The organism is Dyadobacter subterraneus (assembly GCF_015221875.1).
Classification (GTDB): domain Bacteria; phylum Bacteroidota; class Bacteroidia; order Cytophagales; family Spirosomataceae; genus Dyadobacter; species Dyadobacter subterraneus.
Genome location: NZ_JACYGY010000001.1, coordinates 807,400 through 865,070, shown reverse-complemented (window position 1 = coordinate 865,070; position 57,671 = coordinate 807,400). Strand labels below are relative to the sequence as shown.

Genomic DNA, 57,671 nt, shown 5'->3' with positions numbered 1-57,671 from the left:
GGTTCAGGTTCATTACCTTTTCTCTCCAACTTCCAGACATTATTCCGAGCTGGTTTACGGTCTGGATCATATTTTTAAGTTCTTCCGAATAGAAACCGTCGCCCAGTTTGACGAAGCAAAACTGCAAAAAATAGAATTCCGGGTTGGGACGATATTCAGGATTTCGGATTTAAGATAATAGTAACTTCGGCTGTCGGCAGTCGGCTATCAGATTTTCGCCAAAATTAAATTTAAAGCGATAGTAAGAAAGCCGATGGCCGATCGCCTTTATCTTACTTCATTTATCTTTTCTCCTTTAAATCTTGGAGCAACTTTTGGCAACGATGGATAAGTATTATTTTCAGGATTAATATCTGCCATACGACCGCTTGGGTCAATGACAATTCTGTCTACATCCGTCATAGCGCGATCAATTGAAAAAGTATATTCCGGATAAGTCCAGCCCCAATCTGATAACAAAGTCGTTTTCGAATAAAGTTTTTCTACTTTTTCTCCACGCATCATTTCCAAAGGAATGTAAAAATTCTCTTGCGACCCATCTTTGTAACTTACTACGATATCAAGCGGCATCGGCATTTGTCCAATTCTTTCGATCACAACATCCGTTTTACCGGCGTTGGAAACAACTTCTTTAATGCCGTAATCAATTGTTTTTGTTGTTCCAATAAAATCCTCCCAATACCAATCCAGTTCCAGGCCGGATTCTTTTTCCATGATCCGTTTCAGGTCTGTCGGGTTTGGATGTTTGTATTTCCATTCGTTGAAATATCGTTTCATTCCATTTTCAAACTTATCTTTTCCGATAATGTAACTAAGCTGATTCAGGAATACTGCGCCTTTGGAATAACTTGCAATACTGTACGCTCTGTTTGTATTATAATGATCCGCATGGGTTGTCATGGGTTCTTCCAGACCGGACTTAACAAGATTTCTATAACTCGCCGTTGTCGCACGCAATGGGTCTGATTTAGACTGGAACAATTCTGCCAAAACGAGATTTTGCGCATAGGTTGTAAAACCTTCATCCATCCAGGAATATTTTGATTCATTGGTTCCTAACAATCCCTGGAACCAGCTGTGAATAGATTCATGAACGGCTACACTAACCAAACCTGACAAATTAGAATGCCCGGTAATCAGCGTCGCCATCGGATATTCCATGCCGCCGTCACCACCCTGAATGATCGAATATTGTTTGTAAGGATAACGACCGAATTTCTGGTTCATAATCTTAAAAGATTGAACCGCCAAAGGTTCCATTTCTTTCCAGACATTCGCCAGCGTATCGGTTTGATAGAAAAAATTGAGATCAAGGTTATCGTCTACTTTTACAACATCATGTTTGTAATCACGATCTGCTGCCCACATAAAATCGTGAACTTCCGGTGCGATAAAATGCCAGGTTAACTTTTCGCCAGCTTTATGCGGAACATCTTTTTTGCTGTAACCGTAACCGATTTTCTCCGGATTTTGAAGATATCCTGTCGCTGCAACAATGTAGGAAGCGTCCAAAGTAATTTTCACATCAAAATCTCCCCAGACACCATAGAATTCACGGGCGATGTAAGGATTGGAATGCCAGCCTTCATAATCATATTCACAAAGTTTTGGATACCACTGTGCTACCGAATAATCAATACCTTCACTATTATCTCTTCCATTTCTACGAATCTGAATTGGAACCTGGGCTTCAAACTCCATATCAAAAGTGTGCTGCGTTTTTGGAAGAATCTTTTCATTCAAAGTCACTTCCAGAATAGTCCCGACAACCTGATATTTCAAAGGCTTGCCGTTTTGTTTCAACGATAGAATTTTTTCGTATCCAATTTCATTTGGAGACAATTTTGAAATCCTGTCTTTCACCCGCGGATCAGGATCGCTGATTACTCTTGACCGAACATCCATCTGGCTTCCCGGCTGGAAAGCGTTCATGTAGAGATGATAAAAAACTTTTGTAAGCGTATCCGGTGAATTGTTGCTGTAAACCAGTTTTTGGGTGCCAGTATATTGATGCTTGGTAACATCAAAATCGATATTCATTTGATACTTGACACGCTGCTGCCAACGATCCGACTGGGCAAAAGTGGCTGTGCAGGTTAAGCCAGCCAGAACAACAAAAAGCAATTTATTCATTCTACTATACTATTTTTCAAAAATTTAAAAGTCGTGCAAAGTACGGCTAATGACGCATTTAGCAATATCACAACCTTAATTCACCATTATATTGCTAAGACAACTATGAATAAGTCAATATTATTTCATTTGTATATTCAATTTGTAACTTATTCTACCAATTTTGCGCATATTCTGGGCAGCAATCTCCACACAAAAGGTCAATTTTGGCGAAACAAACGCAGGTAAACCGTTAATAATCACATTATTTCATAGAATCATTTCCTGGCATATATTTAGTAATAATATCAGCAAAGACATTCATCAATTAAACTTATTTTTATCAACTAAACTATTTGTCAATTATGCTTAGATGGACAGTAATATTTCTGATCGTTGCCATCATTGCCGGAGTACTTGGATTTGGTGGAATTGCAGCTGGAGCTGCCGGAATTGCTAAAATACTTTTCTTTGTTTTCTTGGTTTTATTTGTATTGAGTTTGATCAGCCGCGGAGTCGGGCGATCCTGATGATATATAACATGACCTATGGTATAATGGAAAAAGCGAGCTGAAACAGCCCGCTTTTCTTTTTATTGGTTAAAATCAAAACCTTATTCCCACTCAATTGTTGCAGGTGGTTTTGAAGAAATATCATAAACAACGCGGTTAACGCCTTTTACTTTATTGATAATATCATTGGAAACTTCGGCAAGGAAATCATATGGCAGGTGAGCCCAGTCGGCTGTCATACCATCAACAGAAGTTACAGCTCTCAACGCAACCACACTTTCGTAAGTACGCTCATCGCCCATTACACCTACACTTTTAACAGGAAGAAGCATTACTCCAGCCTGCCAAACTTCATTATACAAATTCCATTTTCTTAGTCCGCCAATAAAAATCGCGTCAACTTCCTGTAAAATAGCTACTTTTTCAGGAGTGATTTCTCCCAAAATACGAATTGCTAAACCTGGTCCAGGGAAGGGATGACGGCCAAGAATTGTCGGATCTATATTCAGTGTTTTACCAACCAATCTTACTTCATCTTTAAATAAAGTATTCAGCGGCTCAACCACTTTCAATTTCATAAAATCCGGTAAACCACCTACGTTATGGTGTGATTTAATGGTAGCAGAAGGTCCTTTAACTGAAACAGATTCAATCACGTCCGGATAAATTGTACCCTGACCTAACCATTTCACATCTTCAATTAAATGTGATTCCTGATCAAAAACGTCAATAAATGCTTTTCCGATTGCTTTTCTTTTTGCTTCCGGATCAGATAAACCGTCAAGCGCACTATAAAACAAATCTTTCGCATCTACACCTTTGATGTTCAGACCCATATGACGATAAGAATCAAGCACCTGCTCGAACTCTTCTTTTCTTAGTAATCCGTTATCTACAAAAATACAGAACAGATTTTTACCGATTGCCTGGTGAACCAAAGTCGCAGCAACAGTAGAATCCACACCACCTGAAAGTGCCATAACAACACGGTCATTTCCAAGTTTCGTTTTCAGACTTGCAATTGTTTGTTCAACAAAAGCATCTGCCGTCCAGTCTTGTTTGCATCCGCAGATACCAACAACGAAATTATGCATCAACTGCTTTCCTTCCGTAGAATGGGTCACTTCCGGGTGAAACTGAATCCCGTAAGTAAGCTCATTTTCAATTTTGAAAGCAGCAACTTTCACAGATTCTGTGGAAGCGATGATATGGAAATCATCCGGAATACTAACAATGGTATCTCCGTGTGACATCCAAACTTGTGATGTCTGAGAAATTCCAGTCAAAAGTGAAGAATCTTCATCATCAATTTCCAAACGCGCACGGCCATATTCTCTGTGCTGAGAAGGTTTTACATCTCCGCCAAAAGAATGAGCCATCAGCTGAGCACCATAACAAACACCCAGAATCGGTACTATTTTCCTGAATTTACTAAAATCAAGGTAAGGCGCATCTTCGTCCCTCACGGAGCAAGGACTGCCTGAAAGAATAACACCTTTGATATTTGGAGTCAGCTCCGGGAAATTGTTGTATGGATGGATTTCACAATAAACATTGAGTTCCCGAACCCGACGCGCAATTAATTGCGTGTATTGTGAGCCAAAATCTAGAATAAGAATCTGTTCAGTCATAGAAAATGCGATATAAACCGCAAAGGTACAGTTTAACTATGACAGAATGAAAAATATCAAAAAAACATATGAAATAACTTTCAACACTATGGCTTAGCAAAGAAAATACTTCATTATTTTACTATTCCGACTTGTAAATAAGTTTCGAATCTTATTATATTTGTTTAACATTTCAATATTATAATTTTTATGAATCAAGGAACAATTAAATTCTTTAACGACGCAAAAGGATACGGCTTCGTTAAAGACGCAGAAACAGGACAAGATTATTTCGTACATATCTCCGGTCTTGTAGACGAAGTTCGCGAAAACGACGAGGTTACTTTTGATCTTCAGGAAGGTCGCAAAGGACTGAATGCCGTTAATGTTAAGCTTGCATAAACAGGACTTAATAGAAAACAAAAAGGGTTTCCGATATTGGAAACCCTTTTTTGTTAGTAATATTTTGAACTTGGATCAGATCATTTCAAGGATTCTTTCCATTGAAACCTGATAACCGATTTTCTCTCTCAATTCACTGATCGCAACACGCTCCTGCTCCATTGAATCACGGTGACGGATGGTAACGGTGTCATCTTCCATGGTCTGGTAATCAACCACAACACAGAATGGTGTTCCGATTAGATCCTGACGTGTATAACGTTTTCCTATCGCTGCGCCATCATCATAAGTTGTACGGAAAGCAGATTTCAGAGAATTTGTAATCGCCTGAGCTTTTTCAGCCAAACCATCTTTTTTCACCAAAGGTAAAACTGCTACCTTGAAAGGAGCCAGTGCCGGGTGTAATTTCAGATAGGTACGTTCTTTTAAAGAATCTCCCTCCCCTACTGTTTCTTTGGTATAAGCATTGCAAAAAGTCGCAAGGAAAAGACGATCAGCGCCAACAGAAGTTTCTACGACATAAGGAATATAGTTTCCGTAAGGTTTTCCATTTTCGTCAAGATCCGCGTCAAAATATTGAAGTTTTTTGCGGGACAATTCCTGATGGTTACGAAGGTCAAAATCCGTACGTGAATGAATTCCTTCCATTTCACGGAAACCAAACGGAAATTTGTATTCGATATCTACGGCCGCATTTGCATAATGCGCAAGCTTTTCGTGATCGTGGAATTTGAGACTATCTGCTGGCAAACCAAGTGCAATATGGAATTTCATACGCGCTTCTTTCCAGTTGTTATACCAGGTCATTTCAGTGCCAGGGCGAATGAAAAACTGCATTTCCATTTGTTCAAATTCACGCATACGGAAAGTGAACTGGCGTGCAACGATTTCATTACGGAATGCTTTTCCGATTTGGGCAATACCAAACGGAACTTTCATACGACCGCTTTTCTGCACATTCAGAAAGTTGACAAAAATCCCCTGAGCCGTTTCCGGACGCAGATATATCAAACTTGAATCTTCTGCAACCGATCCTACCTGCGTACTGAACATCAGGTTGAACTGACGAACTTCCGTCCAGTTAGCCGTATTGGAAACAGCACATTTTATATTTTCAGCAATAATTAATTCACGAACACCTTCAAGATCCTCAGCGCTTAGCAAACGGCCCATTTCAGCAAGCAAAGCCTGCGCTTTTTCCGGCTGACCATCTGCTTCGTATTGTTCCGCTTTTGCTTCCAAAAGCTGATCCGCGCGGTAGCGTTTTTTGGAATCTTTATTATCAATCATAGGATCGCTGAACCCGTCAACATGGCCGGAAGCTTTCCAGGTAAGCGGATGCATGAAAATGGAAGCATCAATACCAACAATATTATCGTTCAGCTGCGTCATGGCTTTCCACCACACTGCTTTCAGGTTATTTTTCAATTCCACACCATTCTGACCGTAGTCATAAACGGCTTGCAATCCATCATATATTTCCGAAGAAGGGAATACAAATCCGTATTCTTTGGCATGCCCTACAATATCTTGTAAAGAGGTAGCAGGTGATTCGCTCATTATTGATTCAGACAATTGATTAATAAACAAAGGTTTTGGATTGTAAATTTTCAGGTTTTTACAATCAGTTGGCAAAATTAGGGAATTTGATGGCAAACAATAACCATGTGTATAAAATTTGTATATTTGTGTGTATTCAAAATTGAAAAATTATGAGAACGAATGTGGAAATTGATGAAAACAAGATTGAAAAAATAAGAGATTTCGATCAAAATCTGAAGACTAAAAAAGAAATAATAGACTTTGCTCTGTCTGAATTGATTAATCAAATGCGCCGTCAGAGATTACTACAATCAAAAGGTAAAGGCGGCTGGGATGATGATCTGGAAAAAATGAGAACTTATGACGTACCGTCTTTTTGATACATCTGTTTGGATAGATTTTAGAAATGGAATTAAATCCGGCCAAACGGATCTTTTAACGGAATCAATTAAAGCTAACAAAGTTTGTTCCTGCCCGGTTATTATTCAGGAATTTCTTCAAGGCATTAAAATAGATCGGGATTTTTATCAATATGAAGAAGATTTTAAAGGACTAAACTCCCTAATATTAGATCCTTATTTTGCTGCAACCTCTGCCGCTCAACTTTATCGGTCAATTCGTAAACTTGGTATCACCATTCGCAAACCTAATGATTGCCTGATTGCTTTTTATGCAATTCATTTTAATCTTGAACTTTGCCACAACGACATTGATTTTGATCGTATCGCTGAAAATACTTCTCTAAAAATCTGGAAACCATTTTAACTTTCCAACGTCAAAAGCCGGACTAACATTTTTGTCCCAAACTTTTGGCCTATGCTCCGACGAATACTTGATCAGCTTGAAGATTTTTTCGGTATTTCCAGAAAGCAGGCCCGCGCAGCTTTCGTATTAATGTTCCTATCATTTTTTCTGATCTGGACTCCGTTTATTCTCAGACGATGGATTCTGCCACTTTTTCCAACTTCGTCAGAACCGGTCGATACACAAAAACTTGACAGCATAGCCGCTCAACTTGAACAAGACGCTGCTTTGCAGGAAGAAGAAAACGAGAGTAAATATTCAAAAAAGGAATATTCAAAAACTCTGGCTAAACCAGTTCATCTGTTTTTTTTCGATCCTAATACAGCTTCGGTTGATCAGTTGGAAGAGCTGGGTATTCCAGCCTTTATCGCAAAACGTATTGATAAATACCGCTCAAAAGGAGGAAAGTTTAGAAAGAAGGAAGATTTGCTAAATATTTATGATTTCCCTTCCGACGTCTATCAAAAGCTGGAATCGTATATCAAACTTCCCGAATTAAGTTCAGCTTTTCCAAAATCAAAATATCCGGAAAAAACATATTCCAATAATTCCTTACCCAAAGAAGTCAAAGCATATAACAAACCACTTATTGTTCCATTCGATATCAACACAACCGATACGACTCAGCTTATCAAGCTTAAAGGAATTGGCAGCAAATTGTCTTTACGAATTTTAAAATTCAGGGATGGCTTAGGCGGATTTCATTCGACAAGTCAGTTTTCAGAGATTTTCGGACTTGATTCTCTCGCACTTACAGAACTGAATAAATATGCCAAAATTCAAAGTCCGGTTAAAAAGATTAATATCAATACTGCAACTGCGGAGGAATTAGGACAGCATTCTTATCTGCGTAATAAAAAGATCAATTCTGTAATCATTAACTACCGAACACAGCATGGAGCTTATCAATCACTTGAAGATTTGAAAAAAGTCAGGGTTTTGGATGAGAAGGTTATTGAGAAGATTGGGCCTTATTTGGTGTTTTAAAATAAAGATCCCGAATTAAATCCCCACTGTAAAGCAGGAATTAAATCCGGGAATTAAATGTCTAAGTATTTATCAAACGGGAATTCAATAAATAATTCATCAGAAATTCGGTTTCAACAAATATTTTGAATAGAATTCATCAATCACATGCACAACCTCATCCGGCGTATCAACGATGCTGATTAATTTCAAATCAGCTTCATTAATATTTCCTGCCGCGAGCATTGTATTTTTTATCCAGTCCAAAAGCCCGGACCAATAGCTGCTTCCTACCAAGACAATCGGGAAACGGGCGATTTTCTTTGTCTGGATTAATGTCATCGCTTCAAATAATTCATCAAGCGTTCCAAATCCACCGGGCATTACGATAAAACCCTGGGAGTATTTGACAAACATTACCTTACGCACAAAAAAGAAATCGAAATTGATATTTTTATCGTGATCAATATAAGGATTGCTATGTTGCTCAAATGGCAGTTTAATGTTTAAACCAACCGATTTCCCGCCTTGCTCAAACGCACCTTTATTCCCCGCTTCCATGATACCGGGACCACCACCCGTAATTACGCCATATCCATGACGAACCAGTTTTGCAGCAATATCTTCTGTGATTTTGTAATAAGGATTGTCTGGTAAAGTTCGTGCAGAACCGAATATGGTTACACACGGACCTATTTTGGCCATTTTGTCAAAGCCTTCCACAAATTCGGCCATGACCTTGAAAATAACCCAGGAATCTGCACTTTTTATTTCACTCCAGTTACGGTCTTCAAATGCTTCTTTTATTCGTTTTTCATCTTCCGGAACGGAAGGATTAAGAAGGGATACGTCAATTAATTTTGAATTTCCTTCTTTTAATTCATCACTCATATTTTCAAAAAAATTTTAGTTCATTGATTTGCTGTTACCTTTGTGTTCTTTTTTTACGAGAGGCGAGAAAATTTAACAATTTCCAATAAAGAATTGTTAGTAACCTAGACACAATTAACAAAAAAGTAATGAAAAAAATTGCTATCGGTTCCGACCATGCTGGTTTTCCCTACAAGGAACCAATTACCACCTGGCTTACCAATAACGGTTATGAAGTGAAAGATTTTGGAACATATAGTGCAGACTCCGCGGATTATGCAGATTTCGCACATCCTGTGGCCAGCGGTGTTGAAAATAAGGAATTTGAAAAAGGAATTCTCTTATGCGGAAGCGGACAAGGCGTATGCATAACAGCCAACAAACACCAGGGAATCCGCGCTGCTTTGGTATGGGATCTTGAACTTGCAGCTTTGGCACGTCAGCATAACGATGCCAACATAATCTGCATTCCTGTGCGTTTTATAACCTTGGAAACAGCGATAGCCAGTGTCGAAGCATTTTTAAATACAGAATTCGAAGGAGGAAGACACCAAACACGGGTGGATAAAATCGCTTGCTAGCTTATTAATTGAGAGCGGCGGCCGCTCTCAATTCTCAACTGAATCAAATTTTCTGATAAATCCCCTTCCACTGACTCAACTTATATTGATTTTGAAGGGCAGGAACGCGTGCCAGAAGTTTTGGCATTAAATTCGCTTTATCAATAACATAATCAGGCGGATCTTTACGGAAATTGTCATAAACGTGAATTACGCTGTCAAAATGATCCAGATTTCTTAGATCGTAGCTTGATAAATCCCAGTTTAAATAAGGTGTAGCGCTGAAATTTTCGCTATATTCTCCAGCGTGCTGGCCTAAAACAAGTATTCTTTTATTTTTGATATCGGGCGGCAAAGAGGCTGATTTTGATCTTAAATTTTCCAGTTTACCCATCGAAATCCCTGGTAAAATTCCTCTTGTTCCCTGATACTGTATGAAGACGATAATCGCCGTCATCAACACAAACTGAAATTCATCTCCAAGACTTTTTCTTTTGAAACTCTGAAAGTAATGGGTTGCAAAAAACGCGGCCGGCGGAATGAAAATCACAAACTGCATCGGAGCGAGATACTGCATTAACGGAATTGTAAAAACTGCAACGATAAACCACAAAGCCATCACCTGCTGAATTCTGGTTTGGTAATTTACAAATCTTAATGTGGTAAAAATCCTTGTGAAACCCATAATCCCAAAACCTAGCGGAAGAATCAGCGAGGCAAATAATGACGAAAAATCGTTAAGATTATATTGTTTTACCTGAAAAACCGAGGTCAGCAAATTTCGGTTTAGACTTTCAATCCCATCATTGATATAGAAAAATAACAGTACCATGAGCAGAGGAAAAATCGATCCGAAAAGTCCAAGTAAATGGTGACGGATTGTTGCGCCGGTATAAAAAAGCAAAGCCAGGAAAGCCCAGATCATAAATAAGGAAGCCGGCAGATAAAATAAGGTAGCGATACCAATGTAAAGCCCCATTTCAAAAACCTGGTTGGTGGCTTCCCGTTTTACCAATATTTTCACAATGAGACCAAAGGCAAAAAGCAAAAAAGTATTGGCCATCAGCATGGGTGAAAGTGTGCCGAGGTCAAAAGAAATATTCAGGAAGATTGCATACAAAGCGCCGGGAATGTAAGTGCGCTCAGGAAAAACTTCGCGGGAATAAATCACATAATTGAAATAAAGTATCTGGATAATTCCCAGTCCGGCAGCAGCCAGTTGATAAGCCCATTGCGCCCTTCCAAAAAGAGAATCTATGAGCCAGTATGTTAATCCCGAGAATGGGCTGACATTATCCCAAACATCGCGGTAAAGCATAAAACCATGATTCATTTGCTCTCCGACGAGCATCCAGCTCAGTTCCGGTATCAGTAAAGGTATCCCCCCAAAAAAGAACGGCAGCCTTAGCAGTAGGAAAAATACCACTAAACTAATCATCTGATAAGCCGCGTTAACCCGAAAAAAACTAAGCAAGAAACTGGATGGTTAGATAGGACGACATGAATACTTTCACGAAATTACAACGTAGGGGTCTACAAAAACAAAATAAGTATGGATATTTGTATTAAATATAGTAGTTGAGAGAAGTTAAGGGTGGCAGCGGAAAGGTTAATATTACAAGAAAACCATAGTTCCAAAGTCGCTAATCAGAAAAAGATGGAATCGAAGAGACAACAAAAAGTAGGGAGACAAATCCAGAAGGATTTAGGTGAAATTTTTCAGCAGGATGCAAAACATTTGGTAAACGGCACTTTCGTGACGATAACCGCCGTTCGTGTTTCTCCTGATTTGGGAATTGCACGGGCATATCTAAGTTTTTTACCAGAAAAGAACAAGTTATTTTTACTTGAAACGATAAAGGAAAATACCAAATTTATAAGACAAAAATTGGCAGAACGTGTTCGTCATCAGTTAAGAATTGTGCCTCATTTGCAATTTTATATTGATGATACTGCCGAGTATGCAGCAAAAATGGATCTTTTGTTTGCAGATATAGTAATTCCTCCTGCTCAACCAGACGAAGAAGAAGAAACGAATTGATTTTTCGCGTTACTGACAATGAACCTTTCGTACCGAATTGCCATTCGCTATTTTTTTTCCCGTAATAAACGCAGCTTCATTAGTGTGATAGCACGCATCGCCATGGCCGGCGTTGCTGTTGGAACGATGGCGATGGTTGTGGTTCTTTCCGTTTTTAACGGCATGGAAGATCTGAACCGTAAAATGTTTAAAACTTTTGATGCAGATGTAACCATTACCCCTGCCGAAGGAAAACGTTTTATAGTTTCTGATACACTTTTGAAAGCAATCAAATCGGTTGAGGGAGTCAATATTATCACGCAGGTTATCGAAGATAATTCCCTGGCGCGATATGGAAATCAGCAAACAATTGTGAGGCTGAAAGGTGTTGACAGCACTTTTTCCAGACGCGGACAACTTGATACTGCATTGATAGAAGGCTCATTAAAACTTTACGGCCAAAATGGAACGCCGTATGCTATTATCTCGGAAGGAGTCAGAAATGCATTATCGATTTCTCTTAGTGATATTTTAACACCTCTGGAACTGTGGTATCCCAAAACAGGAACAAAAACATTGAATGTGACTTCTACCGAAGCATTTAATCAAACCCTGATTCGTCCGGGCGGTGTTTTTTTTATTGAAAACAGGTATGACGATTATGTCATTGCGCCACTGCCGATCGTTGAATCTTTGCTTCAATATCAGGGGCAGCGTTCCTCACTTGAAATAAAAATTGCCCCTCAGGGATTTCTGGAAAAAGATGTGGCTGAAAACATTGAGGCAAAAATCGGAAAGAAATTTATAGTGCGCGACAGAGACGCAATGAACGCAGATCTGCTTCGTGCAATTCGTGTTGAAAAATTGTTTGTTGCCGTTACATTATCCTTTATTATTTTAGTGGCCGCAATCAATATTTTCTTCTCTCTCAGCATGTTAGCTATCGAAAAGAAAAAAGATGTATCCATGCTTTATGCACTTGGCGCTACACCTACGCTGATCAGAAATATATTTCTGGCCGAGGGAGCAATTGTTGCGTTGTCGGGGGCAATTGTGGGAATATTGAGTGGCATACTTATTTGCTGGTTGCAGATGAGTTATGGGCTTGTCTCCATGGGCATGTCCACAGCGCTCGTTGATGCTTATCCTGTTAAATTAATCTGGCAGGATATACTTTTAACCGCAGGTATTATCGTTATCATAACCTTGGCCGTTTCATACATTCCGGCACGCCGCGCTGCATTGTCCGGCCAGACCCTGATTGTTTGATCAGGCCGATTTAAAGTAATACGATTTAACACTTCAAAACTTTGTCCAAACTCAAAAATATGTCCAAACCAAAAGCAGATATGACCGGTAATGAAAATAACGTATTGCTGCGTAACGGTCTCTGTAACTTCTTTGGAATAGCTTTATTATTCATTGCTTTTGGTGTTAATGCCAGAAATATTGCTGCTGAAAGAGATACGGTTTTAAGAAGAAATCCGGGTGTGATTACGCGCCAGGGACCATACCGTCCTTCGAGAACTTTGAAACACGATCTTATTCATACCCGTCTGGATGTAGAATTTGACTGGCTTAGGCAGCATGTTCACGGCTCAGCTGTGATTTCTATGAAGCCTCATTTCTATCCCCAAAATACCGTTGAGCTGGACGCAAAGGGATTTGATATCCAGGGAATTTTTCAACTTGAAAAGCCTGGTGATTTCGGTTCTGCTTCTATAAATGACCTTTCCAAGAAATCAAATAAAAAGCTTGAATACACTTACGACAAACGTAAGTTAATCATCAAATTGGGCCGGGAATATACCTCGAAGGATACGCTGTTTGTTAAAATCGACTATGTAGCAAAACCGAACGAACTTCCCCGCGACCAGCAAAACGATAATCCAAATGATAAGGGTTTATACTTTATCAATCCGGACGGAATGGATGAAGGTAAACCAAAGCAAATCTGGACTCAGGGAGAAACGGAAGGAAGTTCTTGCTGGTTTCCAACGGTTGATGCACCCAATGTGAAATTCACTCAGGATATTTATATAACGGTTGACAGCACTTATAAAACGCTTTCCAACGGACTTTTAATTTCTCAGGAACCGGACAACAGCGGCTTGCGTACAGATCATTGGAAACAAACGCTTCCCGCTGCTCCATATCTTACAATGCTTGCCGTTGGTGATTTTGCCGTTGCAAAAGATATGATGCCAAACGGACTCGAACTTAGCTATTACGTTGAGCCAAAATACGGCGGCGATGCACATGCAATTTTTGGTCGTACGCCTGAAATGATGGCGTTTTTTTCCAATATTTTCGGGATAGAATATCCATGGGAAAAATATGCGCAGATCGCAGTGAGAGATTTTGTGGCAGGTGCTATGGAAAATACCACGGCTACTGTGCATGAAGAAGGTGTCCAAACGGATGCACGTTCTATTTTAGATGGAAATTCAGATGCAGTTATTGCCCACGAACTGGCACATCACTGGTTCGGGGATTATGTAACGGCCGAGGAATGGGGACAACTTCCGCTTAATGAATCCTTTGCCAACTATTCAGAATATTTATGGAGTGAATATTACATCGGAAAAAATGAAGCAGACTGGCAGAATTTGCAGGAACTGAAAACATATCTTGCAGAAGCCGAAACCAAGCAGGTTCCTATGATCCGGTATTTTTATAAGGATCGTGAAAATATGTTTGATAGCCACTCCTACGCAAAAGGTGGAAGGATTCTGCATATGCTCAGAAAATATGTTGGTGATGATGCTTTCTTCAAATCTTTACAAACATATCTGAAAGCGCATGCGTTGGGAACAGCAGAAATTTCTGATCTCCGTGAAGCTTTTGAAAAAGTGACAGGAGAAGATTTAAACTGGTTTTTTGATCAATGGTTTTTGCGTCCGGGTCATCCTTTACTTAAAATCAAACAGGAATATTCAACAGCAACGAATAAGGTTTTGTTGAAAATTAACCAGACACAGGATACACTGGCTTCAACCGTTTACCGGCTTCCGCTGAAAGTGGATGTCTGGACTGGCGGGAAGAAAAATCGTTACAGTGTGTTGGTTGATAAGGCAAACCAAACCCTGGAATTTCCATCGGCCAAAAAACCTGATCTGGTAGTATTTGATGCAGAATCTCAACTTCTTGGCAGCGTGGAACAGGAAAAAGACCACGCGGAACTGGTTTATCAATACAATCATTCCGATCAGTTTTTGCAAAAATATGATGCATTAGCCCAGTTGGAAGGAAAATTAAAGGATTCAACAGCCAGAAATGTTTTGATCAAAGCGATGACCGACCCTTTCTGGAAATTACGCCAAATGGCTATTTCCAACTTCGCAGAATATGACGGAGATGGTTTTGCAGCAATTGAAAAAATAATTCAGAGCCGTGCCCGCACCGACAGACATCCTCAGGTTCGTGCCGAAGCAATTATTACATTGGCTTCATTTGGTGATAACAATAACGATCCTGTTTTCCGTGAAGCATTGAGTGATAGTTCTTATCAGGTGGTCTCAGTAGCGCTTGACAAATATCTTGTCAATCAGCCTGCTGATGCAAAAGATGTTGCAGCACAATTTGCAGATTCTCCGGATGATGCAATCGTGGCTTCGGTAGGAAATTATTACGCCGGACTGGCTGAACCTGATCGCTACGATTGGTTTCTTGACAAAATGAAGCGTATGAAACCTACGGAAAAATATAATTTCCTCCAGGTATTTGGGAAATATCTTATCAAATCAAAACAGGATGTACAGCGCAAAAGTATTCCTGTTCTGGAAGGAATGGCTCGTAATAATCCTTCTTATTTCGTACGTTTTGGCGCTTATCAGGCACTTGGTTTATTAACAGATATTCAGGGTGTACCGGCGATCCGAAAAGATATTCGTGCCAAGGAAACCGAGCCTAAATTGAAAGAAATGTATACACAGTTTGGAGAATTGTAAGATTATAGATTTAAACAAAAAGAGGATTTCAGCGATGCCGAAATCCTCTTTTTTTATGCTCCAAATATTTTCTTATTGCTCAGGATCCAAATAATATTCCAGATTTTCCAAAGTGATGATATCGAGCGGAAGGAATTTGATTGACGAAATATCTTTCTTAAAAACAAGATAATTAGCCAGTTGAAAAATTCCCCAATAACCCTGTCCTACCGGGTTTTGATTAATCACAAAGTCAATATATCCCTCGTTGATATAATGTATATTTTGAGGTACTAAATCGTATCCTACCAGTTTGATATCTTTGATATGATTTCTTTCAAGGTATTTGGCAATTTCAAAAGCTTTTGAATTTGTAACGTAAATGGCTTTCAAATCTTTTTCGGATTTCCTCAGTTCATTCAGTTTATCATCAAATAGCTCCCCTTCCGAGAAATTAAGCTCTGTACCGATGACTTTGTATTTATCCGTAAGACCCTTTTTTACAAAGAAATCCTTAAAACCCTTTTCCTTTGTTATCAAATGTGCGGAGTTAGGAAGATCTTCATTGATGTGCACAACCATCATCGTACAAGCAGAAGGCAACCCGAAATTCAGGATTTTAGCGGCTAAAAATCCACTTTGATACGAATCCTGTCCGATGTAACAAAGAGGGGCTACATCTGCAATCTGGGTATTGAACAGGACGTACGGAATATTGGAATTTTCCCATTCTTTAAAAAAAGGAAGAACCTCTTTATAGAATAATGGCGCAACCAGCAGTCCGTCCGGATTTTCATTTGATGCTTCTCTCGCTTTTGTAATAAAAGAATCCACATCATGCGGATCGAAAATAAACCGGCTGATCGAAATTCCGTATTGCCTTAGCTCCTTTTCAGCTTTCGCGAGTCCGGTTTCAGGAGCTTCCCAGTATGGATCCGTTTTAGGATCCGGTATTAACGCGATAAAATTATATGTACGCTGTGTTTTCAACGACTGAGCCAAAAAATTAGGCTCATAATTCATCTCTTTTATAATTTGCAAAACCTTTTCACGAACCTCTTCCGATACCCTGCCCCGGTTATGCAAAACCCGGTCCACTGTTCCTTTGGATGTCTCTGCCCTTTCTGCTATATCTTTTATTCTTACAATTTTCTTTTTCACTTTCTCCTGGTAAATAACGAATGGGAATTCTTCCCGTATGGTGTATATAAAAATAGTACAATTAACTATCCTTTATCAAAAAACTTAGTAAGTGGTCAATAAAATTAAAAACAATAAAATTTCAATACAATATTTAAAATTTCCTTGATTTTCGAATTTTGTGCACTAGATTTACAAATCTAACAGTAATTGTTTTAACAACTAGTGTGCACGAGCACATGATATTAAAATTGCTGTGTGTTCGTGCACTTTTATACAAAAATACTTGCATGGTAACAGATTACAATTAATTTTGCATTAAATAAAAATGAAAGAAGAAAATTTGTTTGATTAAAACTGTCACTGCTGTTTTTCTTATTAATTTTCATTTACATCGTATTATTCCTAAACCCTTATAAAGTTACCCACTAGTTCTAGACTCTTTAACCCGGCGTGCAGATTAATTTCTGCACGCTTTTTGCTTCTGTTATATTACTTTATTTCAATTAATACATCACCGCTTTGCGGATAACCAGTGCACGTTAATACCCAGCCTTGCTTTAAATCATGGTCGGTCAAAACATCATTTATGGTCATATGCACCGAACCGCTTTTACAAACTCCGGCACAACTTGCACAGACACCACCTTTGCAGCTATAAGGCAAATGGATACCGGAATCTAACGCTGCCTGAAGAATTGATTTATCTGCCGGAACGTGCAAATCGTATTCTTCTTTCTTAAAAATCAGTTTGATATCGTAAGCTTTACTTTCTTTTGGAGCAGTAGGCGGATTGCGAACTACAAAGTTTTCTCTCCGGATCTGATCTTTTCCAAAACCCAGATAATGCAAAGTGATCTCAACCGAACGCATCAGCTCAAAAGGACCGCAAATAAAAAACCTTGCTCTTTCCGGCTTGTAGAACATTGCCATTTTTATCATTTGTTCGAGCCTGGTGTTATTAATTCTGCCCCTTACGCCATTCCAATGATCAGAAGGATTGCTATGGATATGAATCACGTGTAAACGCTCAGGAAAGCGTATTTTCCAGGCTTCTATTTTTTCCAGAAATAAAGTACTCTTCTCATTTCTGTTCGCATAAAGAAGCGTAACCTGACTTAATGGATCAGTTGTCAGGGTTTGCTTCAAAATAGAAAACAAGGGTGTAATCCCACTTCCGGCACCGATCAGAATTATATCTCTGGGCATGCCATCAGAAGGCTCCAAAGTAAAACGACCCGTTGGTTGCAAAACTGTGAAAATATCTCCTTCATGCACAAAATCGATCCAGAAACGGGAAATTTCACCATTGGATATTCTCTTTACAGTAATAGATGGAAATTCATCCGTTTCAGGCGCAGAACTCATGGAATACGATCTCCTGATCTCATGTCCATGCATATTAATTAGAAAAGTAAGAAACTGTCCTGCTTTATAATTCAGTTTTCCTCCATCCAGTTGTTCAAAAACAAAGGTTTTGATATCATAACTTTCAACAATAATTTCCCTGACACGCAGAAGAATTGTCGAGTCAATTATTTGTTCCATAAGGTTTCGTATTCTGCCAGAAGCGTCCAATTATGCGCTTCGCAAAGCCAGTGCATATGAAAAAGTTTACTACTGGAAATTCTATAAAGTAATTTATTTTCGTAGGCAGTCATTAATCCCGCAATGAAAAAATAGAAATTCCCAAAATCTTTTATGGTATAATTTTCAACAGCGATCCGTTCTGTTTTTATTCCAAAACGGAGCAAAGATGTTGAAAGAATAACCCTGTCCATTGGATTTTCAGTTTCTTTTAAAAGCTGAATTGTGTCGTTTATTAATTTTTCCTTAATCGACTTTAAATGGGCCGGATAAAAGGCCGTAATTAAGCGGCTCACATGATAAATAATAAGCGGCGTGCGCGGATATTGGTGTGCACAACGGAACGGTACATTCAGATAACGATCCGTTTCTATCACCGACCTAATATATTCCAAACTCGCCTCATCGTGTTCATTAAGTAATAAATCATTCTTAAAAACAAAATATAGAAGATTGCTCAAAACACAGACATCAAATTCGATATACATATTCTTCCCAAACCAGGTTGAATATGCTTTTAGTCTCTGATATTCAGGATAGGTATTTTGAATCCATTGTTTCGATCCATTTGCGTGCGACTTCAATTTCTCTTTCAGCCAAAGAACTTCTTCCTTTTCAGGATTTGAAGTCAAATAAATAAAAGCCGTATCGTCAACATCATCCGGAATTCGGAAATGCTCAAAATGCCGGAAAAGATTTCCGTTAGGAAAATGTTTGGAAGGTTTTGTCTTCCAGAAATTATAGGTTTTCAGCCCATCCTTATTTTGAAAATCCGGATAGTTCTGCACAACTTTTGAAATAATGAGATCAATTTTATCCTGCGTTTCCAAATCACACTTTTCACGAATTGTCTGCAAAGTGAAAGCAATGATGGCCGAGAAAAATATAGTAGTGTCCGGGCGGTTATAGCCAATCATGGAATTATCGCGATAAGCAGGAAATATTCCTTCCGGAAAATATTTGTCGCCATCCGATTGAAGATCACCAATTTTATCAATAAAACTCCTTAAACTATCTCCCATTGCCCGAAAGCTAGCAAATTGCCATTAAAAAAAGAAAACCCTGCCGATAAGACAAGGTTTTCTTTGCGCCGTCGGCAATCGGCTTTCGGCTTTCATATCCAAGTTATATACAATCCAGGCCGACTGCTGATAGCGGACAGCCGATTTCAGATATTATACTCCTTCTGCAACAACTTCTTTCACATCAGGAACCATGCGAGTCAATAAATTTTCGATTCCCGCTTTCAATGTAAGTGTAGAAGACGGGCATCCGCTGCATGAACCTTGCAACAGAACCTTTACCGTACCGGTATCTTCATTGAAAGAGTGGAAATTGATCGCGCCACCATCAGATTCAACCGCTGGTCTTACATATTGATCAAGCGCCGCTTTTATCTTCTGGATCGTATCAGAATCTCTTGCGTCTACGATTAATGTATTTTTATCAATCGTTTCCTGAAAAAATACAGGATGATTTTCTTCGAAATATATTTTAATAAATTGCTTTGTATCACGCAAAACTTCTTCCCAGGCGATGTCTTCGCTTTTGGAAATTGTTATGAAATTACTTGCAATAAAAACCCTCTGTACGTGCGGGAATTGAAAAAGATCTGCTGCCAGAGGCGAGGATTTACCTTCTTCCATTGCAGCTTCTAATGAAGGATAATCAAAAGAAAGGCCTTCCGGCACCAATTCGAAATTCAATACGAATTTCATAGAATTCGGGTTCGGACTTAATTCAGTATATACAAAAACGGGACGTGATAGCATGACAATTAAATAATTCAGTGATACAGGATGATTTGATCTTACCAATCCTTGCTTAGAACACAGGAAATTTATTTTTGGTTTAAATCAATCCAATTAAAAACAAAACCCGGCGGAAATATCCGTCGGGTTTTTAAAATCTTTACAGCAAGAGCTGAAAATCTTTTGACTATGCTTCTGCAACAACTTCAACAGGAGCAGCTGCAACCGCGATAGGTTCGATATGAACAAAAGATTTGTTCAAACGAGTTTTGCGGAAAACAACGTGTCCTTCAACCAAAGCAAACAAAGTATGGTCACGACCGATACCTACGTTATTACCTGGATTGTGTTTTGTTCCACGCTGACGAACAAGAATATTGCCCGCTTTCGCATACTGACCGCCAAATAATTTAACACCCAGACGCTTGCTTTCTGATTCACGTCCGTTTCTAGAGCTACCTACACCTTTCTTATGTGCCATGATATCTTAACTTTTAATTTTTTCGATGATTGTGAATAAGCCTGACTAAATACCAGACCGCAGCGGAATACCGCTTTTAATTAAGCTACGATTTCGTCAATGCTGATCTTAGTCAAATACTGACGGTGACCATTCTTAACTTTGTAACCCTTACGTCTCTTCTTTTTGAAGACGATCACTTTTTCACCTTTCAGGTGTTCAAGCACCGTAACTTTTACAGAAGCACCTGCTACTGTAGGAACACCCACTTGTACTGTGCCTTCGTTATCAACGAGTAGGACTTTGTCAAACACAAGAGCAGCGTTCACGTCACCTTCAAGCCTATGCGTGAAGATTTCGCGACCCTTTTCAACTTTAAATTGCTGACCTGCGATTTCTACGATTGCGTACATGATAATAATTTATAGTAAACTGATATTCAAAAACGAGGTGCAAAGATAAGCAGATATCCACAGAATCACAATGCTTTACCTGAATTATCATTTGAAATATTTGAAAATTGTTTCAACATGTCACCATTTTCTAGCGTATTGCATTTGAAACGTGAATTAATAACTATATTTCGTATGTTTAGCGGCCAGCTTTCAGGTAAAGTATTTCCCGTACCATATAGAAGCAGGAAATAGCTGCAACGACGTTAACACAACTTAACATTTGTTTCAGTTACTTTTATGTTATCTAACGTCATGAGCATTGAATGATTACTAAATTAATAAAGATGAAACGCTGTTTTTGGATTTCACTTTTTGTCCTGATTAGCTTAACCTCCGCATTTGCACAACAAACCGGTGGTTATCAGGTTGGCGATGCGGTTGCTGTATTCAAACTGAAAAATATAGACGGAAGAATAATTTCCCTGGCCGATTATAACAATTCAAAAGGTGTTATTGTAATCTTTACGAGTAACCATTGTCCCTTTGCAAAGGCCTATGAGGACAGAATTATAGCTCTGAATAACAAATATGCTTCACGCAATTTCCCTGTTATTGCGATTAATCCCAGCGATCCCGGTACGCATATGGACGATTCTTTTGAAAAAATGAAAGAAAGAGCTTCGTCTAAAGGCTACACTTATCCTTATCTGGAAGATGACATGCAGACAACAGCCCGCGCATTTGGAGTTGTAAGAACACCACAGGCTTTTGTGCTCACAAAAAACAATGGTAAATTCACCATAGCGTATATTGGCATGATCGATGACAATCCGCAGGATCCTGCGGGTGCTAATAAATTTTACGTTGATGAAGCGGTAACAAACCTTTTGGAAGGAAAACCAGTCGTGACATTATCTACAAAGCCGGTTGGATGCGCCGTTAAATGGAAAAACTGATCTTAAAACTCACCATTCAATTCCCTCAATTTCCAAGCTACTTGCCATGAAAACTTTGATCTCTTTTTTGTGCACATTTTGTTTAACAGGCAGCCTATGTTTTGCCCAGACATTAAGCAAAAACTTTTCAGCAGAAGGTGAATTTACAGCCAACTGTGAAGGCCCGGCAGTTGATTCGGAAGGGAATGTGTATGCAGTAAATTTTGCGCGGGACGGGACTATTGCCATGATGAATAAAAGAGGGAAATCCGGATTTTTTATTACGCTGCCAAAAGGAAGTACGGGAAACGGAATACGTTTTGGCGACAAAAATACTTTTTACGTTGCCGATTTTACAGGACATAATGTTTTAAAAGTCGATATCATTACAAAAAGTGTTACCGTTTTTGCCAATGAACCAAAGATGAACCAGCCAAATGATCTGGCAATCACAAAAGCCGGTCATATATTTTGTTCCGATCCGAACTGGAAAGAGGGTACTGGTCAGATCTGGCATGTTTCTCCGGAAGGAAAAACCAGGCTGGCTGCTGAAAAAATGGGTACAACCAACGGAATTGATATAAGTCCGGATGAAAAAACGCTTTACGTCAATGAAAGCGTACAACGTAATGTCTGGGCTTTTGACCTTGCTGCCGATGGCACCTTATCAAACAAACGCCTGATCCATACTTTTGCTGACGGCGGAATGGATGGCATGCGTTGTGATATTGAAGGCAATTTATACATTGCCCGTCATGGTAAAGGAGAAGTTGCAGTACTCTCGCCAGATGGCAAGGTACTTCAAACGATTACAACAATCGGAAAAAAAGTTTCCAATATCTGTTTCGGGGGAGGCAATGGAAAAACCTGTTACATCACATTGCAGGATCGTGGCTGCCTGGAAACTTTCAAAGCAAAAACGGCTGGACGAGAATGGCAGATGATGGAAGCCTTTTCAGCTAAAAAATAATCTCTCAAAATTTTCTCTCAAAAAAACTATCTGAAAAGTTAGATAATTAAGTTTTGATATATTTACTTTGTAACTCAAAGTACTTTTACATCAATCTTATGTCATTGGATAAAATTCTCCGTTACCTGCAAAGCAATTCGAAATTTGCGCTTCTTGCGCTAGTGTCCGCCTCCTCGGTTGCTCTTCTATTTTTCAGGATTGTAGTTACTCAAAACCTCGGATTTGCATTTATGATCTGGAATCTTTTCCTGGCGTGGGTTCCTTTGATTTATATCAAATGGGTTTGGGAAAGAGAATTGGTCCGCCGTACACCTACTCTTCTGTTGTGGATACACCTGATTGTTTGGCTTCTGTTTTTTCCAAATGCGCCGTACATTGTAACTGATCTGCTCCATTTAAGAGCTACGCCTGAAAACATGGTTTGGTATGATGCCGTTATGATTTTCACTTTTGCAGTAGCCGGTTTTCTGACAGGACTTTATTCAATAAGAATTGTTCACCGCCTTGTAACCCGACGCTGGAATCAGTATGCGGCGTGGCTCATCATTGCGATTTCAATGTTTTTGAGCGGATTTGGCGTATTTCTGGGTCGGTATGGTCGTTGGAACAGTTGGGATATTATATCAAATCCCATTGCACTTTCGCGGGCCATTTTGAAGAGCCTGATCGATCCGTTTGCCATAAAACATACCTTCACGTTTTCGTTCGTGCTGATGTTGTTGTACTTTGCGTTCCATATTTTCGCAGAACTCAAGAGAAATGAATCAACCCATAAATATTCGTAAAGCAATCAAAAGTTTCCGTTACGCAGGTATTGGCATTTACAGTTTGTTCCGTTACGAAAACAATGCAAAAATCCATTTACTGGCCGCTGCTGTCGTTTTTATTGCCGGAATTTACTTTAAAATTTCAAATATAGAATGGTGTATTATCATCATTCAAATTGCACTGGTCTGGGCAGCGGAAGCATTTAATACAGCTATTGAAAAAATTGCGGATATGATATCGTCAACCTATCATCCCACAATCAAAGTAATCAAAGATGTCGCGGCGGCAGGCGTTTTGATATTGGCCATTTCTGCCATTTTCGTGGCAGGTTTTATATTTTTGCCAAAAGTTTGGGAGATATTTCAAACAATAAACTAAACCTTCATTCAAGAATCTGACTTAAATCTATATGTCTTCAAACCAAGATTCGTTACACACACTTAACGAAATCCGCAACCTGATGGAGCGGTCGTCAAAGTTTCTTTCGCTAAGCGGATTAAGTGGTGTTTTTGCAGGTTTATTTGCGTTAATCGGTGCGGCTGTCGCTTATGTTCGTTTAAAAACCGACTGGTTCTCAGAAAGCTTTTCCTACACACCGGCGGCGGCTACCACGCAGAATGAAGCAATTCGTTTTTTACTTCTGGACGGATTTCTTGTCTTATTCTTTTCACTGGCTGTCGGAATTATTTTTACAGTCAGAAAAGGTAAAAAAAGAGGTTATAACCTTTGGAACAGCAGCTCAAGACGGCTTTTGTTAAGTATGGCGATTCCTTTGGTGACGGGCGGAATCTTTTGCCTTGCCGTACTTTCCTATGGATATATATGGCTTGTTTTACCCGCAACTCTAATTTTTTATGGATTGGCACTTGTTAACGCGAGCCGGTATACCTGGCCTGAAGTTTCCTACATGGGTATTTTCGAAATTGCCATTGGCTGTGCTGCACTTTTCTTTACAGGTTTTTCGCTATTATTCTGGTCAATCGGTTTTGGAATATTACACATTGTATACGGAATGGCGATGTACAGAAAATACGATCTTGATGAAGATAAATCAACAAGTTCAACAAAAAAAGGAGGTTTGACAGCACTTCTTTTTCTGATACTGGCGGCCGGATATTGCAATGCACAAGTAGCCATACCGATAACAGTCGACAGCACAGCAAGAAAATGGTACGACAAAGAGACGATATATCTTCAGGGAAATAATAGTTACATTAAAAACAACATGGTTTATTCCGGACAAAAAGCAATCCGAAGTGAATTTGCAATCTCTCCTGGTGGCATGCAGCTTTATGTTCAATCGAGAAGAAGAAAAAATATTGCTTTGGTGATTTCTCTGGTCGGTTCCGCGGGATCGATTACGTCGTTAATAACTGGAAATAGAGATGCACTGAAAAAATTCTTTTGGGTATCATTGGGAACAGGCCTGGCGTCAACTTTAATTACGGCTCAGGCAAACAATTTGCGAGATCAGGCCGTTTGGCTTAGAAATCGTGATGCACTACTTTTTATGGAAGTCAACAAGTAGTTCGGGAATGACTTCATAACTTGCGGGCAGAATGGAATGGTTAGAAAAATTTAATAAAGTTTTTGAAAGTAAAGTAAGGCTGGGGATTATGTCCGTCCTGGTGGTAAATGATGCCGTAAGTTTTAATGAGCTTAAAGAGCTGCTGCAACTTACGGATGGGAATCTTGCGTCACATTTAAAAGCATTGGAAGAAACCGAGTACATACAGTTTGAAAAACAATTCAATGGAAGAAAGCCGCTGACAACCTATAAGGCCACAGAAATTGGACAAAAAGCATTTACCGATCATCTTCAGGCTTTGGAAAATATGATCCGGCAAAATATGTAAACAACTTGTTGTATAAATAAAATCGCCGGTCATAATTTCTTATAACCGGCGATTTTTTAATTATACTATCGAAATCAGAATTTCAAAGGAACAGAAAAACCTGATTTGTCCCACTGGAATTGCAATTCAGTATCTTTAACTGTGAAAGTCAATTTTTCAGAAGATGTTGAATAAGTTTTTGCAGGAACGGTTACTTTCAAAACATCTTTACCTTTTATCTCTTCATATTTATAGGCGCCCCATTGTTTCAGTTCGCTGTTAAGAATCAAAGTCCATTCTTTTTCATTTGGAATTGCGAAGAAGGTGTAAGTACCGGCTTTAACCGCTTTGCCACCAAACATTCCGTCTTTTTTGAATGTGATCTCCGTAGCGTTATTAGCTCCGATTCTCCAAACTTTTCCGAAAGGTTCAAGGCTTCCGCTTCCTTCTTTTCCAAAAAGAACACGACCGCGTTTTGAGGGTTGTCCATATGCCACTGAAACGTTTTTGCCTTCAGCTGTGATTCTTGGGCTTTCAGGAGCAGTTTGTGCCGATGCAAATGATAGACCGACTAATGTTAGAAATAAACTGAAAAATAGTGATTTCATAAACTTGGTTAAGTGATGGTTGTTGTTTCGAGAACGAAATACGTAATTCAAAAGTTGTTAACCAAGCCATTTAGTTCAAATTTCGTACTTTTGAAAAATGACTTCCGCAGAGCAAATATCCGTCCGAACAAACTTTTTCGATACTAAAATCGAATTCCTCAAAGGTATGGGGCCGCAACGGGCCGCCTTGCTGAATCAGGAATTAGGGATTTTTACGTACGGTGATCTGTTGCAGCACTATCCCTTTCGTCATGAAGACCGGACTATTTTTCACAGGATCAGCCAGTTATCCGAATTAATGCCAGCCGCTCAAATTAAAGGCAGATTAAGAGAATGGACGCTTGTTGGAGAAGGAAATAAAAAAAGATTGGTCGCTCAATTTTCAGACGGAAGCGGAATTCTGGAATTGGTATGGTTCCAGGGAATTAATTATTTTGAAAAAAGTCTTCGGCCCAATACTGAATATATTGTTTATGGGAAACCAGTCGCGTTTGGTTCCAAGTGGAGTATCACGCATCCGGAAATAGAATTATTGACCGCTGAAAATGAGAAAGGCGGTTACTGGCAGCCGGTTTATCCTTTGACAGAAAAACTTCGTCGGCGGTTTATTGACAGTAAGGTTATCGGAAAACTTATCCGCAGCCTGCTTGAAATTTCAAAGCCACATATTCATGAAACTTTGCCGGAAAATCTGGTTCAAAAATACCGGATGGTCACCAAAGCAGATGCACTCTGGAATCTGCATAATCCGCAAAGTCAGCCGTGGCTGCATCAATCCGAAAGACGATTAAAATTTGAAGAGCTTTTTTACAATCAGTTCAGGCTGATCAAAAACAAGCTTTTACATAAAACTGAATATCCCGGGCAGATTTTCACAAAAACGGCTTTGCTTCGGGAATTTTATGAGAATCATTTACCCTTTGAACTGACAGGTGCGCAGGTTCGTGTATTGCATGAAATTCGGGAAGATTTGAAAACGGGAAAACAAATGAACCGTTTGCTGCAAGGTGATGTGGGTTCCGGAAAAACAATTGTCGCTTTTATTACGATGCTTCTGGCATTGGATAATGATGCACAAGCCTGTCTGATGGCGCCAACAGAAATCCTGACTGACCAGCATTATCAGGGATTGAAAAAGTTTGCCGATTTATTAGGTATCAATATTGGAAAACTTACCGGTTCAACAAAGAAAAAAGAACGTGAAATTATTCATGCACAGCTTCTTGACGGTTCCATGCAGATTCTTGTCGGTACGCATGCGCTGATCGAGGATATTGTTCAGTTTAAAAATCTTGGATTGTGTGTGATTGATGAACAGCACCGTTTTGGTGTGGCGCAGCGGAGTAAACTTTGGGCCAAGAATAAATATACCAGTCCGCATATGCTGGTCATGACTGCCACGCCTATACCGAGAACGTTGGCCATGACGCTTTATGGTGATCTTGATATTTCTGCTATTGATGAATTACCAGCGGGCAGAAAACCGATTAAAACGGTTCATCGCTACGATGCGCATCGACTTTCTGTTTTCGGATTTATTCGTGATGAAATTGCAAAAGGGCGACAGATCTATATGGTTTATCCTTTGATTGAAGAATCTGAAAAGCTGGATTTGAAGGATCTGATGGATGGTTATGAAAGTATTTCAAGAGCATTTCCAGATGTTCCGCTCAGCATTCTTCACGGCAAAATGAAGCCAAAGGATAAAGATTTTGAAATGGCCCGTTTTGTAAAAGCGGAAACAAAAATCATGGTGGCCACGACCGTTATTGAAGTCGGCGTAAACGTGCCAAATGCTTCTGTGATGATTGTTGAAAATGCGGAAAGATTTGGTTTGTCTCAATTACACCAGCTTCGCGGACGCGTTGGAAGGGGAGCTGAACAGTCATACTGTATTCTGATCACAGACTATAAAATCAGCAAAGAAACGAAACTGCGACTTGAAACGATGTGCCGCACAAATGATGGTTTTGAAATCGCAGAAGTGGATTTACAACTTCGCGGGCCGGGCGATATTTCCGGAACCCAGCAAAGTGGTTTAATGGATTTATTGATTGCAAATCTGGCTCAGGATGGAGAAATTTTGAAAGCTGCAAGAATTTCAGCCGAAGCAATTTTAAATACGGATCCTGATTTGGAATCACCTGAAAACGCTCCGATTAAAAAGCATTTGAGTAATATGCGGAAAGAAGAAACGAATTGGAGCAGGATTAGCTGAACCCTAACTAAGCTGATTGAAGAGTATTAGTGTCAGAAATTACAAAATGCCTTATTGATTTCCGGCTAACTTTCCTTTCTGCATTCCATAGATCGTATTTTTTTTGCAGGTTCATCCATAGCTCAGCACTTGTACCAAAGGCTTCGGATAATTTAATAGCCATCTCCGGACTAATACCTGACTTTTGATTTAAGATAAGCGAAAGTGTACTACGATTCACACCAAGGCCGCTTGCAAGCTCAGAAATAGTATAAGCCTGATTTGTTTCTTCACGAAGCCCCTCAATCATTCCATTTAAAATAGCTCCTGGATGTGCAGGTTTCATATCTCTTTTTAGCATAATTAATAATATTTAATGATAATCTAGGAAATCTACATCGTAAGCATCTCCATCATTAAAACGAAAGATAATACGATAATTTGCATTTACTTTTATAGAATAAAATTCTTTTAGTTCTCCACTCAATTTATGCAATCGATATCCAGGAATATTCAACTGCTCAACAGTTTCAGCCGTATCTAATAAAGATAATATTTCTCTTAAACGTTCAACCAAGTGTGCATTTAGCTTAGATGAATCATCATTCTCAAACAAAAATCTAAGCCCTTTGTGTTGAATATTTTCTATCATAACACAAATTTAATGCTGTTCAAATCTCTGCACAAATCAATGACAATATAACTAACAGATTATGAAATATTTGAATAAAAAAAGCTCCACTTACCTAAGCAAATGGAGCTCCTTTCAAACGATATAAATCTTAAAAACCAACAACTTCCTTAATCTCCCCTAAAAACTCAAAAGATTGCGGACGCGTAACGTGCAGAGCTGCACCAAGCGAAGTCGCATAAGGCAAATCTGTGGCGTAAACTTTATGTTCCGGGAAGTTGTGAGCTACCAGTCTTGTGAAAATTTCATTTTTCGAAAATCCGCCGTCGATATAAATCGCCTGAACTTCATTGATACCAATCAGATTCAGTGAAACCGTCAGCATATCAGTAAGTCCTTTTAGCAAATGATGATAAGCAGCCTCTGCGGATGAAAATGCACTAACCTGCCATTCCTGTGTATTTGGCTCCGGGAACGGGCCGTTGCCAGTCATACAAGCGGAATAAAATGGGGGCGTATCTGCTTTTAATATTTCTTCATTCAAGACAACTCTTTTATAAAAATCAGCATCCTGATTAAAATATTCAGCAATCCGTGCTACCTGAAAATCATGCTCTTTCCCCATGAACAATCTGGAAGTTGTTACTCCGCTTCCCTCAGGAGTAAGATAATTCATGCAATCCTGATGCAGCTGGTTTCCCGTCAGCGGCTTGGAATAGAAAGGATTGAAGTTAATACACCAGGTTCCTGTCGACAACAAAACGAATGGTGTTTTAACAGCCATACGGTATGGCACAAGCGCGGCAGAACTATCGTGCAAACCAAAACCCGACTGAATACTTTTTTCTCCATCTCTGTAAATAAAAGATGATGAAGCCAATACCGGTGGTAATTTTTTCTGAATTGCCTCTTCTTTTACCCATTCATGGTAGTCCCACATTTCGAAACTCCAAAGTGCTGTGTGGCATCCAAGAGAGGTATAATCACTGGCTTTACGACCTGTCAATAAGTACAAAATATATTGCGGCAAATGCAGGGAAGAAACGATCTTTTTGTAAACATCCGGCTTGGTATATTTAAGCCAATACAGTTGCATACCCGAATTAAGCATGCCCATTGCAGGAGAACCTGTTTGAAGCGCAATCCTTGTCGGATCGCCATGTGTACTGTAAAACTGGCTTAGCAGAGAATCCGGAAGCGGCTTTAAATAAGAATATAACGGTGTAACCGGTTTGTTACTAGCATCCAAATGAACAAGGCTTGCACCATAAGCTGCTGCGTTCACGGCCTGTATATGGTATTTGGGATTGTTTTTAAGATCCGTCCAACGTTCCTGAACCCATTCGGTAAGAAGTTCAATATTTTCAGTACGGAATCCATCCTCATCTATCGTCTCTGGAAGTGATTCTGTTACTTCCTCTACAATCTGATACTTTTCGTCAAAAAGTACATACTTTTTATTGGTCCTGCCAATATCAAAAACCGCCGTTACTTTCATTATTTTGAATGCGCTATCACTTTTAGTCTCCGGAAATCTATTTTTCGGTTAATATAGTGACTTTACTTTAAAACCTATACCCTTAATATTACTTTTAAATCTTAAAATTAACCCAAATGTCTAAGACAGATATCAAGCATATTCTACTCGTCCTTCTCTAAAATTGGTTTTAATACGGATGTCCATCTTTTATAACCTTCGGCATTCATATGCAGACTGTCACTTAGGAAAATGCTTCCGTCCGGGCGGCCGTCCTTTATCATAACCGGCCAGATATTAATATACTTATGGTTACGATCACTTTTTATGAAATCTTTGATCAGCCGATTAGCCTTTTCAACATCCTCTTTTTTCTTCCAGCGTGACGGTGAAGGTTTCAACGAGATACCATAAATTTTTGCCTTCGGCTCGTGATCGTGAATCATTTTGGTAAGTTTCACATATTCATCCCTAACCTGTTCCGGCGATTTTGCCTTTTTGCCAAACATGTCATTCTCACAGTAAATCACAACCGTTTTGGGGTGATATTTAAAAATTGTTTTATCGGCGTAATGGATCACTTCCGGAAAAGTAGAACCTCCAAAACCACGATTTATGATCGGTAAAGGTGCAAGATCCTCAGTCGCACTCTGCCATTTTGTAAAAGTGGAACTTCCGGTAAAAACGATCCCGCCAGGAGCTGGCATTTTTTCTGAATCTTTCTTTTCAAATGCCTGAATCGAACTTTCCGACCTGTCAACAGGATAATCCGGCTCCCAAACTTTATCAAGTGCCGTGTAATTGGGTCTGTGACATGAGGAAATAACGATAACGCAGAGGATAACCAAATACTTTTTCATTGTAAACAAAAATGGTAGATATACACCAAGAAGGCATATCTGCCGGTTTTCTAATACTGTTTGGCTAATTATTCTTAAACGTAAAAATTTAAATTATAAAAAATAGCGAAGACCGAAGCCTACATTGGGGAATCTGAATGATGGAGAAAACTGATAGTTCAATGTTTTTTGATTACTTGTATACATATCCTCTTCAATTTCTGATTTTAAACTTGTGTAGCTTACGCTCGCAAAATTTGAAAAAGCAATACTTCCCGTTACCCACCACTTCGGTGACAATTTGTAATACAACCCGGCTTTCAAACCGCCGGATATAGAAACCACATTGCTCTTATTTGTAATTAAAAGTCTACTATCAGTCGTCGTCGAATAAGTCTTGGCATTGTTATACAACACATTAACATCTGGTCCCCCAAAAATCCCCACCTTGTCATTGAAATGTTTGTAAAACTGCCAAAAGCGTCCTACACCAGCACCCATACCAATTATCCCATTTTTATTCCGGTTTACAGGAATTCCATTTATATAGGAAGTTAAATTTTGTTTACCGCCAGAAAGTGACGTACTAAGAGTCCAGCCGACTGCCCTGGTGCTTGTCTTAAATTTCCCGATTCCAAGATCAAAATTGTAACCATAACTGTTCGTTGATTTCTGCAAATCCGGATTGCTGTTATTAAAAGCGAGTGAAGCAGATCCGTAAATGAATTTCTGGCCCTCCCACTGGGCAAATGTGGTTTGAGAAAAACCCAAAACCAGTATTACTATGAAATAATATATATTTTTCATTATCGGATTTTTAGTTTTTTTGAAAATACCAGGATGCCCTTACAGAGAAATAATCTGTGAGACCAGTTGTGAATGCCGAGTTAAAATAGACATTTTTAGACGTTGGAAGGTTGGCGTAGCCCGCTGATAATGACAAAAAATTGAGGTCTGTTTCCAAAGCAAATCTCGGCGTAATCCAATAAGAAATGCCCGGAGTAAGATACAAGCCGGCGGAATAACCATCCGATTTTCTTACGTCATCATTATTTGTATATTTAAAATGCATGTAGGCCAAATTCACCGAAGAATTTAAAAATATTGCCCATTTCGGACTTAATGATTTGTATTGCCTGATAAAAGGCGAGAGGTTGTAAACAATACCACTGCTTTTACTTTCGTAATTTTGATAGATATTAGCAGTTTTACTTTTCGAAAAAGCCATACTCGTCCCAATGCTAATTCCGGCCATTCGGTTCTCCTTAACAAATTTTCCAAACTGAAAAGAAGGATTTAGATTGAATGTCTCATACTTATTTGGATAGAAAGTATTAGTTGGTGTGTTATCCATAGACTGATGCGTACCATTAAAACTAATTGTCGCGGCTACATACTTTGTGCCTTTTTGTAATTGTGCTTTGACAGGCAAGACATAACCGATCAAAACCGTCAAACCAATAAGAAGAGTTTTTTTCATAACATTGAGAAGTTGATTTCAAGCCAATATAAATAAGAATATGTAACCATTATACTATTTGTAAATATTTAAATTATTTTAACAAAAAATATAAAAAAAGAGGCCCGCACTGGATGCAGGCCTCTAAGTATTACCAACCTAACTAACTAAGAAACTCTCCACTTTAGCTTTCGCTACAAGCAATTGTTCTACGTCAATATCTTATTCTCAATATATCCCCGTCCAGGTACCCTGACGGTAAAATTGAAGTAATCTCTGTTTCATCATATATTCATATTTTGCCTGAATTGCATTGGCTTGCGACTTTCCAAGATTCGCTTTCGCCAAAGCATATTCAAAAATATTAGCTGTTCCGGCATTTAATTTACTTTCCACAACCGTAAAACTTGCAGTCAGCGATTCCACCTGGCCTTGCGCTGCACCAAAACGATCAGCCGTGCTATTCACATCCAAAACCGCCATTTCAACCGATTGACGTAACAATTGTTTAGCAATATCAGACTGATTCTGTGCCTGGCGTTCCTGTACTTTCGCCAGCTCAACACGAGGACGTGTTACCCAACGACCCATAATCGGAATATTCAAACCCAAGCTCAAAGAACCATTACGTGTGGCATTCAACTGTTTGAAATAATCAAGATTAGTGTTGGTTGAAGCATAAAATGCTCCAATATTGGCCCCCAAAACAAGTGACGGATAATTATTGGCTTTAATGGATTTCACCAAATAGTAATAACTTTTCTGGCTCAATTCAGCGCTTTTAATCTCCGGAAACTGTTTCAACGCATCCTCATAAACGGCCTGGGCGTCTTTCGAATCGGCCGGCCATTCAATCGGAGTCAGCGGTTCAAATATGATCGAATCGTCCGGATCAATATTCATTCTTTGAAATAATGCCAGCCTTGCCGTTTTATAATTATTCAAAGCTGTAACCATGTCAAATTTATCATTGGCAAGCGTGGCCTTGATTTCATAAAGCGTGCTTTGAGCAGCAACTCCTGCATTCAATTGTTTTTCAACACGGTCAACCTGCTGTTTGGAAGATTCAACCTGCTGAACATAAGACTCATATAAAGATTTTGTTGCCAAAACATTTACGTATCCCTGCAAAAGCAAAATCGTTTGCGCGTTTAAAACTGCTTTCCGGTTTTCATCCGCAGATTCTTTTAACACCTGACTTTGACGAATCTGATTCTGGATTTTAAAACCCTGAAAAATATTCATCTGAAAGTTCGCACCAATGGAACTGTAATTATAAAGCTCATCAATATACGCATTGGTATACTGGTCAATACTACGTCCAAGATTCAAACTGTGATTGGCTCCAACATAAATCTGTGGAAAGATCAACGATTTTGTCTGCCGCAAATTTGCCTGCGCCGCTTCTGCCTGAAGATTTCCTGCACGGTAAGTCAGGTTGTTTCTCGACAAAAGTTCGACACAGTCTGCAAGGCTAAGCGTTTTTTGTGCCTGGGCAAAGCAGGGAAACAGACAAAAAAGTAGTAATAAACGTTTCATGACTAATAGATAGGTTATTGAGGATAAGTAATGAAATCAGGCCAGCCAGCCATCTTTCAGCCTGATTACGCGGTTACCATACGTAGCGTTAGCCTCCGAGTGGGTCACCTGTACAATCGTTACTTTATCTTCCTGATTAAGTTTTTGAAATAATTCCATGATTTCCACCGCCTGCTCAGAATGCAGATTTCCCGTTGGTTCATCCGCAAAAATCACTTTTGGATTATGTACAATTGCACGCGCTACACCTACCAATTGCTGCTGTCCGCCTGAAAGCTGATGCGGAAAAAGATCTTTTTTAGCTACCATATTGAAGCGGTCAAGCAATTCTGCCACGCGGCTTTTTCTTTCAGATCCTGAAACACCTTTGTAAAGCAGCGGCGTTTCGATGTTTTCATAAACCGTCAGTTCATCAATTAAATGATATGCCTGAAATACGAAACCAATATGATGACGGTGTAATTCTGTACGTTTTTTCTCAGTTAATTTTTGAACCGGTTCGTCCAGGAAAAGATATTCACCCTCCGACGGCTCTTCAAGCAATCCTAAAATATGCAGCAAAGTTGACTTTCCTGAACCGGATGGCCCCATAATTGAGACAAATTCGCCTTCTTTAATATTCAAATCAATGTGGCGCAACACGTATGTTTTGCCAAAACCTGCCGGATAGTGCTTGGAAATTTTTTCTAATTTGATCATTATAAATTATGATTTGAGATTTTGATTCACAAGAATAAAGACATTTACCGGTGATTCTAATTCTCTTTTGTTTATTTCGTTTTGAAAAAGCCTTGCCACAAATTTTTATTATTGAATATCAAACACTTACATTTTATACCAAAATAAAACCGTCCGAAATCGTACACTTTTGTACGGTTTCGGACGGTCAGTATTCTCCTGATTATTTGATCAGCTTTGCTTTCTTACATTGGTAGCATCCAGCATAAAATTATGCAGATCAGTGTTTTTTACAAATGGTTTTAACATTTCACTTCCCGGCCCAAACATCGCCAATTCTACGTAATCCGCAGAGTGATCCATACCCGCCCAACCGATGGAAGTATAGGCAGATTGTATCTGACCAAGTTCCTTAAAAGGAAGTTTCTTAGGATTATATAAGCCTTCTTCGTTCAAAGTCGTATAATGCGCCAGTAAACTTTCGGCCTCCGCCTTTTTGATCGCATAACCCTGCGCTTCTTCCAGTCGCTCGATAATTTGAGCAGCGGTAGAATTCTTGTTGATACCATTTAAAACCCAGTCATTACTATGTTTGAAATGGTGCATGTAATCGAAATTTTTCTCGGTCATTGAACCAGAAAATAATCCGGGATTTGCATTGCCGTGATCTGTTGTAATGATCACAAGTGTTTCCTTATCCTGTTCTGCAAAATCGATTGCTACTTTTATGGCATCATCAAAGGCTATCTGGTCATAAAGTAATCCGGCAGAATCGTTGGAATGGGCCGCCCAATCTACTTTTCCGCCTTCAACCTGCATTACAAAGCCATTTTTGTTTTTCTTTAATTTAGCAATCGCCGATTTTGTCATTTCAGCCAAAGTCGGGATTTGTTCCATTAATGTTGCATCATGCTGATGATCAACGGAAAATGGCAACGCATTATCAGCAAAAACGCCTAGTAAAGGTTTCGTTTCTGAGGCTGAAAGACTTAACAATTCCTTTTTTGTTTTCACCGTTACATAACCAGCCTCATCGAATTTTTTGTATACGTTATCTTTGTCTTTTCTCTTTGCCGGATCAAAATAATCCTGTCCGCCGCCCATCATTACATCAAATTTCAAAGGCAAATATTGCAGCGCAATATCATTCTGATCTCCTCTTGATTTGTTATTGATACAAAAACCAGCCGGTGTCGCGTGCGTGATCGGTACCGAGGTTACACAGCCAACAGACTTTCCTGCTTCTTTAAATTTTTGTAAAATCGGTTTGTTATAACTGCCATCAGGATTCGCGTTCAAAGAACCGTTATTGACACGAACTCCCCCGCCCCAGGCCGAACTTGCAGCAGCAGAATCTGTTACAAATGAATTGGCAGAAGCAGTATCCATAAAAGCACGTTTGGCTTTATTATCCAGATATAACTGCATCCAGTGACTTTGTCTTCCTTCTTTTCTTTGCAACAAAAGGCTGGCCATATTGAGTGTGCCGGTGCTCATTCCGTCACTTACCAGAAAAATTATATTTTTGGCGACCGTTCCACTTTTTACAATGCTGTTATTATTTCCCAACAAATTCAGGGGAGAAAACATAGAACCAGCTGCTATGGTAAGGGAGGAATTTCTAAAAAAATCTCTTCTTTTCATTTCAATTTGATCAGTTATAACCGGATTTACGATTTTTCAATAACTGACAAAGTACCGTTTTGAATATTATCGGATTGTGAGGAAAATATTGTATTTGGGTTAAATCCGAGGTGCTATATTGATTTACCAGACTTTTAAATATTTGTTTTTTCATTTTTGAACAAGGAAACGTCTACAAGATTTCAAGAACCTACTGTTTTTGGACAAAACCTTATTACTTAAACCTGAAAACTCAATATAATTTTCAACATCAAAATCTCCCAAAGCCAATAATTTATTTGAATTTCAACATTATTCATTCAAAACAATTAACTTCACTTTTCACGAAAAACTGTATTGGACATTTAAAATTTAAATCCCCTGAACCCGTTAATGAAAAAAATATTTTTACCAGCCATTGTCTTGATGGCCGTTTTACTTGTGTCGGCGCGACTAACAATTAATGACAAAAAAAAGTCTTCCGACATCGATTGGCCTGAATATCTTGGTGGCTCCGACCGAAATCATTACTCCACTTTAACACAAATCAATACTTCCAATGTTGGCCAGATAACCAAAGCCTGGGAATATCATTCCCTGGATTCCGGGCAGGTTCAATGCAATCCAATTATTGTAAACGGAACACTATATGGAGTTACAGCAACAAATCAGGTTTTTGCACTTGATGCCGCAACCGGAAAAGAAAAATGGAAATTCAAAGCCGGAAAAGGTGGCGGACTCAATACCAATCGCGGCGTTACATACTGGACCAGCGGAAGCGAATCCAGAATTTTGTATGCCTACGAATCCTGGCTTTATGCGCTGGACGCAAATTCCGGAAAACCGATTAAATCTTTTGGAGCAGATGGCAGAGTGAGTTTGAAAAAGGGCTTAGGTGAAACGGCAAAAGACAAATTTGTCATTTCGAATACACCCGGAACGCTTTTCGAAGATCTGATCATGATGCCGTTACGGCTTTCGGAAGGACCGGATGCAGCTCCCGGAAATATTCAGGCTTTTAATGTGCGCACCGGTGAATTGGCCTGGGTATTTCATACAATTCCGCATCCGGGAGAATTCGGATATGATACATGGCCAAAAGATGTTTACAAAAACACCGAAGTTGGTGCCGCCAATAACTGGTCAGGAATGGCAGTAGATAAAAAACGTGGTATTTTATTTGTGCCAACCGGTTCGGCAGGTTTTGATTTTTACGGAGGAAATCGTGCCGGACAAAATCTTTTTGCCAATAGCTTACTAGCACTGAACGCAAGAACGGGAAAAAGGATGTGGCATTTTCAACTTGTTCACCATGATATTTGGGACCGGGATATTCCTGCACCGCCCAATTTGGTAACTATCAAAAAAGACGGAAAAACAATTGATGCCGTTGCCCAGGTGACAAAAGCAGGGTTTGTTTACATTTTTGATCGTGTAACAGGAAAACCGGTTTATCCGATTAACGAGATAAAAGTGCCAAAAAGTGACATTCCGGAAGAAAAATCCTGGCCTACACAACCGGTACCAAGTATGCCAAAACCTTATGCGCGAACAACATTTACAGAATCAGACATTAATCCACACTCGGCCGATCGCGATTCTTTGTTGGCCGTTTATCGCAAAGCCAATAAGGGAATGTTTCATCCTTTTGGAAAAACACCTGCGATCATTTTGCCAGGTTTTGATGGCGGCGCAGAATGGGGCGGAGCTGCGGTGGATCCAAGTGGAATTATGTATGTCAACGCAAACGAAATGCCCTGGATTGCCAGTTTGTCCCCTACCCCAAAAGATGATGAATTATCAAATTTAAGTCCGGGACAACGGGTTTATACTTTGAATTGTGTAGTCTGCCACGGACCGGAGCGAAAAGGAAATCCCAGAAGCGGTTATCCTTCTCTGGTTGATATCGGACAACGACGTGAACGTGACTATGTATCTAAATTGATCACAAGTGGCAAAGGAATGATGCCTGGTTTTACGAGCATTACAGGCACGGAAAAACAGGCGCTTATTGCATTTTTGTTTGGGGATGAAAAAGTGGAAGTAAGTTCTGCGGATAAGGAGGAAAAAGGGCCTTTTGTTCCATACAAATTTAATGGATATAACAAATTTCTGGATAGCAAAGGATATCCGGCAATCAGTCCGCCATGGGGTACTTTGACTGCCATTGACTTAAATACAGGAAAACACGTGTGGCAAAAAACGCTGGGAGAATTTAAGGAATTGACAGCAAAAGGAATTGCTCCAACAGGAACGGAAAATTATGGCGGACCGGTCATAACAGCTGGTGGATTATTATTTATTGCCGCTACAAAAGATGGTATGTTCCGCGCTTTTGATAAGAAAACAGGAAAACTATTATGGCAAACAGAATTGCCTGCGGCAGGTTTCGCCACGCCAAGTACTTATGAAGTAAATGGAAAGCAATATATTGTTGTGGCCTGTGGAGGTACAAAACTTGGTACCAAAAAGGGTGATAGTTATGTAGCTTTTGCCTTGCCTTAATTTTGTTTTATGGAAAATGGATTATGTAATTATGTCACCCTTTCAGGGTTGGGATTTTTGCATGATCCATTTTGCTATAATAATGTCATCCCTTCGGGATTTTTGGAGCACAGAATATATTGGTTTAAAATTGAAATATAAGATTTGAGAAAAGTAGCAAACCAGAATATGCTTTCTTATGCAAAGATTTAAATCTTTGCGAATCCGTTTTTTCATAATTTCATCCAATCGAAATTACATAATATAACTTCGGGAATTCCATTTTATTCATAATCCCAAAGGGATGACATTATTACAGAATAGCTTCAATCTACGACCATAACCCTGAAAGGGTGGCATATGGATTTCTACGACCTATTTTTGGGTAATTCAAACATTACAATTGAAATACCTGCAAAAAAATCAATCATAAAATCACCAAATTCTCCCTCCTATACGCTTTCAGATCCGCACTTCCCGCTTCTAATTCCGTAACCAGATAATTAACCTCATCCAGATCACAAACGCGCAAACGCTGCACTGTGTCCAATTTTTCCGAAATCGTCAGGATTGCCGTTTGCTTTGATGCCTTCATCATGGCACGTTTGACCTGAACCGTTTCCATATCCGTTTCCGTAATTCCTTCATTAAAACTGATCCCATTTGCCCCTAAAATGCATAAATCCGCATGAATATCGGCAAGCCGACTAATCACTTCACCGCCAGAGCTGATCTGGGAGGTTTTAGCGATCGTCCCTCCCACAAAAATTACAGTTGCATTGGCATGATCACAAAGCTGCAAAGCCGTTAACAAGCTTACCGTAAAAAAAGTAGCCGTGATATCCATAGGAATCTGATGAATCAGTTCACTTACCGTTGTCCCACCGCCTATTACGATAAACATATCATTTTTGATCAAGGAAACTGCTTTTTGGGCGATTGCCTGTTTTGCCGAAGATGCATATGCCTGCGTCGTAGAATAATTGAACTGATAAGATTTTGATAACGCACCTCCATGCACTTTTACCAGTTTCCCCGCTTCCGCTAATTCATTCAGATCACGGCGAATGGTATCCTCTGAAACGTTGAGCAAAGTACTTAAATCCGAAGAAAGTGCACGGTTGTGCAGATTTATCTGCTTCATGATGAGCATTTGTCTTTCTTTCTTCATCATGGAGGTGGCAGGCTGAATCATAAGTATAGTTAGGTAATTCTTTAAATATTCTAAAAAACGATTTAATATTTTCGATAAAAGTATTTATAAAAAATAATCTACGGCATTTTTAATATATATTATTTATAAAAACTTTTATTGCTCTATTGATAATTGAAATCCATATGCGGATATTTGTCGGAATTAATGCGTTTTTCTGAGCTTTTGTAACATCTCCTTAAAAAATCATTTATGAGAAAAAAGGTCTATTTATTTATACACCACCTGCGGTCTTTGACTGTGCTGGCAGTGGTGATGCTTGTGTCTATACAGGCAATGGCGCAGTCCTACGTCATCAAAGGGAAAGTGAAGGACGACAGCGGACAGGGCGTACCTGGCGTTTCCGTACTTATTAGTGGAAGCAATGTTGGAAGTGTCACCGATGCGGAAGGTACTTATTCGCTCAACGCCGACTTGAAACCCGGAAATTATTCCTTGAATTTTTCATCGATCGGGTATGCGCCTTTCAGCCAGAATTTCACACTGGGATCTCAAACGTCACTGGTTATTGATGTCACAATCAAAGAAGCAGTAGCCGTTCTGGATGAAGTGGTTGTGACGGGTTCAACAATTAAATCAACAAGAAGACAATTAGGGAATTCGATTAATTCGATCAGTTCAAAAGAGCTGGTTAATTCCGGTTCTGCGAATTTATTTTCTGCATTACAGGGTAAAGTTCCGGGTGCGCAGATTACACAAAACTCCGGAGATCCTTCCGGTGGGATAACAATCCGTCTTCGCGGTATCAAATCTTTGCAGGGAAATTCAGATCCTTTGTATGTTATCGACGGTGTTATTTTGAGCAATGCATCGGTGAATGTTTCGCAATATGCCCTGGCTGACCAGGTTGGTTCGGCGGTTGTTGGAACAAACCGTATGGCTGATATAAATCCGGCTGATATTGAATCGATGAATATTATTAACGGTGCAGCTGCGGCAGCTCAGTATGGTTCCCGTGCTTCAAACGGTGTGGTTTTGATCACAACAAAACGTGGAAAAAACGGAGCTCCTCAGATTAATTTTTCTACAAGTGTTAGTGTAAACGAGCTTCGTAAAAAATTAAAGATCAGCACTTACGGGAAACAATTTGGTTATTCAAGTTTACGTCTTGGAACGATTACCGGCTTAACAGCAGCACAAATCGCAGCAAATCCGGGAACGACGACGACACCAATTACCCGTGACGGAGTTACTGCAAACCTTGCAACCAACGAAGTAGACGTGCAACGTTACGATTATCAGGATGAGATTTTCAGAACAGGCGTTGGTACTGACAATGCACTTTCAATTAGCGGTGGAAACGAGAAAACGCAGTATTATGCTTCTCTTTCTTACATGAAAAACCAGGGGATTGTGGTTGGAACTGATTTTCAGCGTTACGGACTTCGTGTTCGTCTGGAACAAAGACTGGCGAGCTGGGCGAAACTTTCTACCGGAATTACCTACAACAACAGCTTTTCCAATGAAAAACCAAACGGAAACGTTTTTTATAGTCCGATTAACTCGCTTAACATTACCAACAACATTTACGATATAACAAAACGTGACGCAAACGGTAATTTGCAGGCAGTTGAACCAACACGTGTGAATCCGTTGACAGTTGTGGAGGATATGAAATTCACGCAGGCTGTAAACCGTACTGTAAATGATGTTCAATTAAATCTGACTCCGTTGAAAGGTTTGAATATCGACTGGGTTTTTGGTATCGATGCATTTTCACAATTAGGAAAAAACCTGATTCCGCCATATCCATATGCCACGGTTTCCGGACTTCCTGCTGAACGTTATCCAAAAGGTTTTGCTGCCAATGTGAACAGTACAACTTTCCAGTATAACAACGATATTAACGTTTCCTACGAACGTGATCTAACGCCGGATTTCAAACTAAACGTTGTTGCCGGAACAAGTTATCAAAACAGCAAAACTGATATTTCCTCTTCCAGCGGACAAAATCTTGCACCTTTCATTCAGACTGTAAGTGGTGCGGCAAGTACGACTGTAAAAGCAAATTATACTTTGGATCAGTTTGATCTTTTCGGGATATTCGGACAGGCAACTTTTGGATATAAAAATCTTGCATTTATCACCGGTGCAGTTCGTAGTGACCGTTCTTCGAAATTCTCTTCTTCGCAATCCCATCAGACTTATCCAAAATTCAGCGCAAGCTTTATCCCGTCTGATCTTGATTTCTGGTCAAAAGGAAGTCTGGCCCAAGTTATCAATACAGCAAAACTTCGTTACTCCTGGGGTAAATCCGGTAACATGACCGGTATCGGAAGTTATGACCGTTTTTGGCAATATAATTCAGTTCCATTTTTAGGTCAAAACACAATTTTACCAAGTGGTACTTTGGCCAATCAAAATGTAAGACCCGAATTTATGACTGAAAATGAAGGTGGTGTTGACCTTACTTTCCTGAATAATAAACTGACTTTGGGTGTAACTGCTTACAAGCAAAAAATCACTGATCTTGTTGTAAACCGTGTTTTGGCTGCTACAAGTGGTGGAACAAGTGCTATTGACAACGTAGGCGAAATGCAGAACAAAGGTTATGAGGTAAGTTTGAGCTACACACCAATCCAGACCAAGGATTTCACCTGGGATGTAAGTGTGATTTACAGTCACAACCGTAACAAAATTATTAAACTGGGAAGTCCGTTGATTCTTCAAAACACAGTTTCCGGCGCTCCGTCCTACCTGATTGAAGGGCAGGCTGCCAGCGTATTTTACGGAACATTCTTCGCACGTGATGAAAATGGAAATCAAAAATTAACAAAACAAGGTCTGCCTCAATCTCAAAAAGGAGTTCAATCGGTAACAGATCCTTTGTCTTATACCGCTTCACCGGTAGATGCTGAGGGACAACCTACTACCAATACCACGGTGAGAAAAATCATTGGAAATCCTAACCCGAAATGGACCGGATCTTTCGTGAGTAATTTCACTTACAAACGCATTGGTTTCCGCTTCCTTCTTGACGCTGTTCAGGGTATGCAGGTATTTAATGCTGACCGTCGTACGCGTCAGGGTGTTGGTATCGGCGATTATTCTGAAAGAGAATTGAAAGGCGAACTTCCACGTGGTTATGTTTATTCGATTTACAACACAGAAGAATGGCGGGTTGACAATGCATCTTTCGTGAAACTTCGCGAGATCAGCCTCTCCTATTCTTTGCCAAACATTTTGAAAAATGTTAAAAATATAAACATCGCACTTTCTGGCCGCAACCTTATTTCATGGGATAAATACGATGGTTATGATCCTGAAACAAATGCTGGTGGTAACAGTGACTTATTGCGTGGTGTCGATTTTGGAAACGTGCCAATTCCGCGCACTTATCAGCTAAAAATTTCCGCCAGTTTTTAATTTGCTCATTAACACAATCTTATTGACATGAAAAAAACACTTATATATACGATTCTGGCGTCAGGAATTTTAACATTCAGTTCCTGTGAGCAAAAAGAATTTCTCAACCCAAGTGCGGCCAGTGAAACGCAGGTTGTAAACGATGTTTACGGACTTGTGGCACTTGCCAACGGGCTACAATACCGTTACAGTGTAGGTGGTGGCGGTGTGGTTTATTCCATGATTTCGGCCAACGGACTTACAACAAAAGAATTGCTGGTACTAAATGCAGGAAACACAGATCTTGATTTATTAAGCAAAGGTTCAGGAAACGTGCAGGGCAGCAACGCTGTGATTACTTCACTTTGGGCACAAAGTCACCTGACGAAATCCAACGCGGATATTGTTTTGAAAAATATTGACAAGGCAGGCGATCCGGCATTAAAAAGCGGAATTCTTGCTTACGCATCTATTTTCAGGGCTTTGGCTTTGGGTGATCTGGCAGAATTCTGGCAGCAGGCGCCAATTGGGACCGGAACAAATATCACTTTTAATACAAGGGAAGAAGTTTTAAAAGAAGCGGTAGCTACTTTGGAAACAGCGGCCGCTTCTATTGCCACGACGCCGCCATCATCTGACTTTACAACGCGGGTTGTAAACAGTATCGATATGCCCAATACGATCCAGGCTTTGATAGCGCGTTACAGTTTGATGTTGGGTGATTATGACAAAGCATTGACCGCAGCAAACAAAGTTGATCTGACAAAAAAATCAGCCTTTAACTATGATGATGTTAGTCAGAACCCAATATTTTTCAGTTCGTTTGGAAACAGAAATGTAACGGAACCGATCAGTACTGCACTTGGCTTGCCGGATGCATTGAAACCTGATGCTGCCGACAAACGTGTAAACTTTTACACGCAAACTGCTGCACCTACCAAAAATCTGGGAACCGGCTTTTTCACTGCTAACACAGCGCAGATTCCCGTTTATTTGCCAGGAGAAGTTATGCTGATCAAAGCAGAAGTAATAGCCAGAAAAGGCCCTCTCGCTTCTGCCATTATCGAATTGGACAAAGTCCGTACTAAAACAACAGATGCCTGGGGAATTGGTGCTGCTTTACCTGCTTACACAGGTGGTACTGATGCTGCTTCGGTTTTAACTGAGATTTACAGAAACCGTTGTATTGAGTTATTCATGTCTGGTTTGAAACTGGAAGACAGCCGTCGCTTCGGACGTCCGGCAACGGAACGGAACCGCGACTGGTATCCTTATCCAACCAACGAACGCCAGAATAATACAAGCACACCGGCTGATCCGGCAAACTGATCTTTTGAAATAAAAGTAAATGCCAAAATCGGGAAATTCCTGATTCTGGCATTTTGCTTTTTCCTCTATATGGAAAATCTAACGATATTTTATTTTCATGGCTCTTTTTTGATGGCTGCCGTTTGATGAATAGTGGTCCCGACAATGGTCAGAACCACTATTGTATTACCAGCAACCTATCCAGTATGATTCTGAATGAAATCTAATGGACTTCAAACACTAAAAAATAGATGCCAGAAAATAAGTATTTGATTTGCAATTATTTAAAATATTTTATTTATAATAAAATGTTCGATAGCGAACAGCTTTGTTCGGTTTTATCAAAATAATTAATAATGACAACGTACCATTTCAAACAAATCCATTACCAGAATTTCCAGGAAATAAATTCCCAGGTTGCAGTGTCGGTTACTCTAATAGCATTTTATATCCCAGCCCAGGGATAAATTCCCCGGCGACAATATTAGTTATGCCGATGGCATTTTATGTTCCCAGACCAAGAGATAAATTCCATGGCTACAATGTCGGTCATGCCAATGGCATTTTATATCCTACCCAGGGGATAAATTCCCCGGCGACAATATTAGTTATGCCGATGGCATTTTATATCCCAACCCAGTGGATAAATCCCCTGGCTACAATGTCGGTCATGCCGAGGGCATTTTTCTCACAATTTCACTTCGCCTTCTTCTTCTTTTTGCCAATATTTGATACGATCTGCTTTCACTTTTATCATCACGACACCTGGCGTATCCAGTCCTTTTTCAAACCATTGATCCAGTTCCGGCAGCCAGTGATCCTCCATTTCTTTACGTTCAGTGCTCAGTTCGGCTTTCCCGGAAACTGAAATGTAAATATCATTTTTACCCTGAAAACCCAGATTAACGTGATTGTTTTTTTCAATATCCTTACTCGCTCGTGAACCTTCCCAGGTGAAGAAATAGGAATTTCCGTCATATTCTACTTCTCCATTATTACTCATTGGCCGCGATGCCAATGCTCCGTGCGCTGTCGTTGTACTTAACATGCAAATATCAATATCCTTCATGATTTTGCTTACATCCTTTAATGTTTTATCAGCCATAGTTTTGATGATTATTTTATCCAGAGGGATATTAAAATAATGCCAGAAAATAAGCCAATAAACCGAAGTATCCTTTTCGCGATTCCCACAAAAAATAATTTTTTATTGTTGAAATGATGAAGTCCGGAACGGCCAATCCACATTATTCCGAGCGCAGCGATTTTACCGGATTCATTAAAGCGGCTTTAATTGCCTGAAAACTTACCGTAGCAATGGCTATTGATAAAGCGATAAAACCGGCTAAAACAAAAATCCAAGGGGAAATTTCAATTCTGTAAGCAAATTCCAGCAGCCATCGGTTCATGCCATACCATGCAAGTGGTGAAGCAATTAAAATGGAAACTACTACCATCTTAATAAAATCAATTGACAGTAAACCAACAATTCCAGATACGGAAGCACCCATCACTTTTCTGACACCAACTTCACGGGTTCGGCGGGTAATGGTGAAGGCCGATAATCCCAATAATCCCAGACAGGAAATCAGAATAGCAAAGGCTGCAAATCCGATAAATAATTTACCAAATCGCTGCTCGTCACGGTATTGATTATTGTAAGCTTCGTCGGCAAAGAAATAAACTAACGGCAAATCAGGCACAAGCTCTTTCCATTTCTTTTCCAGTTGCTGAATTCGCTCAGGCATGTTTTCGGCTGAAACATTTAAAGTAAGAAAAGTGAAAAATCCTGGTGAGATGCGAAGCATCAACGGCTGGACCTGCTCCTGAAATGAACGGAAATGAAAATCCTTAACCACACCAATCACCAACCCATTGACGTTCAATTGTGAAAATCGTTTCCCGATCACTTCCTGCGGATTTGCATAACCCAGACTTTTTACCGCCGATTCATTAATCAAAATAGTTTCCCTTAAATCCGATCCAAATTGTTTTGAAAAAGCCCTTCCGGCAATCACTGAAATCTCATATTGCTTCAAAAAATCATAATCGACAAAATAAGTATCCAGCTGAAAATCCTGCATGTCGCTGCTTTTATTTTCAAGTTTTGAAGGATAAATGTGATTCGATTTGCCAGGAATACTGGAAGAAATTGTTGCCGCTGTTACCCCCGGAATTTTTGTTAACTGATCTTTTATCGACTCTTCATGATTCGTAATCTTATTGTCATATTGGAAATCAACAACCAGCATATGATCTTTTTTGAATCCCAATTCCTGATTCTGCATAAAATGAAGCTGGCTGTAAACCACAAAAGTTGCAACGATCAGAATTATTGAAATCGAAAACTGGGTTATGACTAACGCTTTTCGAAATGCAATTCCTTTTGAAACAGAAATAAATCCGCCTTTAAGAATACTGACAGGCTGAAAACGGGATAGAAAAAACGCAGGATAAATGCCGGAAAGCAAGCCGATAATAACAGCGATCAGAAACAATATCCCCAGATTTTCAGGATTTTGGAATATACTGGTACTAACTGTTTTCCCTGCCAAATCATTAAAATAAGGCAAAAACAGACTGCAAAATAATATTGAAAGCAGAAAGGAAGTAAAAGCCAAAACCAGCGCTTCAATCAAAAACTGAAAAATTAAAAGACCTTTTGTAGTACCCAAAACCTTTCTAACACCAATTTCCTTAGCCCGTTGAATGGACAAAGCAGTGGTCAGATTGATAAAATTGAAGCAGGCTATAAAAAGTACAAATGCCGCGACAAATGAAAAAATATAAACATGATTACGATTTCCTGACACCGAACTACCCGTTTTGGAGCCCCGCGGTTTTGCATCCAGATAAACACTTTTTAATGGTTCCAACGCCAATGAATACTGACCTTTACTTTGATCAATATGTTCTTTTACAAAACCCGGAAATTTTGCTTCCAACACGGTGGGGTTCTGATTTTCAGGCAGCAACAAATAAGTGTAAAAGAAAAATCGTTTTGAGTTCTGCATCCATTCTTCACCCAATGTTGACATCGAAAAAAGCATATCAACTTTAAAATGTGAATTATCAGGAATATCTTTCATGACGCCGGTGACTGCCGCCTGTTCTTTTCCGTTGACTTTCAAAGTTTTACCAACCGGATTTTCTTCACCAAAATATTTACGTGCCGATTTTTCAGACAAGATCACAGAATAAGGAACATTCAGACTTTCCTTTGGATTTCCGCTTAATAATGGAAAAGTAAAAACTGAAAATATTGACGAATCCGCATAAGCTACCTTTTCTTCACTGTACTGCTCTTTATCTTTTTGAATAATCAGGTAATCAAGGAAAATCCTCGTGGATGCCTGAACTTCCGGGAAAGCGGATTGAATTGCTGGCGCCATAGTCGCCGTACTACTTAACTGATCTGTTCCATGGTCGGTTTTGATATCCGTAACCAGACGATAAATCCTGTCTGATTTTTCATGATAAGTATCATAGCTCAGCTCAAAACGTACAAACAACAAAGCAAAATAACAGACACTCATACCAATGGTAAGACCAATCAGATTAATGATTGAAAATCCTTTTTGCTTCAATAAATAGCGTATGGCCGTGGTAAAATAATTTTTGAGCATAGCTGAGCAGTTTTAGTTAAGTGGTGAGTATTTCGTTTAGCCCTTTTTACAAACCGAAGCGGTTTTACCAAATTTTTCAATCTGGTAAAACCGCATGACTAATAGATCAGGTTTAAACTTATTCCGATTTTAGTGATTTGACAGGATCCATCAACGCAGCACTGATTGACCTATAACCGACCGTCAGCGCAGCGATTAATAATGTGGCACCGATGGCCAGAAGGAAAATCCCTGCCCCTATTTCTTCTCTATATTTAAAATCTTGCAGCCAGCCATTCATTACCCACCAGGCCAAAGGTGCAGCAATGGCAAATGCGATGAGTAAAAGCCGGACAAATTCTTTCCCAAACATCCAGACAATATTTCCGATACTTGCTCCCAAAACTTTTCTCACACCAATTTCCTTGGTTTTTTGAGCAGCCATAAATGAAACTAAACCATACAATCCAAGACAGCCGATAAAAATTGCTGTGCCGGCAAAGAACTGGATCAATTGCAGCATAATCCTATCCAATTCATAGAATTCAGCGATTTTATCATCCAGAAAAGCTGATTTGAAAACGTATTCCGGATACGTATCATTCCAAATTTTTTCAATGGCAGTCAGCGTCGGCTTCATATTGGCCATATTAATATTAACTGCATAATTCCGGTAACCCTTGTAGTTGGCCATAATGCAGACCGGTTCAATATTGCTCCGGAATGAATAATTGTAAAAATCTTTTACTACACCAACCACCCTCGCTTTTTGAGTATTTCCATTGATACTGATCTGTTTCCCAATGATTTCATCAACTGATTGTAGTTTTAGCTTTTTAACCAGCATTTCGTTTACAACAAATTCACGCAAAGTATCAGACGGCATAATATTACGCCCGGCAACCAGTTTCAAGCCAAAGGTTTTGATATACTGATCGTCCGCGCTTTTCATATTGATGCCAAATTGTTCGTCCTCAGCACGTGCCGCATAACGCAGTCCTGTTGTATTGTTAGAACTCGCAGCCGGCGCAGCAAAACAGAAAGTACCCGATTTCACACCGGGAAGTTCTGTAATTCTGGATTTAAGTGTACTCATTTTGGAAAGATCCGTAACCGGAAGCGGTATCATTACCATGGCGTCTTTATTGAAACCGAGATCTGATTTTTGAGAAAAACGCATCTGGTTAGCGATCACAATGGTACCAATGATCAAGATTTGGGAAATGGCAAACTGTGTGACCACAAGGCCTCTTCTTAATGTAAATCCTCCTGCACTTTTTTGAGATATTTTGCCTTTCAGGGCCAAAATTGGTTGAAAACCAGCAAGAATTAATCCCGGATAAGAGCCAGAAAAGAAAGTAACTGTAATGACTAATCCTGTTAAAAATAGTATCAACGTAAGATCAGAAATCAGTGAAATGGCCAAATGCGCTTTGAACAATTCATTCACATATGGCAGTGCCAGGTAAGAAAGAATAAGTCCGATCAGCAGTGCGAAAAATGTAATTAATGCTGTTTCGCAAATAAACTGCCAGAAAAGCTGGGATTTCAGACTGCCCAAAACTTTTCTTACACCGATTTCTTTTGAGCGGCTTAAAGCCTGCGCAGTAGCCAGATTTACAAAATTTACGCACGCCGTTACAATCAGAAAAATACCGATAAAAGACAATGCCCAAAGGTTTTTCTTTTCGATATAACCGCCCAGTTCAGCATTGAAGTGAATGTCGGAAAAAGGTTGAAGCTTAAATTGCCAGCCGGCTGCATCTTTAGGCGGATAGTATTTTTTGGATATTGCCGGAAGTGCTTTCTCAACCATAGCCTGTGTTATGCCTTTTTTCAGCAAAACAAAACAATTGGATCCTGAATAAACCCCCATCCAGCTATCATCTTTGGCCAGCCAGGGATTTTCGTCTTTCAGGTTTTCCCATGGAAGATAAATTTCCTGTTTACGATCCGTATTAACCGGCAAGTCCTCTAAAATACCTGTGATTTTATAATTCGTTTCATTATTGATACGGATCACCTGACCAATCGCATTTGTTTTACCGAAATACTTTTCCGCAATTTTTTGTGTGATGATCGCGGAATTCGGTTCAGTCAAAACCGTTTTTTTATCTCCCTCCAACAAAGGAAAATTTAGTATATCAAAAAAATCCGGCTCAGCATAAGCTACACCGTTTTCTTCTTCAAATTTCTTGTTATCCTTGGAGCCGGGAATTGAGATCAGCTGATCACCATAGGCAACAACTCTGGCTGTCTTTTCAGCAAAACCGAAATCATTACGTATTGCCTTTCCCAAAGGTGCGGGAACACCACTCTCCTTACTCACAGTTTCATTATGAAATTCAGTCAGTACCCGGTAAATCCGGTCAGAATTGGAATGGAAGTTATCAAAACTTAAATGATATCTGACGAGTACAAAAATCAGAATAGCACAGCTTATGCCCAGGGCCAAACCAAGCACATTGATAAAAGCATAAGCTTTGCTTCGTTGTAAATTTCGAAGCGCGATCTTGAAATAGTTTTTAAGCATAACTTTGGAGTGATTACAAAGCTAATAGCAAAAAACTATTCCATTTTTTACAATATCTGATTATCAAACACTTAGTTAAAATTGAAGTGTTCAATATCGAACAATTTGTTCAGTGACGGACGATTACAATGTTATTTTTGCGTTATTTTCAAATCGGAAAAATCTCCATCCGACTCATATCCAACCCAAAATCCTATTTTCTCCTTATTACTATTCCCGAGCTTTTTAACAACTAAACTTGGCTCAGTACTGTTGTTCACAAAAACTTTAACATCCAGGCCGTCAACAACTATTTTCGCATGTAACCAGCCTTCCGGTTCAGGTGCCGGATTTATAGGTTTTTCGTATTGATTTGGATGTTCTTTTCTCAAAAGCGGCCAGTCAAATTTTGGCAGGGAAATATATTGAACGGAATGATTTCGCCTTTCTGTTTCAGTGGATCTAAAATTAAACGGGCGAAAATAAATTGCATCATAAGTACTATCATTCGAACCGTGAAAGGCGATACCGACAAAACTTTGCTGCAATACATTTTTCCCTTTTACGTCAAACTCGATAATTCCGTCTGAAAATCTGAGGTCATCAATCCATGCAATTCCAGTGCTGGGTTTCGCATCGAAATGAAGAACCTTTTTCTTTTCACCTACCATGATTTCCGTAATTGAACGATTTACGGCAACAATTTTATGCGCTTTAAGCAAGGCAGATAAATCAGGCTCAATGACCTTTTGTGCCCTACAAACTAAACCTGCAAAAATGAAAATTATGACAAAAATTGATTTGAACATATTTGGGATTTTTATTCTGATTGACATGCCTTTTGTTTTTCACACAAAGCAAAAAAGTTAAGCGCAAAGTTCGCTAAGTTTATTCTTTGTGTCTTTTGCGTTTTTTCTTATTTGCTTTGCGTGAAACCTGGAAACCGTTTCTTATTCTGATTTAAGCGATTTTACCGGATTAATAAGTGCCGCCTTAATTCCCTGAAACATAATGGTAAGGACCGCAATCAAGAGCGATAAGCCCGCTGCAACTGCAAAGATCCACCAGGAAATATTGATACGATATGCAAATTCGCTGAGCCATTTTTGCATGAAATAATAAGTAAGCGGACTGGCAATAACAATGGCAATGACGATCAGCAGCAGAAAATCTTTTGACAAAAGTCCGACGATACTAACCACCGAAGCACCCAGCACTTTCCGGATTCCAATTTCCTTATTTCTGTTTTCAACCGTAAAAGTAGCCAGTCCGAAAAGCCCGAGACAGGCGATGAAAATTGCCCAGACGGATGCTGTTGTGAAAATGTGGCTGTACTGCTGTTCGGAAACATATTGTTTATTAAAATTCTCATCCACAAAAAAATAATCGAACGGATTATCGGTAAAATAACTTTTATAGATTTTTTCAAGTCTGGCAATTTTTTCCTGCATATTATCGGCAGTAAGGCTGATGGTGATGTACTGACTGCTGTTTTGCGGATAGAAGATAATCGGATCAATCGCTTTTTGCAAACCTGTATGATGGTAATCTTTTACAACACCGATGATTTCCAGATAACGTTCATCCCATTTTATCTTCGTTTTCAAAGCATCTTCGGCTGATTCAAATCCAAGCCGCCGGATGGCTGTTTCATTCATGATCACTTTTGAATTCTGATTCCATTCCACCTTCGTTTCTTCCGGCGTAAAATTCCTTCCGGCTTTCAACTTTATATCGTAGACATTTAAATACCGGTCACCAATGATTGTAAAGGCATATAAAGCCAATTCATCACCTGCTTTCGAGCCTGGCTGTGTAAATCCGGAAGTATTGAAATTATAAAAGTTACCCGGAACGCTGCCCGACAAACTATAATCTTTTACAAAACTTTGCTCGCCGATTTCATTCCAAAAAGCTGCTTTTCTGATCTTATTAGTACTGTCGCTGCCAATTTCCGGTCCGCGTATCACCAGCAGCTGACTTGTTTTCACACCCAGATTCTGGTTTTGCATAAATTTCAGCTGACTATAAATTACAATCGTCACCAGCATCAGAGCGATTGAAATACTAAACTGCGAAACCACTAATGACTTTCTTAAGAAAGCACCCTGTGAGGTTTTAGTAAGTTTTCCTTTCAGGATTTTTACCGGATTATAATTCGATAAAGCATAAGCCGTGTAAATTCCTGATCCCAGCATACCAATAAGAAAAACGCTTAATCCAATAATCCAGACGGACGAACTGCCAAGAATTTCCAGTGAAAGATTCTTACCAATCAACTGGTTAAAAAACGGTTGAAGCATATAGACAAGCAAAATCGCGACAGAGAAACTCAACAAATTCATCAAAGCAGATTCGCCCAGAAACTGCCCGATCAAATTCCCCGGAGTGGCGCCAATTACTTTTCTTACACCCACTTCACTGGCACGTTTGAGTGAGTTTGCAGTTGACAGATTGATATAATTAAACCACGCAATCAGCAGGATCAAAAACGCAATCGCACCGAGCGTGTAAACATATTTTACATTTCCCGAAGTCTGGTAAGTATCACTGAATTTTTCGGCCAGATGGATATTGACGGCAGGCTGCAAACGAAACTGAACACCATCTTTGTCCGTTTTCTGCGCATTTCTGTATGTAGAAAGTTTGCTTTCCAGGGACTTGTAATTTGTTCCTTTATCAAGCAATAAAAAAGTATTGATGTATTGGTCATCAATATTATTCACAGCCGCCCAGTCGTTCCCGTTCAGGTTTGCCGGATTTTCCAAAGTCTTCAATGAAAACACCATATCAAGATTGATATCAGAATTTTCAGGAGCATTGTAAACACCTTCAACGGAATAAGATAAGGTACCAAACTGATTCGAAAGTGTCAGAATTTTACCAATCGGATCTGTTTTTCCAAAATATTTAGCAGCGATTTTATCAGTAATAAATACAGTTTTTGGTTGATTCAAGGATGATTTATTTCCTTTTATAACCGGAAAACTGAAAAAACTAAAGAAATTCCCGTCAGCATAACCTATGTTATTTTCTCTGAAAGACTCGGAGTTATTTCCTTCTCTTTTTACAATGCCTTTTGCAACATCGTCTGAAAAACGGCAATAATCTTTCACCTCGTTAAAATTCTGTTTCGCCCTTGGCGCCCAACCCGGTTCAACTTCTGCCCAGGTATTACCCTTTGCATCCAGATTAATGAGACGATACATTTCGGGCAGATTCGTATGAAACTGATTGACACTTTTCTCAAAACTTACATATTCAAGAATCAAAAGAAAGGCAGCGATACCCATAGCGAGTCCAGCAATATTGATCGTGCTGTAAACCTTGTTCCGGATCAGATTCCGGAAAGCGATTTTTAAATAATTCCTGATCATGATTAGTATAGGTTAGAAAAAAGTGAAAATCCTTTAAAAATTATAATCTCCGGGGATTGTTTAATTATTCGGATTTGAGTGATTTCACAGGATTGGTCAAAGCTGCTTTTATTGCTTGCGAACTTACTGTTAGTAAAGCAATTATAATAGCCAAAATACCTGCGGCAACAAACATCCACCACTCCATTTTGATACTGTAAGCAAAATCCTGAAGCCATTTCCCCATGATATACCAGGTAAGCGGCGTGGCGATCAGAATAGAGATCAGAACGAGTCTTATAAAATCACCAGAAAGCAAGGCGACAATACTTGGAATGGACGCGCCTAACACTTTTCTCACACCAATTTCCTTAGTTCTTTGTTGCGCTGCAAAGGCGGCAAGTCCAAATAAACCCAGACAGGAAATCAGAATTGAAATGACTGTGAATGTGTTAATAATACGTGACGTACGCGCATCAGCAGAATAATTGCTTTGGAAATCTTCATTCAGGAACATGTAAGAAAATGGCTCATCCGGGACAAACGATTTCCATTTTGTTTCCAGAAAAGGAAGAACCGTGCCTACATCTTTTGTATTGACATGCGCTATGATGTAGTTGAAATTGGTATCACTATTGAGGAAAAACGCGTAGGGTACAATGACTTTATGTAAATCTTCAAAATGAAAATCCTTCACCACACCAACAATTTCAAGTGACCCGATTTCCTTTTCTCCCATGTTGAAATTGAGCTTCTGACCAATCGATTTGTCGAGCGGAATTCCAAATTTCCGTAAAGTTGCTTCGTTGACTACAATCTTGTTATTGGTATCAGCCGGATATTCCGGCGAGAACATTCTTCCCGCAGCCATCTGGAAATCCATTGTTTTCATAAAATCGGCGGCAACGCCATTTGTTTTAACCAAACCATCGTCATTGACACTATGTCCGGGAAGGAAAACCGACATATCACTTGGGTTGATAATTCCCGGATAATAAGAAGTGCCCGAAGCCGCCGAAACCTGATTGTTTTGAAGAATTTCATTTTTGAGCACATTGTAAGCTTTCTTAGCTTCTTTGCTTCTTAACGGAATTACGATTTGCTGATCCTTTGTAAAACCAAGCGGCCGCTCCTGCATGAATTTAATTTGTCCCTGAATCACCATCGTTGCTACTACCAGGCCAATTGAAATAACAAACTGGAAAACGACCAGACCTCTTCTTAAAGCTGTCGCGGAAACAGAATTGACAAACTTACCTTTGATCACATCCAAAGGATTGAAAACCGATAGATAAAATGCAGGATAACTGCCAGCCAATAATCCCGTAACAATGGCAAGACCAATAAATGCAAGCACAATTTCCGGTTTGAATAATTCGGAAATATCCAGATTTTTATCCGCAAGCTGGTTGAAAACGGGAAGGAAAACAACGACAGAAGCCATGGCAAGAATCAGAGCCAGGAAAGTAAGCACCATGGATTCTCCAAGAAACTGACCGATCAAACCGCCTTTTCCAGCTCCCATTACTTTACGAATCCCTACTTCGGCTGCACGCTTCGCAGAACGGGCCGTTGCCAGATTCATGAAATTGATACAGGCAATCAGTAAGGTAAAAAGTGCGATGGAAGCAAGTACGTACAGGTAAGTTGTACTTGTGGTGGAGGTTACTATTCTGTCAATTTTGTTAAAAAGGTGAATATCTTTTACGGGAAGAAGAAATAATTTTTTATCAAAACCAGCTATTCTTAAATCTTTACGCGCATATTTTTCGATAAAAGATGGTAGTTTGTTACTGAATTTTTCAGCACTTGTTCCGGGTTTCAATCTCAAATAAGTATAGAACATGTTGTTATTTGTGAAATCCAGATCCGGCTGTCTCAGGTAATCTCCCACCCAACCTGAGTGAATGGAAACAAAATAACGCGCATCAATATGTGATCTTGCACTTTCATCGCGGAATACGCCGGTAACCTTGAAATCTTCATTATTACCTGATTTTCCGCCAATACGAATTGTTTGATTTAAAGCTGATTCGTTACCAAATAATTTGTGCGCAACATCTTCCGACAATACCACAGAATGCGGATCATTCATCGAAGTTTTGGCATCACCTTCTATAAATTTGTAAGTAAATACATCGAAAAAAGTGGAATCCACATGAAATCCGTTTGTTTCGTAAAACGATTTTTCCGGTTTTCCTGGCTGAGAAGTTTTCAGTAAAGTTTTACTTTCAAGGAAATTCCCCCAAAGTCTTGTAACCTGTTCCACTTCCGGGAATTCTGCTTTTACAGCCTGCGCATAAGGTGCAGGAGCTCTCGGATTATCCATTTTGTCGCCATTGGACTGGACGTTTTCACTTCGCAAAAGATATAAGTCGCTGACATGTTCCTGATGTTTGTCGAAGGAAGTTTCGCTCAGGATATAAAGCAAAAGCAACATGCAGCAGGTCATTCCGACGGACAGACCAAATACATTAATGGAAGAGAACAGCTTACTGGAAAGCACGTTCCGCCAGGCGATTTTAAGATAATTTTTAAGCATTTCTTTATGGTTTTTTTGGCTAATTTATTTGGGGAACGATAGGCTTATTTTATTGCTCGTTCAAGTTTTCGACACCGGTCAGTTTGCTGCCTGTTTCAAGTTTTTATTACCCGTCCGACGGCAGAAAAAGCCGTCGGACGGGTGGCCGGCTCCATCTTACGGCTTTTCAGACGCAGGAAGGAACCGGAAATATTGTTATTGACTCTTCAAGGTTTTTGCAGGATCTATCAGGGCTGCTTTTATGGCTTGGTAGCTTACGGTTAGTACCGCTATGGCGGCGGCCAGAATTCCGGCGATGGCGTAAATATCCCAGGTAATGTCAATTCTGTATTTATAATCCTGCAACCATTTTTGCATGATATACCAGGCAATTGGTGATGCGATGACGGCCGAAATAAGTACCAGAATCAGGAAATTCCGGGTTAATAATCCAAGAATACTTTGTATTGATGCGCCCAGGACTTTCCGGATTCCGATTTCTTTTCTGCGTTGTTCTACCATAAAAGCGGAAAGTGCAAATAATCCCAGTGACGCTACGATAATTGCTAAAATCGCGAAGCTGCTAAAAATCTGTCCCATCCGGTTTACATCATCATACATTTTGGAAAAATTCTGATCCATAAATGTGTAACGTATTGGCTGATTTGGCGCTAATGAATTCCAGACTTTTGATATGGATTCGATGGCTCCTTTCGTATCAGAAGTACCGATTTTAACCGAAACAATGGATGGACTTATACCCAAGGTCATACAAAGCGGATCAATATCATCTTTCATGGATTCAAAATGAAAGTCTTCAACCACGCCGATGATTTCAAGTTTATTGCCATTATTGGTCTGGTTTGTAACATATTGCCCGACAGGATTTTTCAACCCAAGCTCTTTTGCAAGTTTTTGATTGATGATAACGGCTTTTTCATCCGTTTTTCGATCCTTCGAAAAATTCCTTCCCTGAACAATTTTCATCCCCAGGGTTTCTAAATAATCATAATCGGTTACCCACATTTGCCCGCTGACAGAGGCCATTTCCTTCGTTTTTCCATCCAGCCAAAATGGATTTCCATTACGCTTTGTTTCTTTTATCGGT

General features: G+C 39.5%; 49 protein-coding genes (2 of these 49 only partly in view). 20 read left to right on the top strand and 29 right to left on the bottom strand.

Annotation, left to right across the window (positions count from 1 at the left end; translation table 11 throughout):
• A protein-coding gene (locus IEE83_RS03700; RefSeq protein WP_194119272.1) for a DUF5686 and carboxypeptidase regulatory-like domain-containing protein crosses the window boundary here: on the top strand, positions 1–178 show its 3' portion. It extends 2,396 nt beyond the left edge of the window; 178 of the gene's 2,574 nt are visible here — the last part of the coding sequence; its start codon lies beyond the left edge, outside the window; its stop codon occupies positions 176–178.
• An 89-nt stretch (positions 179–267) separates the two neighbouring features.
• On the opposite strand, the gene IEE83_RS03695 is transcribed toward IEE83_RS03700, so the two are convergent.
• Positions 268–2,133, bottom strand: a complete 1,866-nt coding sequence (locus tag IEE83_RS03695) for a M1 family metallopeptidase (protein WP_194119271.1) — start codon at positions 2,131–2,133, stop codon at positions 268–270.
• A gap of 344 nt (positions 2,134–2,477) precedes the next feature.
• On the opposite strand from IEE83_RS03695, the gene IEE83_RS03690 reads away from it, so the two are divergent.
• Positions 2,478–2,642, top strand: a complete 165-nt coding sequence (locus IEE83_RS03690) for a DUF1328 family protein (RefSeq protein WP_026628251.1) — start codon at positions 2,478–2,480, stop codon at positions 2,640–2,642.
• Positions 2,643–2,725: 83 nt separating this feature from the next.
• Here IEE83_RS03690 and guaA read toward each other — a convergent pair whose 3' ends face one another.
• The gene (gene guaA / locus IEE83_RS03685; protein WP_194119270.1) at positions 2,726–4,255 is read right to left on the bottom strand and encodes a glutamine-hydrolyzing GMP synthase; all 1,530 of its coding nucleotides are present in this window, start codon (positions 4,253–4,255) and stop codon (positions 2,726–2,728) included.
• A gap of 189 nt (positions 4,256–4,444) precedes the next feature.
• On the opposite strand from guaA, the gene IEE83_RS03680 reads away from it, so the two are divergent.
• On the top strand, positions 4,445–4,636 hold the full coding sequence (locus tag IEE83_RS03680) for a cold-shock protein (RefSeq protein ID WP_194119269.1): 192 nt from the start codon (positions 4,445–4,447) through the stop codon (positions 4,634–4,636).
• A 75-nt stretch (positions 4,637–4,711) separates the two neighbouring features.
• Here the strand turns inward: IEE83_RS03680 and IEE83_RS03675 are convergent, their stop codons facing one another.
• Complete coding sequence (locus IEE83_RS03675; RefSeq protein ID WP_194119268.1) at positions 4,712–6,196, bottom strand: glycine--tRNA ligase; 1,485 nt, start codon at positions 6,194–6,196, stop codon at positions 4,712–4,714.
• 152 nt (positions 6,197–6,348) lie between these two features.
• Between IEE83_RS03675 and IEE83_RS03670 the strand changes: the two genes are divergently transcribed.
• From IEE83_RS03670 to IEE83_RS03660, 3 genes are read left to right on the top strand one after another with little or no spacing between them, the layout of a single operon-like run.
• The gene (locus tag IEE83_RS03670; RefSeq protein ID WP_194119267.1) at positions 6,349–6,558 is read left to right on the top strand and encodes a type II toxin-antitoxin system VapB family antitoxin; all 210 of its coding nucleotides are present in this window, start codon (positions 6,349–6,351) and stop codon (positions 6,556–6,558) included.
• A complete protein-coding gene (vapC, locus tag IEE83_RS03665; RefSeq protein WP_194119266.1) occupies positions 6,539–6,943 on the top strand; it encodes a type II toxin-antitoxin system VapC family toxin in 405 nt (134 codons plus the stop codon). The genes IEE83_RS03670 and vapC overlap by 20 nt, the downstream gene beginning before the upstream one ends.
• Positions 6,944–6,994: 51 nt before the next feature.
• The gene (locus tag IEE83_RS03660; protein WP_194119265.1) at positions 6,995–7,969 is read left to right on the top strand and encodes a ComEA family DNA-binding protein; all 975 of its coding nucleotides are present in this window, start codon (positions 6,995–6,997) and stop codon (positions 7,967–7,969) included.
• Positions 7,970–8,068: 99 nt separating this feature from the next.
• Here the strand turns inward: IEE83_RS03660 and IEE83_RS03655 are convergent, their stop codons facing one another.
• On the bottom strand, positions 8,069–8,839 hold the full coding sequence (locus IEE83_RS03655) for an LOG family protein (protein ID WP_194119264.1): 771 nt from the start codon (positions 8,837–8,839) through the stop codon (positions 8,069–8,071).
• Positions 8,840–8,967: 128 nt separating this feature from the next.
• On the opposite strand from IEE83_RS03655, the gene rpiB reads away from it, so the two are divergent.
• Complete coding sequence (gene rpiB, locus IEE83_RS03650) at positions 8,968–9,399, top strand: ribose 5-phosphate isomerase B (protein WP_194119263.1); 432 nt, start codon at positions 8,968–8,970, stop codon at positions 9,397–9,399.
• A gap of 43 nt (positions 9,400–9,442) precedes the next feature.
• On the opposite strand, the gene IEE83_RS03645 is transcribed toward rpiB, so the two are convergent.
• Positions 9,443–10,852, bottom strand: a complete 1,410-nt coding sequence (locus tag IEE83_RS03645; protein ID WP_194119262.1) for a hypothetical protein — start codon at positions 10,850–10,852, stop codon at positions 9,443–9,445.
• Positions 10,853–11,035: 183 nt separating this feature from the next.
• Here IEE83_RS03645 and rbfA point away from each other — a divergent pair, with 183 nt between their 5' ends.
• From rbfA to IEE83_RS03630, 3 genes are read left to right on the top strand one after another with little or no spacing between them, the layout of a single operon-like run.
• A complete protein-coding gene (rbfA, locus tag IEE83_RS03640) occupies positions 11,036–11,419 on the top strand; it encodes a 30S ribosome-binding factor RbfA (RefSeq protein WP_137340808.1) in 384 nt (127 codons plus the stop codon).
• An 18-nt stretch (positions 11,420–11,437) separates the two neighbouring features.
• Positions 11,438–12,667, top strand: coding sequence for an ABC transporter permease (locus tag IEE83_RS03635; protein ID WP_194119261.1), 1,230 nt, complete (start codon positions 11,438–11,440; stop codon positions 12,665–12,667).
• Between the two features lie 59 nt (positions 12,668–12,726).
• On the top strand, positions 12,727–15,348 hold the full coding sequence (locus IEE83_RS03630; RefSeq protein ID WP_228101665.1) for a M1 family metallopeptidase: 2,622 nt from the start codon (positions 12,727–12,729) through the stop codon (positions 15,346–15,348).
• Positions 15,349–15,420: 72 nt separating this feature from the next.
• Here IEE83_RS03630 and IEE83_RS03625 read toward each other — a convergent pair whose 3' ends face one another.
• From IEE83_RS03625 to rplU, 6 genes are all read right to left on the bottom strand, one after another.
• On the bottom strand, positions 15,421–16,488 hold the full coding sequence (locus IEE83_RS03625; RefSeq protein WP_194119260.1) for a substrate-binding domain-containing protein: 1,068 nt from the start codon (positions 16,486–16,488) through the stop codon (positions 15,421–15,423).
• A 471-nt stretch (positions 16,489–16,959) separates the two neighbouring features.
• On the bottom strand, positions 16,960–18,015 hold the full coding sequence (locus IEE83_RS03620) for a 2Fe-2S iron-sulfur cluster-binding protein (protein ID WP_194119259.1): 1,056 nt from the start codon (positions 18,013–18,015) through the stop codon (positions 16,960–16,962).
• Positions 18,003–19,076 carry a hypothetical protein gene (locus IEE83_RS03615; RefSeq protein ID WP_194119258.1) on the bottom strand — a complete coding sequence of 358 codons (1,074 nt, stop codon included), beginning with the start codon at positions 19,074–19,076 and terminating at the stop codon, positions 18,003–18,005. The genes IEE83_RS03620 and IEE83_RS03615 overlap by 13 nt, the downstream gene beginning before the upstream one ends.
• Positions 19,077–19,229: 153 nt before the next feature.
• Positions 19,230–19,826: a NifU family protein gene (locus IEE83_RS03610; RefSeq protein ID WP_194119257.1), complete on the bottom strand. Its 597-nt coding sequence runs from the start codon at positions 19,824–19,826 to the stop codon at positions 19,230–19,232.
• A gap of 166 nt (positions 19,827–19,992) precedes the next feature.
• Positions 19,993–20,286, bottom strand: a complete 294-nt coding sequence (gene rpmA / locus IEE83_RS03605) for a 50S ribosomal protein L27 (protein WP_194119256.1) — start codon at positions 20,284–20,286, stop codon at positions 19,993–19,995.
• Positions 20,287–20,366: 80 nt separating this feature from the next.
• The gene (rplU, locus tag IEE83_RS03600) at positions 20,367–20,678 is read right to left on the bottom strand and encodes a 50S ribosomal protein L21 (RefSeq protein ID WP_090335300.1); all 312 of its coding nucleotides are present in this window, start codon (positions 20,676–20,678) and stop codon (positions 20,367–20,369) included.
• Positions 20,679–21,004: 326 nt separating this feature from the next.
• Here rplU and IEE83_RS03595 point away from each other — a divergent pair, with 326 nt between their 5' ends.
• The 6 genes from IEE83_RS03595 (at position 21,005) to IEE83_RS03570 (ending at position 25,189) form a co-directional block, all read left to right on the top strand.
• Complete coding sequence (locus IEE83_RS03595; protein ID WP_194119255.1) at positions 21,005–21,616, top strand: thioredoxin family protein; 612 nt, start codon at positions 21,005–21,007, stop codon at positions 21,614–21,616.
• Positions 21,617–21,662: 46 nt separating this feature from the next.
• A complete protein-coding gene (locus tag IEE83_RS03590; protein WP_194119254.1) occupies positions 21,663–22,565 on the top strand; it encodes an SMP-30/gluconolactonase/LRE family protein in 903 nt (300 codons plus the stop codon).
• A gap of 104 nt (positions 22,566–22,669) precedes the next feature.
• On the top strand, positions 22,670–23,350 hold the full coding sequence (locus IEE83_RS03585; RefSeq protein WP_228101664.1) for a DUF1361 domain-containing protein: 681 nt from the start codon (positions 22,670–22,672) through the stop codon (positions 23,348–23,350).
• The gene (locus IEE83_RS03580; RefSeq protein WP_194119252.1) at positions 23,325–23,711 is read left to right on the top strand and encodes a diacylglycerol kinase family protein; all 387 of its coding nucleotides are present in this window, start codon (positions 23,325–23,327) and stop codon (positions 23,709–23,711) included. Before IEE83_RS03585 ends, IEE83_RS03580 begins: the two co-directional genes overlap by 26 nt.
• Positions 23,712–23,742: 31 nt before the next feature.
• Positions 23,743–24,861 (top strand): hypothetical protein, encoded by a 1,119-nt coding sequence (locus IEE83_RS33390; protein ID WP_194119251.1) that lies wholly within the window; start codon positions 23,743–23,745, stop codon positions 24,859–24,861.
• Between the two features lie 31 nt (positions 24,862–24,892).
• Entirely contained in the window at positions 24,893–25,189 is a 297-nt protein-coding gene (locus IEE83_RS03570) for a winged helix-turn-helix domain-containing protein (protein ID WP_194119250.1), read from the top strand.
• Between the two features lie 74 nt (positions 25,190–25,263).
• Here the strand turns inward: IEE83_RS03570 and IEE83_RS03565 are convergent, their stop codons facing one another.
• Positions 25,264–25,776, bottom strand: coding sequence for a DUF2911 domain-containing protein (locus tag IEE83_RS03565; RefSeq protein ID WP_194119249.1), 513 nt, complete (start codon positions 25,774–25,776; stop codon positions 25,264–25,266).
• A 97-nt stretch (positions 25,777–25,873) separates the two neighbouring features.
• Between IEE83_RS03565 and recG the strand changes: the two genes are divergently transcribed.
• Positions 25,874–27,994, top strand: coding sequence for an ATP-dependent DNA helicase RecG (gene recG, locus IEE83_RS03560; RefSeq protein ID WP_194119248.1), 2,121 nt, complete (start codon positions 25,874–25,876; stop codon positions 27,992–27,994).
• Between the two features lie 7 nt (positions 27,995–28,001).
• Here recG and IEE83_RS03555 read toward each other — a convergent pair whose 3' ends face one another.
• From IEE83_RS03555 to IEE83_RS03515, 9 genes are all read right to left on the bottom strand, one after another.
• Positions 28,002–28,334, bottom strand: coding sequence for a HigA family addiction module antitoxin (locus tag IEE83_RS03555; protein WP_194119247.1), 333 nt, complete (start codon positions 28,332–28,334; stop codon positions 28,002–28,004).
• 12 nt (positions 28,335–28,346) lie between these two features.
• Entirely contained in the window at positions 28,347–28,625 is a 279-nt protein-coding gene (locus IEE83_RS03550; protein WP_194119246.1) for a type II toxin-antitoxin system RelE/ParE family toxin, read from the bottom strand.
• Positions 28,626–28,755: 130 nt separating this feature from the next.
• The gene (locus tag IEE83_RS03545) at positions 28,756–30,102 is read right to left on the bottom strand and encodes an FGGY-family carbohydrate kinase (protein ID WP_194119245.1); all 1,347 of its coding nucleotides are present in this window, start codon (positions 30,100–30,102) and stop codon (positions 28,756–28,758) included.
• A gap of 143 nt (positions 30,103–30,245) precedes the next feature.
• Positions 30,246–30,941, bottom strand: a complete 696-nt coding sequence (locus IEE83_RS03540; protein WP_194119244.1) for a GDSL-type esterase/lipase family protein — start codon at positions 30,939–30,941, stop codon at positions 30,246–30,248.
• 93 nt (positions 30,942–31,034) lie between these two features.
• Complete coding sequence (locus IEE83_RS03535) at positions 31,035–31,727, bottom strand: hypothetical protein (protein WP_194119243.1); 693 nt, start codon at positions 31,725–31,727, stop codon at positions 31,035–31,037.
• A gap of 10 nt (positions 31,728–31,737) precedes the next feature.
• Complete coding sequence (locus IEE83_RS03530) at positions 31,738–32,400, bottom strand: hypothetical protein (RefSeq protein ID WP_194119242.1); 663 nt, start codon at positions 32,398–32,400, stop codon at positions 31,738–31,740.
• A gap of 207 nt (positions 32,401–32,607) precedes the next feature.
• Positions 32,608–33,918: a TolC family protein gene (locus tag IEE83_RS03525; RefSeq protein ID WP_194119241.1), complete on the bottom strand. Its 1,311-nt coding sequence runs from the start codon at positions 33,916–33,918 to the stop codon at positions 32,608–32,610.
• Positions 33,919–33,954: 36 nt separating this feature from the next.
• On the bottom strand, positions 33,955–34,617 hold the full coding sequence (locus tag IEE83_RS03520) for an ABC transporter ATP-binding protein (protein ID WP_137340828.1): 663 nt from the start codon (positions 34,615–34,617) through the stop codon (positions 33,955–33,957).
• 210 nt (positions 34,618–34,827) lie between these two features.
• Positions 34,828–36,240: an alkaline phosphatase gene (locus IEE83_RS03515; protein WP_194119240.1), complete on the bottom strand. Its 1,413-nt coding sequence runs from the start codon at positions 36,238–36,240 to the stop codon at positions 34,828–34,830.
• Positions 36,241–36,612: 372 nt separating this feature from the next.
• On the opposite strand from IEE83_RS03515, the gene IEE83_RS03510 reads away from it, so the two are divergent.
• On the top strand, positions 36,613–38,724 hold the full coding sequence (locus tag IEE83_RS03510; RefSeq protein WP_194119239.1) for an outer membrane protein assembly factor BamB family protein: 2,112 nt from the start codon (positions 36,613–36,615) through the stop codon (positions 38,722–38,724).
• 406 nt (positions 38,725–39,130) lie between these two features.
• Here IEE83_RS03510 and IEE83_RS03505 read toward each other — a convergent pair whose 3' ends face one another.
• On the bottom strand, positions 39,131–39,877 hold the full coding sequence (locus IEE83_RS03505) for a DeoR/GlpR family DNA-binding transcription regulator (RefSeq protein WP_194119238.1): 747 nt from the start codon (positions 39,875–39,877) through the stop codon (positions 39,131–39,133).
• A gap of 231 nt (positions 39,878–40,108) precedes the next feature.
• Between IEE83_RS03505 and IEE83_RS03500 the strand changes: the two genes are divergently transcribed.
• Positions 40,109–43,282, top strand: coding sequence for a SusC/RagA family TonB-linked outer membrane protein (locus tag IEE83_RS03500; protein ID WP_194119237.1), 3,174 nt, complete (start codon positions 40,109–40,111; stop codon positions 43,280–43,282).
• A 27-nt stretch (positions 43,283–43,309) separates the two neighbouring features.
• Positions 43,310–44,590 (top strand): RagB/SusD family nutrient uptake outer membrane protein, encoded by a 1,281-nt coding sequence (locus tag IEE83_RS03495; RefSeq protein ID WP_194119236.1) that lies wholly within the window; start codon positions 43,310–43,312, stop codon positions 44,588–44,590.
• A 667-nt stretch (positions 44,591–45,257) separates the two neighbouring features.
• Here IEE83_RS03495 and IEE83_RS03490 read toward each other — a convergent pair.
• The 7 genes from IEE83_RS03490 to IEE83_RS03460 form a co-directional block, all read right to left on the bottom strand.
• Complete coding sequence (locus tag IEE83_RS03490; protein WP_194119235.1) at positions 45,258–45,674, bottom strand: pyridoxamine 5'-phosphate oxidase family protein; 417 nt, start codon at positions 45,672–45,674, stop codon at positions 45,258–45,260.
• 142 nt (positions 45,675–45,816) lie between these two features.
• Positions 45,817–48,195, bottom strand: coding sequence for an ABC transporter permease (locus tag IEE83_RS03485; RefSeq protein ID WP_194119234.1), 2,379 nt, complete (start codon positions 48,193–48,195; stop codon positions 45,817–45,819).
• A gap of 118 nt (positions 48,196–48,313) precedes the next feature.
• The gene (locus IEE83_RS03480) at positions 48,314–50,707 is read right to left on the bottom strand and encodes an ABC transporter permease (protein WP_194119233.1); all 2,394 of its coding nucleotides are present in this window, start codon (positions 50,705–50,707) and stop codon (positions 48,314–48,316) included.
• Positions 50,708–50,838: 131 nt separating this feature from the next.
• Positions 50,839–51,495, bottom strand: coding sequence for a hypothetical protein (locus IEE83_RS03475; RefSeq protein WP_194119232.1), 657 nt, complete (start codon positions 51,493–51,495; stop codon positions 50,839–50,841).
• Between the two features lie 141 nt (positions 51,496–51,636).
• Positions 51,637–54,063 (bottom strand): ABC transporter permease, encoded by a 2,427-nt coding sequence (locus IEE83_RS03470; protein WP_194119231.1) that lies wholly within the window; start codon positions 54,061–54,063, stop codon positions 51,637–51,639.
• Between the two features lie 64 nt (positions 54,064–54,127).
• Positions 54,128–56,584, bottom strand: coding sequence for an ABC transporter permease (locus tag IEE83_RS03465; RefSeq protein WP_194119230.1), 2,457 nt, complete (start codon positions 56,582–56,584; stop codon positions 54,128–54,130).
• A gap of 195 nt (positions 56,585–56,779) precedes the next feature.
• Positions 56,780–57,671, bottom strand: the 3' end of a protein-coding gene (locus IEE83_RS03460; RefSeq protein ID WP_194119229.1) for an ABC transporter permease. Its footprint extends 1,547 nt past the window's final position; 892 of the gene's 2,439 nt are visible here — the last part of the coding sequence; the start codon falls outside the window, past its right edge; it ends in the stop codon at positions 56,780–56,782.

Bases quoted from the DNA above. Each gene is read 5' to 3' on its own strand.
- IEE83_RS03695 (WP_194119271.1), bottom strand. From the start codon at position 2,133: ATGAATAAATTGCTTTTTGTTGTTCTGGCTGGCTTAACCTGCACAGCC.
- IEE83_RS03690 (WP_026628251.1), top strand. From the start codon at position 2,478: ATGCTTAGATGGACAGTAATATTTCTGATCGTTGCCATCATTGCCGGA.
- guaA (WP_194119270.1), bottom strand. From the start codon at position 4,255: ATGACTGAACAGATTCTTATTCTAGATTTTGGCTCACAATACACGCAA.
- IEE83_RS03680 (WP_194119269.1), top strand. From the start codon at position 4,445: ATGAATCAAGGAACAATTAAATTCTTTAACGACGCAAAAGGATACGGC.
- IEE83_RS03675 (WP_194119268.1), bottom strand. From the start codon at position 6,196: ATGAGCGAATCACCTGCTACCTCTTTACAAGATATTGTAGGGCATGCC.
- IEE83_RS03670 (WP_194119267.1), top strand. From the start codon at position 6,349: ATGAGAACGAATGTGGAAATTGATGAAAACAAGATTGAAAAAATAAGA.
- vapC (WP_194119266.1), top strand. From the start codon at position 6,539: ATGACGTACCGTCTTTTTGATACATCTGTTTGGATAGATTTTAGAAAT.
- IEE83_RS03660 (WP_194119265.1), top strand. From the start codon at position 6,995: ATGCTCCGACGAATACTTGATCAGCTTGAAGATTTTTTCGGTATTTCC.
- IEE83_RS03655 (WP_194119264.1), bottom strand. From the start codon at position 8,839: ATGAGTGATGAATTAAAAGAAGGAAATTCAAAATTAATTGACGTATCC.
- rpiB (WP_194119263.1), top strand. From the start codon at position 8,968: ATGAAAAAAATTGCTATCGGTTCCGACCATGCTGGTTTTCCCTACAAG.
- rbfA (WP_137340808.1), top strand. From the start codon at position 11,036: ATGGAATCGAAGAGACAACAAAAAGTAGGGAGACAAATCCAGAAGGAT.
- IEE83_RS03635 (WP_194119261.1), top strand. From the start codon at position 11,438: ATGAACCTTTCGTACCGAATTGCCATTCGCTATTTTTTTTCCCGTAAT.
- IEE83_RS03630 (WP_228101665.1), top strand. From the start codon at position 12,727: ATGTCCAAACCAAAAGCAGATATGACCGGTAATGAAAATAACGTATTG.
- IEE83_RS03620 (WP_194119259.1), bottom strand. From the start codon at position 18,015: ATGGAACAAATAATTGACTCGACAATTCTTCTGCGTGTCAGGGAAATT.
- IEE83_RS03615 (WP_194119258.1), bottom strand. From the start codon at position 19,076: ATGGGAGATAGTTTAAGGAGTTTTATTGATAAAATTGGTGATCTTCAA.
- IEE83_RS03610 (WP_194119257.1), bottom strand. From the start codon at position 19,826: ATGCTATCACGTCCCGTTTTTGTATATACTGAATTAAGTCCGAACCCG.
- rpmA (WP_194119256.1), bottom strand. From the start codon at position 20,286: ATGGCACATAAGAAAGGTGTAGGTAGCTCTAGAAACGGACGTGAATCA.
- rplU (WP_090335300.1), bottom strand. From the start codon at position 20,678: ATGTACGCAATCGTAGAAATCGCAGGTCAGCAATTTAAAGTTGAAAAG.
- IEE83_RS03595 (WP_194119255.1), top strand. From the start codon at position 21,005: ATGAAACGCTGTTTTTGGATTTCACTTTTTGTCCTGATTAGCTTAACC.
- IEE83_RS03590 (WP_194119254.1), top strand. From the start codon at position 21,663: ATGAAAACTTTGATCTCTTTTTTGTGCACATTTTGTTTAACAGGCAGC.
- IEE83_RS03580 (WP_194119252.1), top strand. From the start codon at position 23,325: ATGAATCAACCCATAAATATTCGTAAAGCAATCAAAAGTTTCCGTTAC.
- IEE83_RS33390 (WP_194119251.1), top strand. From the start codon at position 23,743: ATGTCTTCAAACCAAGATTCGTTACACACACTTAACGAAATCCGCAAC.
- IEE83_RS03570 (WP_194119250.1), top strand. From the start codon at position 24,893: ATGGAATGGTTAGAAAAATTTAATAAAGTTTTTGAAAGTAAAGTAAGG.
- IEE83_RS03565 (WP_194119249.1), bottom strand. From the start codon at position 25,776: ATGAAATCACTATTTTTCAGTTTATTTCTAACATTAGTCGGTCTATCA.
- recG (WP_194119248.1), top strand. From the start codon at position 25,874: ATGACTTCCGCAGAGCAAATATCCGTCCGAACAAACTTTTTCGATACT.
- IEE83_RS03555 (WP_194119247.1), bottom strand. From the start codon at position 28,334: ATGCTAAAAAGAGATATGAAACCTGCACATCCAGGAGCTATTTTAAAT.
- IEE83_RS03550 (WP_194119246.1), bottom strand. From the start codon at position 28,625: ATGATAGAAAATATTCAACACAAAGGGCTTAGATTTTTGTTTGAGAAT.
- IEE83_RS03545 (WP_194119245.1), bottom strand. From the start codon at position 30,102: ATGAAAGTAACGGCGGTTTTTGATATTGGCAGGACCAATAAAAAGTAT.
- IEE83_RS03540 (WP_194119244.1), bottom strand. From the start codon at position 30,941: ATGAAAAAGTATTTGGTTATCCTCTGCGTTATCGTTATTTCCTCATGT.
- IEE83_RS03535 (WP_194119243.1), bottom strand. From the start codon at position 31,727: ATGAAAAATATATATTATTTCATAGTAATACTGGTTTTGGGTTTTTCT.
- IEE83_RS03530 (WP_194119242.1), bottom strand. From the start codon at position 32,400: ATGAAAAAAACTCTTCTTATTGGTTTGACGGTTTTGATCGGTTATGTC.
- IEE83_RS03525 (WP_194119241.1), bottom strand. From the start codon at position 33,918: ATGAAACGTTTATTACTACTTTTTTGTCTGTTTCCCTGCTTTGCCCAG.
- IEE83_RS03520 (WP_137340828.1), bottom strand. From the start codon at position 34,617: ATGATCAAATTAGAAAAAATTTCCAAGCACTATCCGGCAGGTTTTGGC.
- IEE83_RS03515 (WP_194119240.1), bottom strand. From the start codon at position 36,240: ATGAAAAGAAGAGATTTTTTTAGAAATTCCTCCCTTACCATAGCAGCT.
- IEE83_RS03510 (WP_194119239.1), top strand. From the start codon at position 36,613: ATGAAAAAAATATTTTTACCAGCCATTGTCTTGATGGCCGTTTTACTT.
- IEE83_RS03505 (WP_194119238.1), bottom strand. From the start codon at position 39,877: ATGATGAAGAAAGAAAGACAAATGCTCATCATGAAGCAGATAAATCTG.
- IEE83_RS03500 (WP_194119237.1), top strand. From the start codon at position 40,109: ATGAGAAAAAAGGTCTATTTATTTATACACCACCTGCGGTCTTTGACT.
- IEE83_RS03495 (WP_194119236.1), top strand. From the start codon at position 43,310: ATGAAAAAAACACTTATATATACGATTCTGGCGTCAGGAATTTTAACA.
- IEE83_RS03490 (WP_194119235.1), bottom strand. From the start codon at position 45,674: ATGGCTGATAAAACATTAAAGGATGTAAGCAAAATCATGAAGGATATT.
- IEE83_RS03485 (WP_194119234.1), bottom strand. From the start codon at position 48,195: ATGCTCAAAAATTATTTTACCACGGCCATACGCTATTTATTGAAGCAA.
- IEE83_RS03480 (WP_194119233.1), bottom strand. From the start codon at position 50,707: ATGCTTAAAAACTATTTCAAGATCGCGCTTCGAAATTTACAACGAAGC.
- IEE83_RS03475 (WP_194119232.1), bottom strand. From the start codon at position 51,495: ATGTTCAAATCAATTTTTGTCATAATTTTCATTTTTGCAGGTTTAGTT.
- IEE83_RS03470 (WP_194119231.1), bottom strand. From the start codon at position 54,063: ATGATCAGGAATTATTTAAAAATCGCTTTCCGGAATCTGATCCGGAAC.
- IEE83_RS03465 (WP_194119230.1), bottom strand. From the start codon at position 56,584: ATGCTTAAAAATTATCTTAAAATCGCCTGGCGGAACGTGCTTTCCAGT.